General features: G+C 61.8%; 48 protein-coding genes and 1 other RNA gene (1 of these 49 running past the window's edge). 23 read left to right on the plus strand and 26 right to left on the minus strand.

Features of this window, described 5'->3' with window-relative positions:
• Positions 1-171 precede the first annotated feature (171 nt).
• The 14 genes from AAAX75_RS07295 to AAAX75_RS07360 all read left to right on the plus strand — a co-directional run bounded on the left by AAAX75_RS07295 (position 172) and on the right by AAAX75_RS07360 (position 19369).
• Complete coding sequence (locus AAAX75_RS07295; RefSeq protein ID WP_349091622.1) at positions 172-993, plus strand: HAD family hydrolase; 822 nt, start codon at positions 172-174, stop codon at positions 991-993.
• 505 nt (positions 994-1498) lie between these two features.
• Positions 1499-4960: an FctA domain-containing protein gene (locus tag AAAX75_RS07300; RefSeq protein ID WP_349091623.1), complete on the plus strand. Its 3462-nt coding sequence runs from the start codon at positions 1499-1501 to the stop codon at positions 4958-4960.
• Complete coding sequence (locus tag AAAX75_RS07305; protein ID WP_349091624.1) at positions 4953-6623, plus strand: SpaA isopeptide-forming pilin-related protein; 1671 nt, start codon at positions 4953-4955, stop codon at positions 6621-6623. Before AAAX75_RS07300 ends, AAAX75_RS07305 begins: the two co-directional genes overlap by 8 nt.
• A 114-nt stretch (positions 6624-6737) precedes the next feature.
• On the plus strand, positions 6738-8504 hold the full coding sequence (locus AAAX75_RS07310) for a SpaA isopeptide-forming pilin-related protein (protein ID WP_349091625.1): 1767 nt from the start codon (positions 6738-6740) through the stop codon (positions 8502-8504).
• 512 nt (positions 8505-9016) lie between these two features.
• Complete coding sequence (locus AAAX75_RS07315) at positions 9017-9985, plus strand: hypothetical protein (protein ID WP_349091626.1); 969 nt, start codon at positions 9017-9019, stop codon at positions 9983-9985.
• Positions 9967-10740, plus strand: a complete 774-nt coding sequence (locus AAAX75_RS07320) for a hypothetical protein (protein WP_349091627.1) — start codon at positions 9967-9969, stop codon at positions 10738-10740. Before AAAX75_RS07315 ends, AAAX75_RS07320 begins: the two co-directional genes overlap by 19 nt.
• Before the next feature lie 132 nt (positions 10741-10872).
• Complete coding sequence (locus AAAX75_RS07325; protein ID WP_349091628.1) at positions 10873-11790, plus strand: class C sortase; 918 nt, start codon at positions 10873-10875, stop codon at positions 11788-11790.
• A 324-nt stretch (positions 11791-12114) separates the two neighbouring features.
• Positions 12115-12426 (plus strand): Asp-tRNA(Asn)/Glu-tRNA(Gln) amidotransferase subunit GatC, encoded by a 312-nt coding sequence (gatC, locus tag AAAX75_RS07330; RefSeq protein WP_055287082.1) that lies wholly within the window; start codon positions 12115-12117, stop codon positions 12424-12426.
• Positions 12426-13940 (plus strand): Asp-tRNA(Asn)/Glu-tRNA(Gln) amidotransferase subunit GatA, encoded by a 1515-nt coding sequence (gene gatA, locus AAAX75_RS07335; protein WP_349091629.1) that lies wholly within the window; start codon positions 12426-12428, stop codon positions 13938-13940. The genes gatC and gatA overlap by 1 nt, the downstream gene beginning before the upstream one ends.
• Positions 13940-15616 carry an Asp-tRNA(Asn)/Glu-tRNA(Gln) amidotransferase subunit GatB gene (gatB, locus tag AAAX75_RS07340; protein ID WP_349091631.1) on the plus strand — a complete coding sequence of 559 codons (1677 nt, stop codon included), beginning with the start codon at positions 13940-13942 and terminating at the stop codon, positions 15614-15616. Before gatA ends, gatB begins: the two co-directional genes overlap by 1 nt.
• A gap of 404 nt (positions 15617-16020) precedes the next feature.
• A complete protein-coding gene (locus tag AAAX75_RS07345) occupies positions 16021-16266 on the plus strand; it encodes a DUF6110 family protein (protein WP_022094642.1) in 246 nt (81 codons plus the stop codon).
• Positions 16267-16344: 78 nt separating this feature from the next.
• Complete coding sequence (locus tag AAAX75_RS07350) at positions 16345-18360, plus strand: heavy metal translocating P-type ATPase (protein WP_349091632.1); 2016 nt, start codon at positions 16345-16347, stop codon at positions 18358-18360.
• A 143-nt stretch (positions 18361-18503) separates the two neighbouring features.
• Positions 18504-18857 (plus strand): hypothetical protein, encoded by a 354-nt coding sequence (locus AAAX75_RS07355; RefSeq protein WP_349091633.1) that lies wholly within the window; start codon positions 18504-18506, stop codon positions 18855-18857.
• Positions 18854-19369: a PIN domain-containing protein gene (locus AAAX75_RS07360; RefSeq protein WP_349091634.1), complete on the plus strand. Its 516-nt coding sequence runs from the start codon at positions 18854-18856 to the stop codon at positions 19367-19369. The genes AAAX75_RS07355 and AAAX75_RS07360 overlap by 4 nt, the downstream gene beginning before the upstream one ends.
• Before the next feature lie 58 nt (positions 19370-19427).
• On the opposite strand, the gene AAAX75_RS07365 is transcribed toward AAAX75_RS07360, so the two are convergent.
• Positions 19428-19862: a hypothetical protein gene (locus AAAX75_RS07365; protein ID WP_138339673.1), complete on the minus strand. Its 435-nt coding sequence runs from the start codon at positions 19860-19862 to the stop codon at positions 19428-19430.
• Positions 19863-20099: 237 nt separating this feature from the next.
• Between AAAX75_RS07365 and ssrA the strand changes: the two genes are divergently transcribed.
• From ssrA to AAAX75_RS07405, 8 genes are all read left to right on the plus strand, one after another.
• Positions 20100-20463: a transfer-messenger RNA gene (ssrA, locus tag AAAX75_RS07370) on the plus strand.
• A 688-nt stretch (positions 20464-21151) separates the two neighbouring features.
• Complete coding sequence (locus AAAX75_RS07375) at positions 21152-22030, plus strand: patatin family protein (protein ID WP_349091636.1); 879 nt, start codon at positions 21152-21154, stop codon at positions 22028-22030.
• A gap of 194 nt (positions 22031-22224) precedes the next feature.
• A complete protein-coding gene (gene rplM, locus AAAX75_RS07380; RefSeq protein ID WP_022094635.1) occupies positions 22225-22668 on the plus strand; it encodes a 50S ribosomal protein L13 in 444 nt (147 codons plus the stop codon).
• Between the two features lie 2 nt (positions 22669-22670).
• Positions 22671-23066: a 30S ribosomal protein S9 gene (rpsI, locus tag AAAX75_RS07385; RefSeq protein ID WP_022094634.1), complete on the plus strand. Its 396-nt coding sequence runs from the start codon at positions 22671-22673 to the stop codon at positions 23064-23066.
• Positions 23067-23186: 120 nt separating this feature from the next.
• Entirely contained in the window at positions 23187-24524 is a 1338-nt protein-coding gene (gene glmM, locus AAAX75_RS07390; RefSeq protein ID WP_006234694.1) for a phosphoglucosamine mutase, read from the plus strand.
• Positions 24525-24625: 101 nt separating this feature from the next.
• Positions 24626-25093 (plus strand): PTS glucose transporter subunit IIA, encoded by a 468-nt coding sequence (locus AAAX75_RS07395; protein WP_349091637.1) that lies wholly within the window; start codon positions 24626-24628, stop codon positions 25091-25093.
• Between the two features lie 271 nt (positions 25094-25364).
• Positions 25365-26093 carry a glucosamine-6-phosphate deaminase gene (gene nagB / locus AAAX75_RS07400; protein ID WP_195443890.1) on the plus strand — a complete coding sequence of 243 codons (729 nt, stop codon included), beginning with the start codon at positions 25365-25367 and terminating at the stop codon, positions 26091-26093.
• 447 nt (positions 26094-26540) lie between these two features.
• On the plus strand, positions 26541-29540 hold the full coding sequence (locus AAAX75_RS07405; RefSeq protein ID WP_349091638.1) for a BTAD domain-containing putative transcriptional regulator: 3000 nt from the start codon (positions 26541-26543) through the stop codon (positions 29538-29540).
• Positions 29541-29609: 69 nt separating this feature from the next.
• Here AAAX75_RS07405 and AAAX75_RS07410 read toward each other — a convergent pair whose 3' ends face one another.
• The 6 genes from AAAX75_RS07410 to AAAX75_RS07435 form a co-directional block, all read right to left on the minus strand.
• Entirely contained in the window at positions 29610-29909 is a 300-nt protein-coding gene (locus AAAX75_RS07410; RefSeq protein ID WP_006234690.1) for a YhbY family RNA-binding protein, read from the minus strand.
• 158 nt (positions 29910-30067) lie between these two features.
• Positions 30068-30955 carry a methyltransferase domain-containing protein gene (locus tag AAAX75_RS07415; protein WP_349091639.1) on the minus strand — a complete coding sequence of 296 codons (888 nt, stop codon included), beginning with the start codon at positions 30953-30955 and terminating at the stop codon, positions 30068-30070.
• A 316-nt stretch (positions 30956-31271) separates the two neighbouring features.
• Positions 31272-32636, minus strand: a complete 1365-nt coding sequence (locus tag AAAX75_RS07420) for a PFL family protein (protein WP_117843357.1) — start codon at positions 32634-32636, stop codon at positions 31272-31274.
• A 108-nt stretch (positions 32637-32744) separates the two neighbouring features.
• Positions 32745-35294: a homocysteine S-methyltransferase family protein gene (locus AAAX75_RS07425; protein ID WP_349091640.1), complete on the minus strand. Its 2550-nt coding sequence runs from the start codon at positions 35292-35294 to the stop codon at positions 32745-32747.
• A 9-nt stretch (positions 35295-35303) separates the two neighbouring features.
• A complete protein-coding gene (locus AAAX75_RS07430) occupies positions 35304-36092 on the minus strand; it encodes a hypothetical protein (protein ID WP_349091641.1) in 789 nt (262 codons plus the stop codon).
• Entirely contained in the window at positions 36092-36964 is an 873-nt protein-coding gene (locus AAAX75_RS07435) for a methylenetetrahydrofolate reductase (protein ID WP_118080934.1), read from the minus strand. Before AAAX75_RS07435 ends, AAAX75_RS07430 begins: the two co-directional genes overlap by 1 nt.
• Before the next feature lie 426 nt (positions 36965-37390).
• Here AAAX75_RS07435 and AAAX75_RS07440 point away from each other — a divergent pair, with 426 nt between their 5' ends.
• Positions 37391-39478 carry a glutamine synthetase III gene (locus tag AAAX75_RS07440; RefSeq protein WP_035136911.1) on the plus strand — a complete coding sequence of 696 codons (2088 nt, stop codon included), beginning with the start codon at positions 37391-37393 and terminating at the stop codon, positions 39476-39478.
• A 776-nt stretch (positions 39479-40254) separates the two neighbouring features.
• Here AAAX75_RS07440 and AAAX75_RS07445 read toward each other — a convergent pair.
• The 19 genes from AAAX75_RS07445 to AAAX75_RS07535 form a co-directional block, all read right to left on the minus strand.
• On the minus strand, positions 40255-41316 hold the full coding sequence (locus tag AAAX75_RS07445; protein WP_349091642.1) for a GH25 family lysozyme: 1062 nt from the start codon (positions 41314-41316) through the stop codon (positions 40255-40257).
• Positions 41317-41318: 2 nt separating this feature from the next.
• Positions 41319-41861, minus strand: a complete 543-nt coding sequence (locus AAAX75_RS07450; protein WP_349091643.1) for a C39 family peptidase — start codon at positions 41859-41861, stop codon at positions 41319-41321.
• A 56-nt stretch (positions 41862-41917) separates the two neighbouring features.
• On the minus strand, positions 41918-42151 hold the full coding sequence (locus tag AAAX75_RS07455) for a holin (RefSeq protein WP_117800487.1): 234 nt from the start codon (positions 42149-42151) through the stop codon (positions 41918-41920).
• 8 nt (positions 42152-42159) lie between these two features.
• Positions 42160-42495, minus strand: a complete 336-nt coding sequence (locus AAAX75_RS07460) for a hypothetical protein (RefSeq protein WP_227789971.1) — start codon at positions 42493-42495, stop codon at positions 42160-42162.
• Positions 42495-42602 (minus strand): CD1375 family protein, encoded by a 108-nt coding sequence (locus AAAX75_RS07465; protein ID WP_252200017.1) that lies wholly within the window; start codon positions 42600-42602, stop codon positions 42495-42497. The genes AAAX75_RS07460 and AAAX75_RS07465 overlap by 1 nt, the downstream gene beginning before the upstream one ends.
• A 258-nt stretch (positions 42603-42860) precedes the next feature.
• Positions 42861-44081, minus strand: a complete 1221-nt coding sequence (locus AAAX75_RS07470; RefSeq protein WP_349091644.1) for an RNA-directed DNA polymerase — start codon at positions 44079-44081, stop codon at positions 42861-42863.
• Between the two features lie 362 nt (positions 44082-44443).
• Entirely contained in the window at positions 44444-46039 is a 1596-nt protein-coding gene (locus AAAX75_RS07475) for a hypothetical protein (RefSeq protein WP_349091645.1), read from the minus strand.
• Between the two features lie 10 nt (positions 46040-46049).
• Complete coding sequence (locus tag AAAX75_RS07480) at positions 46050-46820, minus strand: BppU family phage baseplate upper protein (RefSeq protein WP_349091646.1); 771 nt, start codon at positions 46818-46820, stop codon at positions 46050-46052.
• Positions 46821-47048, minus strand: coding sequence for a hypothetical protein (locus AAAX75_RS07485; RefSeq protein ID WP_227789966.1), 228 nt, complete (start codon positions 47046-47048; stop codon positions 46821-46823).
• Positions 47042-48142, minus strand: a complete 1101-nt coding sequence (locus tag AAAX75_RS07490) for a hypothetical protein (protein ID WP_227789965.1) — start codon at positions 48140-48142, stop codon at positions 47042-47044. Before AAAX75_RS07490 ends, AAAX75_RS07485 begins: the two co-directional genes overlap by 7 nt.
• Positions 48139-50559 carry a fibronectin type III domain-containing protein gene (locus tag AAAX75_RS07495; RefSeq protein ID WP_349091647.1) on the minus strand — a complete coding sequence of 807 codons (2421 nt, stop codon included), beginning with the start codon at positions 50557-50559 and terminating at the stop codon, positions 48139-48141. The genes AAAX75_RS07490 and AAAX75_RS07495 overlap by 4 nt, the downstream gene beginning before the upstream one ends.
• Positions 50560-54585: a phage tail tape measure protein gene (locus AAAX75_RS07500; protein WP_349091648.1), complete on the minus strand. Its 4026-nt coding sequence runs from the start codon at positions 54583-54585 to the stop codon at positions 50560-50562.
• The gene (locus AAAX75_RS07505) at positions 54578-55003 is read right to left on the minus strand and encodes a hypothetical protein (RefSeq protein ID WP_117800497.1); all 426 of its coding nucleotides are present in this window, start codon (positions 55001-55003) and stop codon (positions 54578-54580) included. The genes AAAX75_RS07500 and AAAX75_RS07505 overlap by 8 nt, the downstream gene beginning before the upstream one ends.
• Positions 55000-55149 carry a hypothetical protein gene (locus AAAX75_RS07510; RefSeq protein WP_215693032.1) on the minus strand — a complete coding sequence of 50 codons (150 nt, stop codon included), beginning with the start codon at positions 55147-55149 and terminating at the stop codon, positions 55000-55002. The genes AAAX75_RS07505 and AAAX75_RS07510 overlap by 4 nt, the downstream gene beginning before the upstream one ends.
• A gap of 38 nt (positions 55150-55187) precedes the next feature.
• Positions 55188-55511, minus strand: coding sequence for a hypothetical protein (locus AAAX75_RS07515; protein WP_117800498.1), 324 nt, complete (start codon positions 55509-55511; stop codon positions 55188-55190).
• A 10-nt stretch (positions 55512-55521) separates the two neighbouring features.
• Complete coding sequence (locus AAAX75_RS07520; RefSeq protein ID WP_349091650.1) at positions 55522-56538, minus strand: phage tail tube protein; 1017 nt, start codon at positions 56536-56538, stop codon at positions 55522-55524.
• Positions 56531-56698 carry a hypothetical protein gene (locus tag AAAX75_RS07525; protein WP_349091651.1) on the minus strand — a complete coding sequence of 56 codons (168 nt, stop codon included), beginning with the start codon at positions 56696-56698 and terminating at the stop codon, positions 56531-56533. The genes AAAX75_RS07520 and AAAX75_RS07525 overlap by 8 nt, the downstream gene beginning before the upstream one ends.
• Entirely contained in the window at positions 56682-57182 is a 501-nt protein-coding gene (locus tag AAAX75_RS07530; protein WP_349091652.1) for a hypothetical protein, read from the minus strand. The genes AAAX75_RS07525 and AAAX75_RS07530 overlap by 17 nt, the downstream gene beginning before the upstream one ends.
• A protein-coding gene (locus AAAX75_RS07535) for a hypothetical protein (protein ID WP_349091654.1) crosses the window boundary here: on the minus strand, positions 57179-57671 show its 3' portion. Its footprint extends 245 nt past the window's final position; 493 of the gene's 738 nt are visible here — the last part of the coding sequence; the start codon falls outside the window, past its right edge; it ends in the stop codon at positions 57179-57181. Before AAAX75_RS07535 ends, AAAX75_RS07530 begins: the two co-directional genes overlap by 4 nt.

Here is a 57671-nt window from a genome sequence, read left to right on the forward strand (position 1 = left end):
TCGAATGTTGTGATGCTTTGCGTCTCGGGCCAGGCCACCCTTCGGGTTCGGCCACCACAGGGGGGGCGGGCACCTTTGTGGCGATCGGGTCCCAACGGCCTGTGCCTTGGTATACCATGTACGCCGTTCACGAATACACCCCACACCGCCGCACAACCCAGAAAGGCCCCCATGGACACCACCTTCAGCCACATCAAAGCCGTGTTCTGCGATATCGACGGCACGCTGCTCACGAGCCAGCACACGGTGTCCCCGCGCACCGTGGCGGCGATCCGCGCCCTGCGCGAGCACGGCGTGCTCTTTGGCCTGTGCACCGGGCGCGACGCCCATGCGACCGAGGCCATGTACGAGCTCTGGGGCATCGAAGGCCTGGTAGACGTGATGGTGGGCTGCGGTGGCGCCGAGGTCATCGACCGCGCGCACGACATCAACGAGCTGAGCTATCCGCTGCCGGGCGAGACCATCGCGCGCATCTGCGAGCACATGGCGGACCTTCCGGCAACGCCCGTCTGCCCCCGAGACGGCGTGTTCTACGTGCCCGAGAGCAACGCGTGCGTCGAGCACCTGTCGCGCGTCGATGGCGTGCCCTACCAGGTGGTCGATTTTGCCGAGTTTTTGCGCGAGCCGCAGCCCAAGGTGATGTTTACCATGGCGCCCGAGGTAATGCCGCGGGTGATTGAGCGGGCGTCGACGTTTGCCGACGACACTGTTAAGGCGGCGGCTCTGCAAACCACGCAGCGGCTCTACGAGTTCATGGATCCGCGCGTGTCCAAGACGCGCGGCCTTGTGCGCGTGGCGGAGCTCAACGACATGGAGCTCCAGGACATCTGCGTGTTTGGCGATGCCGATAACGACACCTGCATGGTGGCTGACGCCGGCGTGGGCGTGGCCATGGCAAACGGCAGCGACGCCACCCGTGCCGCCGCCGACTTTGTAACCGCGAGCAACGACAAAGACGGCATCGCGATCTTTATCGAGGAGCATCTGCTGTAGCGCCGGGGCAGAACCACCGCAAAGGGAGCAGGCTCCTTTGCGGTGGTCTCAGGCGATTTGGGCGAATTGATGCCTAAAATCTGCGCGAAAACCCAAATAACGTTGTCTGAACATTACGCTTCTAACCACCGATGAGTTGAAGATATTCCCATCAATTTGGTAGTCTATTCATCCCGGCTAATGACCTACCGTTCACGGTCGATTTTCGACCGTTCACAGGATGCTTGCTCTTGAGCAAAATGTTGTGCAAATAAATAAAATGCTATTAAAAAACTGATAACTAACTTAATTACCAGTAGAAACAGATTTTTTATAGCGAATAAAAGAAAGTAAATCTGAGTAAATGTCAAGAGAATTGAGAACTGGCTACAAAAATGTCGGTTTTGTTGCTCGGATGTTTAAACAATAGTTACAATAGTATTACTATGCGAGCGCAATTACAGATTGCGCAGATACGTTTGATAGTGAAAGAGCAAGATCGCGGTCTCTTGGGGAGGAGACATCGATGAAAGCGAATTCAGAAAAAACTAAGCAGAGTAAAAAAGCGACGCGCCGTGTACTGGCAGGCGTTTTGTGCGGAGCCTCCGTTTTGAGCCTGGTACTGTCGCTCGTCATGCCTCCGATCTCGCAGGCCATTGCAAACGATGCCCAGACAGGTTCTACCGAGGCGACCGTTGCAGACGCGAGCGCTTTGGGCGAGGACGCCGGTGCAGACGAGAACGTTTTGGGCGAGGAGACCAGTGCAGGCAATTCCACGGGCAAAGACGCTGAAGACCAGAATAGCAACGACGCCGAGGGCGACGAAACCTCTGGTGACGCTGCCACGGTAGGCCTTTCGTCCGATGATGCGGTCGCCAAAAGTGCCGAGCAGCCTGCGGATGATGGCGCCAATGATGAGAATGATGTCATGCCGACCGCAGCGGACGGCTTTACCGAGCTAAATCAAAACAACATCCATAATCAATTCGGAGAAGACGGAACGCCTGGTAGCTACCGTCTCACTGAGAATCTTGAGTACGCGGGCACTATCACGCTCAACCATGGCGAAACCGTAATTGACCTTAACGGCCACAAGATTATACATACAAGTGAAAATCAATCCCTGTTCAATATCACCGGCGGTGCAACGTTAACCGTCATGGACAGTCAGCAAGCTCCAGTGGACAATCCGATCGCCAGCGACTTTGCATGCTCCGACAGCACACTCAGCAAAAATGCCAACCTTGCCTCTGTGGTTTACGATGAGACTTCTAAAATTCCGGACAAGCTCATTTATTACGTAACTGGATCGTCTGTTAATGAAGACGGTACCAGCACTACTGAGGCTCTTTATAGACACGAAGTGACTATCGGTGGTGCCATCGTGGCGCGCAACAGCAGCAACAGAGTGAGTCTCATCAATCTCAATGGTGAGGGCTGTACGTTTAACCTTCAGAGTGGCGTGCTTACTCAAGAGGAAAATCGCAACGTTGGTCACCTTATCCATGCCGAGAATCGCTCTATCGTCAAGATGAGTGGCGGATACGTTTGTGGTGCTTCTGTGGGCAGAGATGGTGCTGGTGCTGGAATTGCTGTCATTGGCAACTCAACCCTGGAGATCTCTGACGGCGTAATCGCTGGTAACTATGCCCCCAGTGGCGGCGGCGTTTATGCCATGAATTCTACGGTAAACATGGTTGGCGGTATTATCTCCGGCAACGGTACAAATCAGGATCAACGCGGTTATGGCGCGGGAATTTGTGCTGAGAACTCTAGTGTGACCATTACGAATGGTTACATCACCAATAACAAATATCAGTTCTACCAGAACACTGATTCGACGGGGTGGAAGCATCTCGGTAACGGTTGCCACGGTGGTGGCGGCATTGCTGCCTTTAGCCAGTCTGAAGGACAGAAAATAGGCAGTTTGGTTATTAGCGGCGGCTACATCACGGGCAACTACTCTGCCGAGGCCGGCGGCGGTATTTATGCTGGCGCTTGGAATCGAGCTCTTTCCGGGTTTACGTTTTCTGGTGGAATCATCGCCAGCAATGTGGCGCAAAACTCAGAGGGTGGTGGCATCCGTATCGCTGCGCCTACAGTTGGCGAATTTAATGTGAGCGGCACGAAAGCCTACATCACTAACAATACGACCAATACCACCAACGACTGGGGTGGCGGCGGCGTGTTCGTTCAGGGTAGTAGTGACCAAGGCATTAAATCGGCGAGCCTCTATATATATAACGCGCTGATTACCAACAATCATGCCAATGGCTTTGGCGGCGGGTTTGCCGCTTGCCCGACTGGTAAGACTGCCATTACCGATACCAATGGCATCGCGATTTACGGTAATTCTGACGGTAGACCTGACGGTAGGGGTTATAACCGATCGGGTGGCACACACGAAAAGACCGATGACAAGGATTGGCGCCCTAACCACGAAGGCGGCGAAATAACTGAAGACTTTAAAAAAGCCGGTCACCAGGATCTTTTTCTTATTCGCGATAGTGCTAACGCTGAATCGCTGCCGTATATCGCTGCCGTAACGGGACAGATGCTTGGTGGCGGAGCTGCTAACTGGTCGGGCACGATCGACAATAATACACGAACGTCTATCGGCAAGTACGAGGGCGCCCAAGCTAAGTACATGATTGGCCTCAAGGCAAATCCTTTCCCCGATGATCAAGGGCTTGCCGTTAGTAAAGCCACGCTCTTCATCACGCACAACAGTTCCAACGTCCACGGTGGCGGAATCATGACCAACGGAGACGTTGTCGCCGGCTTCACCGCGCAGGTGAGTGTGTATCCCAAGATGAAGCTCAACGGCATTAAGAAACTGACGGGCCGCGCGCTCGAGAAAGACGAGTTTGAGTTCGAGCTGCTCAAGCAGAATCCGATTGTTGACGAGAATGGCAAGCCGATTGTTGACGAGAATGGCAAGCCTTTATACACAGTTCCGAGCTTTGACTCCAAAGATAAGCTTCAGCTCAATGGCTGCTCGGTTGTCGGTACGGTGAGAAACGACATAGATGGAAATTTCACCTTTGATCTGGGTGAAGTTTATGCCGATGACGCTCTTGTTTACTACTTGGTAGAGGTTCCGGACGCGAAAAAGGGCGTGACTTGCGACGAAAAAATCTACAAAATTGATCCTAAGGTTGTGCCGGATGAGGGCAATTCGCACTGGGTGCTTGACATTAAATACGAGTATTACAAAGTCGAGAGCGTTTCGGTAACGGTAATAAATGAAGATTCTGGCGCAAATCCGCCAGAACCAGCAGCCATCGCAGCAACTGAAGGCGAAAACGCTGTTATCGTTAAGCTTACCAGTGGTGCAACTTTCACCAACAAGTACGACTCGAAGGGCTCCTGGACGCCTGCAGCGACTAAGGTCGTTGAGGGCGGCGAGATGAAGGAGTTTACGCTTCAACTTGCGAAAGACAGCGAATTTAAAAACATCATCGGTACTGCCGTGACCTCTGGTAAAGATAAGACGCAGACGCTTTCGTTCAAGGGCACCACAAATAAAACGGTTGAGCTCGAGTACTCGCTCTCTGATATCAAGGATAATCCCGACGACTCGGGCGACTCCACGGGTGGCCCTTCCAAGACCTTCACGTACTACGTGCGTGAGATGGACGAAAGCACGACCTATCCGCATTACAAGTTCGATCAGTCGGTCTATCGATTTGATGTCACGATGGCGGACCAAAAAGACGGAACAATCAAGGCTACGAATGTAACCTACACCAAGATCAAGGACGTCCGCGGCAAGGATGTTGCCGACCCGAAGCCCATTAACTTTGACAGTACCAAGCCCGAGTCCACTCCCACCTTCACCAACACCTACTCCACCTCTTTGCCCCTTTCTGGTATGTCGGGCGTCACTCTGACGTACCTTGCCGGCGCGGCGGTGCTTTGCGCTGCTGCGGCCTGGATGCACATTCGTCGCAAGGCGAATGCGAAGGGAGGTAAGCGTCGTGAATAAGAAAGTTTGCTCCTTCCCGATCTTGTTTGCGCTGCTTGCCCTCCTGATCGGCACCTGCGCGGTTGTGTTCCCCGCTTCCGCGCAGGCCGCGCCGACCTCGACCGGTTCCATCACGGTGAGCGGCACCGTGGCGAGCAGCTACGACGCCTACCAGATCTTTAGCGCCAACGTCGTCGACGGCGACAGCGACGCCAAGATCGCCACCGACCTCGCCTGGGCAAGCGACGCCGCGCGTGACGCCGCGCTGCCCGTGCTGCGCAGCGCCGGCATGCCCAATTCCCAGACCACCGCGCAGGAAGCTGCCGAGTGGCTCAACACCGATTCCCACCTTACGAGCGCGCTGAGCGCACAGCTCGCTCGTTCCCTCCAGAGCTCTGGCGCCGTGTCCGTGGCCCTTAACGCGGGCACGACGGCCGGGCTGCCCTGCGGCTACTGGCTCATCGTCGCAGACGACGACGCCATTTCCCAGAACGAAGTCGGCACCGCGCCGATCATGGCCCTGGTGGGCGGCAGCGCCGTCAGCGTCAAGCCCAAGGCCGCGACCCCCAAGGTGTCCAAGCACGTGCTGGAGGACAGCGCCGCCGCCTGGCAGAAGGCCGCCGACGCCACGGTCGCCGACGACCTGTACTGGCGCCTCTCTGCCACGGTCCCGTCGGGGCTCACGGCCTACGACACCTACACGGTGCGGTTCGTCGACACCATGAGCGCGGGGCTCGACCCCTCCAAGGTGGCCGCGAGCATGCGCGTGTACGTGGCGGCGGGTGCGGACGGCGGCTTCGACGCCGTCTCGGCCGGCAGGGACGGGCGCGCCGGCACCGAGCCCGCGAAGGGCTGGACCGATATCACGGCCCAGTGCGCCACCAAGGTAGCGGCCGACGGCAAGACCTTCACCGTGCGCACCGGCGACCTCATCGCCGCGCTCGGCGGGACCGAAGCCTTCACCGCGGGCGCCCGCGTGGTCGCCGTGTACAACGCGCCGCTCACCAGCGCGTGCAACCACGGCATCGCGAAGGGCAACCCCAACGAGGTCTGCCTGCGCTACCCGCGCTCTCCCCTCGCCGACCAGTCCGGCGATGCCGGCTTTACCCGCACGCCGAGCGACGATGCATGCGCCTACACCTGGGATCTCGCACTCACCAAGCGCGGCAGCGACGGCGACAAGCCGCTTGCCGGGGCGGTCCTGAGCATCGCCGATGACCGTGGTCGCACACTGGCGGCCGACGGCACGTGGGATGCGGAGGGCAAGGCCACCGTCACCACGGGCGAGGACGGCCGCGTGACCGTCTCGGGCGTGGACTCGGGCAAGCTGGAGGTCCGTGAGCTCAAAGCGCCCAAGGGCTACACCGCCTTTGAGGGCACGCGCTCCGTGACGGTCAAGGCCGAGGGCCTGGACGTCGACCAGGTGGCCGCCGCCAAGCCTAAGCTCACCATCACGGCCGAGTCGCCCCTGCGCGCCGACAGCGCGGACGGGTCGACGGGCAGCCTGGAGGCTTCGCTCATCAACACGCCCACCGGCACACCCCCTAGCATTACCACCGGAGGCTTTATGCCCTCGACTGGCGATATGGCAATGTACGCCGCGGCCGCCGCAGCGGTCGCCGGAGCCGCGCTCATCGTGGTCGCGCTCCTGGTCAAGCGGGGAGGTGGCAGCCATAAAGAGTAGCTGGCAGCCCCACAGAGAGCGGGGCGAGACGTAGCGAAGTAGATGCTAAGACACAGACAGATGATGACCGATCGAATGAGTTACGAAGTAGAAAGCAGAGGAAAGAAGATGCACATGAACAAGAACATCGCACGCCTGGCAGTAACCGCCGGCCTCACAGCGGCGCTGAGCTTTGGCGGCGTGATGGCCCCGGTGACCATGGCGTTTGCTGATGATACGCCTGTGGCTACGACGAACGGTAATGTGACGATCAATGATGACGGCTACGCGGGTACGACCTATAAGGGCATCAAGATTTTCTCCGCTACGGTTACGCAGGATCAGACAAGCACCGATGTTTGGGACTCTACCCATGAGAAGACGCTGTCCGATATTAAGTGGGCATCGGATGAAGTGAGGGATGCCGTCAAGAACGTGTTTGCGGGTAACGCTTATGCCAACAAGCCGGAGAATGACGACGCTCAGGCATGGGCAGAGTTCATTAAGGAACAAGCAGGTTCCGATAACGTTAGCGAGGGTGCCAAAGTTAATGCGGACAACAAGCTGAACGTGATTGCGGAGAAACTCATAAACACCAAGGGTCTTGTGTGGACGGACCTTGTCAACCAGCAAACTAAGAAGTTGGATGCCGGCTATTGGCTTTTCGTGACCAACCAGCCGTGCTCGACTAAGGATAACAATAAGACCAATGGTAATGTTGACGCGTTCACCTCACCGATTTTCACCATCGTCGGCGGCGCCGATGTGAATGCGGAGCCCAAGAAGAGCGTCCCCAACGTGACCAAGGCCGTCAAGGACGACGCACTGCATAGCACATTCGGTGACTTTCTGAACCCCAATAAGGCCGCTGACTCAGCTATGGACGATTGGGTCGATTATAAACTCGCCGGTACGGTTGCGAGTAATATCAACACCTACAGCACCTACACGTACACCTTCACGGATACGCTTCCCAAATCCATGACGCCCAAGTTTAAGGATGACGGCACGACGCCCGATGTCACGGTCAAGATCGGTGGTACCGAGGTTAAGAATGGCTACAATGCCGGATACGATGACGGTACGCTGACTGTCAGCTTCTCCAATCTCAAGGGTTGCAAGGGTGAGGGCGACACTGCTATCCTGCTGAACAGCAACTCTGAGGTGACTGTCGAATACCAGGCTAAGCTCGACTCTAGCAAGATCTTTGATAAGGGCAAGATCAAAGAAGAGTTCAAGGATATGGTTGGTAAAGCCCAGATAAATAAGGTTACGCTGACCTATTCCAACAACCCACATGATGAGAGTGCTACGGGAACCACGGTTGAGCACCCTGCTTATGACTACACCTATGGCATCGATGTCACCAAGTTGGGCTCCGATAATAAAGATAAGGGGCTCGCGGGCGTTGAGTTCACGCTGCAGGAGCAGGGCGATGATGGTAGCTATATCAAGGCGGATGGCACCAAGGCGAAGGATAGCGAGCAGGCCAAACTGACGACCGACGCAGACGGCAAGATTAACGTTGTCGGTCTTGATGAGGGTACTTACGTCCTTACGGAGGTCAAGCCGGCGCCTGGATATAACAACTCCCACAGTGATGGCATCACGTTCACCATTACTCGCGGAACGCTTCCGGCAGACGATACGACTGTGGTCAACCCGGGCTGCACTCCTGCTCCTGGTACCGATACGAATCTCGTCAAGGTGGCTAAAACTAAAACCGAGGCAGCTGACGGCAAGGTGCACCTCACCGTCATCGATAAGAAGGGCTCCAACCTCCCGCTGACCGGCCTTAACGGCGTGACCTTCACTTGGATCGCTGGTGGCGCGGTGCTGTGCATCGGCGTGGCGCACCTCATCCGCAGCCGTAAGCAGGCTGAGGAGTCCGAGCAGGAGTAACGCTCGCTCACCCATCCCTTTGGCAGGTGGGATGTGATGGCCATGAGACTTGCGGACACTTTTCTCGTCCATCCACGTTCTTGCTTTGCCATTCTCTTTTCGGGGCAGACTCCACACTGGAGTCTGCCCCGTTTTTTTGGATAACGCAGCCAGCCTCCACCGTCCGATGCGGGTACGTTCGTCATCGCGTTTCTTGACTCGTATGAGGTTCGGATTAAGGTCCGTAGGCGCACGCGCGGTGCGGACGGTAGAAGGCATTTGCGCCGCAACAAGCGCAAATAAGAATGCCCGGGGTTAGAGGCCCGGGCATTTAACAAAAGCTGAAAACTAGGCCGCCCGCGCTCCCAAACATTTACGCGGGGTGCGTCGTTTTCTATTGACATTGTATCCCGAATCGCCCCGCCGATTCGGGACATTTTGAAAACGTAAATATGGGCTTAGGCACGAACGGAATCTCGTTAATTCCGAAAATTATGTATAATTCCAATATAAACTGGAATCAAACGAAAACGATGGAAATGAACGAAGCGCTAATCTACTTACAAGAAGCACTAGGGCTCTCCGCCAAGACCAAAACTTGGCCTGGATCCGCACGCTTGCCGCTGCATCTGCGGGCGATTGAGGTCCGCGCTGTTGACGCAAACGGTTTTTCGTTTTTGCTTGCAAGTTTGCCTACTGGCGTCGGGCTTCCCGAGGCTAAGAGAGTCTATAGTCAGCTAGCCTTGCGCGCGGAGACTCCTGTTGTCGTTTCGTTTCCTGATGCCGATGCACGTCAGCGCAAAGCATTGGTCGCACAAGGGATTCCCTTTGTCTGTCCCGGTAGACAGGCTTTTCTTCCATTTATGGGCACAGCTTGCACGGAGAGGGGCGGTGCCCGGTTTCGCAATCACGCGACCAAGATGTCGCCCAACGCGCAGGCTGCCGCAATCTGGGGAGCAACCCAGGAGCCATATCGTCCCTATGACCTTTGTCGTGCGCTTGGGATCTCGGCAAGCCGTGCGAGTGAGGCCATAACCGAGCTTGTCGACAGGGGGCTCGCGAGGCGCGAACGTTGCGAGCGACGTGTCGTCGTGCTCCCTGTCGCCGTTGATCTTTTGCTCAGCGAGCACATGGCAGAGCTCTCCTCGCCTGTCTCGAAGGTCTTTTTTGCAAGGAAGACGCCGAAGATCGACTATCTTGTTGACGCCGGGGAGACGGCGCTCGCCGCGCGTTCGATGCTCGCTGCACCGGGCATGGAACAAAAGGCCGTCTTAAGAAGTACATGGCGTCAACTGAGCGACCTCGAAGTCGCAGACGGCGAGTTGCCGGATAACGAGACGGCGATGATCCAAGTGTGGCGCTATGCGCCCGTGTTTGCCGGCTCCTCCCGTGTCGACGACATTTCGCTTGCGCTATCTTTGGCGGCAATCGACGATGAGCGAATTCAGCTCGAAGTCGATCGCATGTTTGGAAAGGAATATCCATGGCAAGAAGCGCTGTAGAAGGTCTCCAAGAATTTCAGCAGCATATGCAAGAAGCTGCAGGATCGTATGCCCTTATCGGCGGCACGGCATGCGACATTTTGCTCGCGGAGGCGGGGCTTTCATTCAGGGCGACTCACGATTTTGATGTGGTAATTGTCGCCGATGACCGGTTGCCTCAGACGGCGGAAGCCATATGGACTTTGGTGCGTGATGGCGGCTACCGCTGCGGCTGGGGCGAAGGTAAAGGCTCATGTTTTTATCGGTTTACAGAGCCTAAGAGGCCGGGTTACCCCCATATGATCGAACTCTTCGCGAAGTGCCCCGACTTTCTAAAGGGTCGTGAGGGGATTGATGTGGCGCCAATTCACGTTGATGAAAACATAAGCAGTCTTTCGGCAATTTTGTTGGACGATGCTTACTACAGCTTGTTCCTTCAGGGAATTCGGACCGTAGGCGGCGTTTCGGTCCTGGGTACGGAATACATTGTTCCGTTCAAAGCGAAGGCGTATCTCGACCTAAAAGCTAGAAGGGAAGCGGGGGAGAACGTTGATTCGAGGAAGGTAAAAAAGCATAAACGCGATGCGCTGAGGCTTGCTCAGCTGCTTGGCGAGTCGGAAGGCGTCGACCTACGCGGAGAACTGAAGGACGATATGCTTGCGTTTGTTAAAGATTGTGAGGTGGGCGACGTCAATCTGAAACAGATTGGGGTTGCGGGCGTAACGATGGCGCAGTTGCTCGAGACGATGAAAGCAACATATGGCTTGATTGGTTGAGTGGAGTTACGTGGCCCGGACGGTGCAGTCTAGCTGCGTTGTCCGGCGCATGAGCTCGCTAATCGGCTATTATTTGTTTAGACAACCTGAGCTGTAGAGGAGTGACCGGCGATGGTGCAGGGCGCCAAACATATGAAGAGCAATAACGCCGCGGACAACGGCGGCTCAAGCCCTCAGCCCAAACCTCAACCAAAGCCCAAGCGTCGCCGCAAGCGACTTCCGCGCTGGGCCGACCGGCTCATCACCATCGTTATCATCCTTATTGGCGTGGGCCTTATGACCTGGCCGTGGATCTTGGACCGGCTCGAAGCCTCGGGCGTGTTCAACCAGATCAGCACGGTGTCCAGCACCGTGGACGCGCTGTCTGCCGAGGAGCGCGAGCGCATCCTGCTCCAGGCGCGCTCCTTTAACGAGCAACTGGCGGGCGAGGCCACCGAGCTCCCCGCCGACCAGATCGAGCCCTATGCCCAGCAGCTCATCTTTGACCGCGACCCCATGATGAGCTGGGTCGAGATCCCTTCCATCGACGTGAGCATGCCCATCTACCACGGCACGAGCGAGGAGGTCCTTATGGCGGGCGTCGGCCACCTGGAGGGCACGAGCCTGCCGGTAGGCGGCGCCTCGACGCATTGCGTGCTCACCGCGCACTCGGGCATGCGCAACCTGAGCATGTTCGACGACATCCATTCGCTGGAGCCCGGCGACCTGGTGCTGCTGCACACCATGAACAAGACGCTCGCCTACAAGATGGTGGACTCCGAGGTGGTGCTGCCCGAGGAGATGGAGTCGCTGACCATCGAGCCCGGTGCCGACAAAGTGACGCTCGTCACCTGCACGCCCTACGGCGTAAACGACCATCGCCTGTTGGTGCACTGCGTGCGCACCAAGTACAGCAAGAAGGATGTCGACAAGCAAAAGTCGCTGGCCGGCCGCCACTGGGGCAAGCGCGAGTTTGCCGTGCTCATCGTGGTCGTAGCCATTGTGTTGTTGCTGCTGGACATCGTGATCCACGCGGTCCGCAAGCGCCGCAAGGCCAAGGCCTCGGCATAAGACATTCTCCAGAACCACCACAAAGGGGACAGGCACCTTTGTGGTGGTCGGGACTTCCAAACCATCACAACATTCGATGAAAATCGCGATTTTGGCGAAAAACATCGAATGTTGTGATGGTTTTCGTTGCGGGCGAGACGGCTTTCGTTACGGGCGGGATGCTTTTCGCTGTGGACGGTGCGGTTTCGTTGCAGAACCGCCGGCCCGCCGCCTGCCAACCGCCGCCCTCGATACGTTTTCGCTGCATTTGGGTAAAGCACCTGCTCCAAGCGGCGTTGCCTTGTATACTAGAGCGGTTTATCTGTTATGCGGAAGGGAGCGCCTATGGCACTCAGCGAGAAAGACGTGCGCGGCATCGCCGAGTACGCAAAGATCGCACTGACCGATGACGAGCTCACCCAGATGACGTCCTACCTGAACGACGCCGTCCAGATGCTCGAGCCCGTCTTGCAATATGACTTGCCCGACGTGGAGCCCACGTTCCATCCTATCGGAAGCCTGTCCAACGTGATGGGCGATGACCTGCGCGAGCCCGAGCGCGACCTGCCGCTCGACGTTGCGCTCGAAAACGCCGGCAGCGCGCGCGACCGCTACTTCCGCGTGCCGTCCATTTTGGGAGAGGGGGAGAGCGAGTAATGGCGCTAAGCTTCGATTCCCTTACCGCTGCCCAGATCGCCGCGGGCGTTGCCGCCGGCGACTTTACCGCTACCGAGGTGGCCCAGGCCTCCCTTGCCGCCATCGAGGCGCGCGAGGGCGGGGTCCAGGCATTCCTGCAGGTGTCGCCCGAACTTGCGCTCGAGGCCGCTGCGCGCGTGGATGCCGACCGTGCCGCAGGCAAGCCGCTGCCCCCGCTCGCGGGCGTGCCGCTGGCCATCAAGGATAACATGAACCTCGTGGGCACGCGCACCACCTGCGCTTCCCGCATGCTCGGGGACTACCAGAGCGTCTACACCGCTACCTGCGTCCAGCGCATGCTCGATGCCGGCTGCCTGCCCATGGGCAAGGCCAACATGGACGAGTTCGCCTTTGGCAGCTCCACCGAGAGCTCGGCGTTCCATCGCACCAACAACCCCTGGGATACCGAGCGCGTGCCCGGCGGCTCCTCGGGTGGCTCCGCTGCCGCCGTCGCCGCGGGCGAGGTCGCGCTCTCGCTGGGCTCGGACACCGGCGGCTCCATTCGCCAGCCGGCGTCGCTGTGCGGCGTGGTGGGCTTTAAGCCCACGTATGGCGCCGTGAGCCGTTACGGCGTGGTTGCCTTTGGCTCGTCGCTCGACCAGGTGGGTCCTTTTGGCCGCACGGTCGAGGATGTCGCGCTGGCCATGAACGCGCTTACCGGCGCGGGCCATGATCCGTACGACTGCACCAGCCAGGATTGCGCCGTCGACTTTACCGAGCATCTCAACGACAGCATCGAGGGCAGGCGCGTGGGCATTATCCCTGCGTTTATGGAGGCCGAGGGCCTGACGCCCGAGGTCAAGGCCGCTGTTCAGCGCGCCGCCCAGGAGCTGCAGAACCAGGGCGCCGAGCTGGTCGAGGTCGACCTGCCGCACCTGGACGCCGCCATCGCCGCCTACTACGTCATCGGCCCGGCCGAGGCGTTCTCCAACCTGGCCCGTTTCGACGGCATTCGCTACGGCTACCAGGAGGAGGGCTGCGCCAACCTGTCCGACCAGAGCTCGCTTTCGCGCGCCCACGGCTTTGGCGCCGAGGCCAAGCGCCGTCAGATGCTCGGCGCCTACCTGCTGAGCTCGGGCGTGTACGACAAGTACTACTACGCTGCGCAAAAGGCCCGCACGCTCATCACGCAGGACTACGATGCCGCGTATGCCAAGGTGGACACCATCCTCATGCCCGCCTCGCCGCGCACGGCCTTTAAGTTTGGCGAGATTAGCGATCCCACGCAGATGTACCTTTCGGACCTGTATACCATTTCGCTCAACATTTGCGGCAACGGTGGTATCTCGGTGCCGCTGGGCCTGGGCGAGGATACTCAGCTGCCCGTTTCTGCCCAGCTAGTGGGTCCGGCCTTTAAGGACCGTCAGCTGCTCACGTTTGCCCGCGCCCTGGAGCGCGGCTTTGCCGATGCCGCCACGGGTGCGCCCGCGCTTTCCGTCGCGCCCGATTTTGCCGGGAAGGGAGGCGAGCTGTAATGAAGGAGCTTTCCGAGGTCCTGCAGGATTGGGAGGCCGTGATCGGCCTGGAGATCCATACCGAGCTCACCGCACTCGATACCAAGATGTTCTGCAACTGCAAGCTCAGCCACGATGACGAGCCCAACGCCAACGTGTGCCCGGTGTGCCTGGGCCTGCCCGGCGCCCTGCCGGTGCCCAACAAGCGCGCCATCGAGAGCATCGTCAAGGCCGGTCTCGCCACCAACTGCGAGATCCAGCGCCACTCGATGTTCTACCGCAAGCACTACTTCTATCCCGATATGGCCAAGAACTTCCAGACCACGCAGGGTCCGGTCGCCTTTGCCATGTACGGTCACCTGGACCTGGACGTGACCGGTCGCGGTGCCGCCGAGCGCCCCGACTGCGCGTTTGGCGAGGCCGAGGCCCAGAGCCTGGCGAGCGCCTCGGCCAATGCCGAGGGCCTGTCCACGTCCATGACGTCGACCATGCGCGAGGGCAACCAGCGCGTCGGCCACCTGGCCAGCTACGACGCGTCCAACCTGCAGATGCCCGAGCGCCGCGAGGACGGTTCCTACACGGTGCCTATCCGCATCCTGCGCATCCACATGGAGGAGGACGCCGCCAAGATGGTCCACGTGGGCGGCGCCGAGGGCCGCATTACCGCCGCCGCCGAGTCGCTCGTCGACTACAACCGCTGCGGCACGCCTTTGATTGAGCTCGTGACTGAGCCCGATCTGCGCACGCCCGAGGAGGCTCGCCTGTTTATGGAGAAGCTCCGTCGCATTTTTGTGACGCTGGGCATTTCCGACTGCTCCATGGAGAAGGGCTCCATGCGTTGCGACGGCAACGTGTCACTGCGCCGCCGCGGCGAGACCAAGCTGGGCACCAAGACCGAGCTCAAGAACCTCAACTCGTTTAAGAGCCTGCATGACGGTCTTGCCTACGAGATCTGCCGCCAAGCCGAGGTGCTCGAGGAGGGCGGCATCATCTATCAGGAGACCCGCCACTGGGAGCCCAGCCGTAAGCGCACCGTGGTTATGCGTGTGAAGGAGACGGCCGACGACTATCGCCTGTTCCCCGATCCCGACCTAGCGCCGTTCGATCTGGACGACGAGTTCATCGACCGCTGCCGAGGCGAGATTCCCGAGCTGCCCGATGCCAAGCGTGCCCGTTTTGAGGCCGACTTTGGCATTAAGGCCGCCGATGCCGAGCAGATCGCTGGCGACCCGGAGTTCGCCGAGTTCTTTGAGGCGGCCGCTGCCGGTATGGCTGGCAAAGAGGCTCAGACGGTCGCAAACCTGCTGGTGAACGAGATGATCGCCTACCTTAAGGGCGCAGGCGTGTCGCTCGCCGAGTCCGGCATCGCGCCGGCTCAGGTGGCAGCGCTGGCTAAGCTGCTGGCGACCGATGCCATCAGCTCCAACCAGGCGCACGAGGTCTTTGAGGCCATGGCCCAGACCGGCGACGACCCCAACAAGATCGTCGACGAGCGCGGTATGCGTCAGGTGAGCGATGCCGGCGCGCTGCAGCCGATTGTGGACGAGGTGCTGGCAAACTGTGCCGATCAGGCGCAGCAGTATCGTGACGGCAACCAGAAGGTCATCGGCTTTTTGGTGGGCCAGTGCATGAAAGCGAGCCGCGGCAAGGGCAACCCGAAGCTCTTCAACGAGTTGCTGAGAACGTCGCTCTCGTAAGCGGGAACCGAGGGGCCGGGCGCAGGGCCTTGCCCCTCAATTTCGGACAGTCCTGACTCACGACGGGGGCGCCACTGGCGCCTCCTGTTCGTGCGGAACTCATTGAGAGGCAAGGCCCTGCGCCCGGCCCCTCGGTTCCGTGACGACTCGGCCGTTCGGGTCAGGTGGGGCGGAATGGAATAGAGTGAATGGGCGTGCCGTCGGCACGCCCATTGTTTTGTGGACGTGGTGCAGGGACGGTCCCCTTGGTCACATCGCGCCCCAAGATTTCCAAAAAGTTAACCTTTGTTGACCTTAATAGTTAGATAAACTAAACTATTTTCCAAAAGTGTGCTCGAGCAAACTTGTTTACTCGGGTGCTGAGGCACCGTGCCGCGTCCAATGCGGCAAAAGGGAGAAGCAACATGAAGAAGTCGACGTTTAACACCCTGCTTGTCGGTGGCGGTTTTCTGCTTGGCACGGCCGGCATCAAGCTGCTCACCAGCGCTCCGGTAAAGAATGCCTGCGTGCAGGGCATCGCGTGCGGTATGCGCGTCAAGAACTGCTACCAGGACATGGTCGAGCAGGCCAAGGCTAATGTCGATGACATGGTTGCCGAGGCTGCCTACATCACCCAGAGCGAGGCCGCTGCTGACGAGGCAGCCGAGTAACGCTCCCAGGCACAAACTATGAGATTCTCGATTATTAGCGAGATCCCCGGCAGGACCCGTCTTCAATTGGCGGGTCCTGTGCCAGAGAGCGATCTCGATGCACTTCTTAAGCTCAGCGGCGATATCGACGGCGTGCGCAAGGTGCGCGTGTATGGCCGCATTGGCCAGATGGCGCTGGAGTACGACGAGCCGCGCCGCGCAAGCGTGCTCGACGCCCTAGGCGCACTCGATGCTCAAGCTATCGCCGATGCCAAGTCGGGCTACGTGATGCAACTCGAGCCGCGCAAGCATAAACTCGTTATGGACCTGGCCACACTTATCGGCGCCCACTACGCACGTCGCTGGTTCTTGCCGACGCCTCTGCGTGCGGTGTTTGTCGTGGCCGGTTACATGGCATTTTTGCGCGCTGCCCTTCATGAGCTGGCGCAGCCGCGCCTGACCGTTCCTGTGCTCGACGCTTCGGCCATCGGCATTTCGTTTGTCAAGCGTGATGTCGACACCGCGGGCCAGACGATGTTCCTGCTCAACGTGGGCGAGCTGCTCGAGGACTACACCCGCGCCATGAGCGAAAACGAGCTCATCAACTCGCTGCTCGATGTGCCCGACAAGGCGCAGAAGGTCGTCGGCGACACCGAGGTAAGCGTTGCCGCCACCGAGCTTGAGCCCGGCGACCTGGTCGCCGTGCGCACTGGCATGTCCATCTGCATCGACGGCGTGGTTGAGCAGGGGAGCGCCATGGTCAACCAGGCGACCCTGACCGGCGAGCCGCTGGCCGTCGAGCGCAGCGCAGGCGACGACGTGTTCGCCGGCACCGTCGTGGAAGACGGCAGCATCTTGGTGCGCGTGCGCGCCAATACGGCGCAAACCAAACTGCGCTCAATCGTCTCGCTCGTGCAGACGGCCGACTCGCTCAAGTCCGAGGGCCAGTCGCATATGGAGGACCTTGCCAACAAGATCGTCCCGTGGAACTTCCTGCTCGCGGGCCTGGTTGCGCTTACTACCCGCAGCCTCATCAAGACCTCGGCGGCGCTGATGGTCGACTACTCGTGCGCACTCAAGCTCACGGGCTCCGTCGCCGTCATGACTGCTATGAGCGATGCCGCCAAGATGGGCGTCATGGTCAAGGGCGCCAAGTACTTCGAGTCGTTTGCCAAGGCCGACACCATTGTGTTTGATAAGACCGGCACGCTCACCGAGGCGCAGCCGCGTCTTGCCTGCGTGCTCACCACCGATGGCTGGAGCGAGGACGAGATTCTGCGCCTTTCTGCTTGCTTGGAGGAGCATTTCCCGCATCCGGTGGCGCGCGCCGTGGTAAATGCGGCACGTGAGCGCGGACTCGAGCACCGCGAGCGCCATGCCGCCGTCGAGTACATCGTGGCGCACGGCATCGCTTCGTCCATCGAAGGGCGTCGTGCCATCATCGGTTCCGCGCACTTTGTATTTGAGGACGAGGGCGCGCAGCTCGAGTCCGACATCAAGGAGCGCATCGAGTCCCAGATGCAGGGCCTGTCGCCGCTGTATCTGGCGGTCGACGGCACCGTTGTGGGCGTGCTCGGTATCGAGGACCCGCTTAAGCCCGGGGTCCGCGAGGCCATCGCCGACTTGCACGCGTTGGGCGTTAAGCACGTGGTCATGCTCACGGGCGACTCGGAGCGTACGGCCGAGCGCATTGCTCGCGAGGCAGGTGTCGACGAGTTTAAGGCCGAGCTACTGCCCGAGGACAAGTACGCGTATGTTGAGCGCATTAAGGGCGAGGGGCGCCACGTTGCCATGGTGGGCGACGGCGTCAACGATTCGCCGGCGCTCGGTTTGGCCGACGTGGGGCTGGCAATGGGTGGCGGAAGCGACATTGCCAAGGAGGTCGCCGATATCATCCTGACCGATACGGATCTGGCCGCGATCGTGCGCCTGCGCCGTATGAGCCAGGGTCTCATCGACCGTCTGACGAGCTCCTACTCTAAGGTGATGCTCACCAACTCGGCGCTGTTGGCATTGGGTATTACCGGCGCGATTACCCCGCAGGCGTCGTCGCTACTGCACAACGGCTCGACGATCGCCTATAGCCTGGGCAACGCAAAGGCTTACCTGCGCTAGCAGACGTGTTCGCCCACGTTATCTGGCCTGCACCCTGACGGCATCGGTGCTGTCTGGGTGCAGGCCTTTTGCATTTGACCATTCGCTAGCTTCTTTATATAGTGGTGCTAGCATGGCTAGCAATTGAAGGGAGCGGGATCGACGTGGGTACTGTTAGCGGCATGGCACAGGTGAACGTTCGCGTGGATCGCCAGGTCAAGAACCGTGCCGAGGAGGCGCTGCGGCTTTCGGGCGGGTCGCTGCCCGAGCTCATCAAAAAGGTGGTGGCCAAGGTCGCGCAGGGTGGCGGGCAGTGCGAGGAAGTGCTGTCTGCCGTTGATGGCCGGCAACAGACCGTCGCGCACGATACTCCGTTCGCCGCATCGTGGGCAGCGGCAGATCGGCTTTATGCAGATTTGGGCATCGCTACGTCGCCCGTATCCGACGATCGCGGTTGGGACACAATCTATTCCGAAGCCATGGACGAGCGCTATCGCCAAAAGGGGATGATCCAGTGAGTGGGGCTCCCCTCAAAATAATGGTGGACGCCAACGTATGGGTTGATTCGTTTTGCGTCGACCATGCCGAGTCGCTTGCCGCGCGTGCGTTTATTAGGCAGGCAGCAGAGACGGGGGCATTGCTGTTCTTCCCGGTGCATATTGCCAAGGACGTGCTGTACGTTGTCCAACACGAGCTGAGGCGTAGCGTTCTTGCCAGCGGGGGAGCGCTCGACGAGGCATCTGCCCGCGCGATTGGCGATGCGGCGCTGGCGTTTGTTCGGAACATGACCGAAAACGCCACAGCCGTGGGCGCAGATGCGTCGGACCTTTGGTTGGCCGACAAATACTTAGCGCTCCATCGCGATTACGAGGACAACTTGGTGCTCGCCGCGTGTAAGCGCGCACAGGTCGATTACTTGGTGACCAACGATCGCAAGCTGCTCGAACATGCCGATCTTGCAGCAAAGACCCCGCGCCAAATGATGCCGATTCTGGCTTTGGCCGAACGTGGCGGCGCGGCTATCGGTTGACGCGAACTGTTTGCGGGCCTCTTGGACGACGATGCGTCAAGGGACCCGCGTCTGCTATTTACAAAAGCTCGGCCTTAATGGCGGGACTTTCTGCGAGCTTTTCGGCTGCCTTTTCGTCGGAGCTGTCGAGTGCTGCCAGACTGCGGTAGACCCACTCGTTGACCTGGGTGTTCTTGACGCCTGCGGTCTGCATAAGGGCGCCTACCTCGCGGATTGCTGCGAGCAGATCGGCTTTGGGACCCGCGAGCTCGACCTCGATGCCGTGGTAGGCGGCCACGCCGCGGTTCTCACTCACGTGGTCGATAAAGCCCTCGACGGTCTCAAGCTGCTGGGCGAGAGCCGCATCATCGTCAGCGTCCAGCGCGACGAGTGCGTTCGATACCGTGAGGGCGGGATGTCCGCAGGGGACAAAGCCCTCGATGACATCCATAGCTTCGGTAATGGTTGAGCCCAGGCCTGCGAGGGCATTGACGAGTTGCTGCTTGGTATCCATAACGGTCCTTTCGACGGGTCAATTTTGCTTGGCGAAAATATACGTGACGCGATCGGTAGCAAAAGTGCGAAGTGCGGCGCACATTGGGGTCTTCACAGCTCGTGCATAGAACAGCTGTCCGCTTTCAGAACGTGGTAAGATAACACTCCACAAGCGGGGCTCGCCCTGCATGTTCCTTGAAAAGTCGACGGGTGTTGGGTATTCGTGCCCGATACCATCCAGACTTTCCCGACATTCGGGGGCGACTGGTTTCGACACGATAGCTCTGAGAGAGGAAGCAAGCCGAGGTCTCCTCGCCTCGTTAAACAGGGGTACCGTCAAATTGAATTGACAACAACTCTTCTTTTGAGCCTATGGCTCTCGCTGCTTAGTTTATAGCGGCGCGTCAACCCGGTGATTTCCCCGCCACCGGCGCGACGTCATTTTAGGGGAATGCTCCTGCGCACGTAATCGGTATGGCGCAGGCTAAGACCGAACCGGTTAGGACGCCGCGAGCGTGTCGCTGCGCGCAAAGCGTCCGAGACTAAACCAGCGACTGAGCTTGGAGATGCCAATCAGGGGGCTTTCGTGGACCGGAGTTCGATTCTCCGCGCCTCCACCATAAGTAACAGGCAGGTAGAGTAGTGTCTCTACCTGCCTTTTTATTTCTAGTCCGCACCGCGGAGAATCGAACTCTGTGCAGGGCGCGGGCGTTAAGAAAACGCGTAAGCGTTTTTAGCCCGCGGGCGAGGACGCCGGCAGGCGGCCGAAGCCGGTGCGGATTTGCGAAGCAAATACGCGGATTCTCCGCGCAAACTATCAGCTCAATATGGATGCGATGTTTATCGAATCTCAGCTGGCCATGCGCCGCATCAACGGAACCCCAAACCCGCGGAGAATCGAACTCTGTGCAGGGCGCGGGCGTAAAGAAAACGCCGCGTCAACGCAGGCCGGGACACGCTTTCCCGATGGCGGCCCAGGCGGAAAGCGTGTCCCGGAATCCGCGCTCAGACTGGGACGTAGTTTCCGGATGGCGCCTCAAGCGGAAACTGCGACCCGGAATCGAGCCGTAGAGTGGGACATGCTTTCCCAATGGCAGCCCAAGCGGAAAGCACATCCCGGAATCCAAGCTCGGAATGGGATTCATTTTCCTGATGGCGGGCTCAGCGGAAAATGCGACCCGGAATTTGCTCTGAGAACGGGACACGCTTTCCCGCCGACCGCCCCGCCCTCCTCAACTCCAAAACCCATGCGCTCTCCATCCCAAAACTGGGTAGAAGAAGGCCAAAACGCAATCGCAGGAGGTCAATATGACTGCAGAAGATAAAGCAAAGAACGCCGGCAAGGTCGCGCTCGTTTTGGAGGGCGGCAGCTTCCGCGGGCATTTTACCGCGGGCGTGCTCGACGTTCTCATGGAGGCCGGCGTTGAGATTCCGGCTGTCTACGGTGTATCGGCCGGCGCCCTCAACGGCGTGAACTACAAGTCGCACCAGATAGGCCGTGCCAACCGCATCAACCTGGCTTTCTGCAACGACAGCCGCTTCATGGGCGCCGCATCGTTTGCGTCCACGGGCTCTATCGTCGGCTACGACTTTATCTTCAACGATGTCCAGGACCGCCTGGATCCCTTTGACAACGAGACATTCGACGCGAGCCCCATCGAGATGTACGCCGTCGCGACGGACATGCTCTTTGGAACCGCCACGTACCTCCCGGTCAAAAGCGCCGTGCTCGACCTCGACGCTGTTCGCGCCTCGACGTCGCTGCCGCTGGTGACGCCGCCGGTCGAGATTGACGGGCACAAATACGTCGACGGTGGCGTAGCCGATTCGATCCCCATCGAGCACGTGCTGGAGGAGGCGGGCTTCGATCGCGCGGTCGTCATTGTCACGCAGGACCGCTCGTACGAGAAAAAGCCTTACGAGTTTATGCCTGCCGCGCGCGCCCGCTATGCCGACTACCCCTATCTGCTCGAGGGAATCGAGACGCGCCACGACCGCTACAACATCCAGCGCATGCACCTGTGGAAGTATGAGCGCGAGGGCCGTGCGTTGGTCGTCGCTCCGCAAAAGCCGGTCGAGGTCGGCCATGTCGAGCACGATTCGGCAAAGCTTTTGGACCTGTATATCCAGGGCCGTCAGGAGGCAAAGCGCCTGCTCGCGGAAATCCAAGAGTTCGTTGAACGCTAGCGACGGCGAACCCTCAAAAAATGGCAACAGCTAAAGAGCTGGAAAAATCACGGCTCGTGGATGACATGTGCAGAAACTCTGGTCGGAGCCAAAATACCTGTTGACTCGTACGGCGAGCGGGGTAATATGGACGGGTTACTTGCAGAGCCCCGTGAATCTCTGTAACAACACGTACTGTACATGGAGGAGTCTAAGTGATTTCGAAATCGACTCACTACGCCAAGCAGGGCGAGGTCCAGCGCAACTGGGTTCTCGTCGACGCCGATGGTGCTGTCCTGGGCCGTCTTGCCACCCAGATCGCAATGATCCTGCGCGGTAAGAACAAGCCCCAGTTCACGCCCAACAGCGACTGCGGCGACTTCGTTGTCGTCATCAACGCCGATAAGGTCCAGCTTACCGGTAACAAGGCCGACACGAAGACCTATTATCGCCACAGCGGCTACAACGGCGGCCTCAAGGCTGAGAGCTTCCGCCAGGCTATGGAGAAGCACCCGGAGAAGGTCATCGAGCGCGCCGTTCGCGGTATGCTGCCCAAGACCACCCTCGGCCGTGCCCAGATGACCAAGCTTAAGGTCTACGCTGGTGCCGAGCATCCGCATGCTGCCCAGAACCCCACGAAGATTGAGCTGGAGGCTTAAAGATGGCTGAGAACACCGTTGTCTACCAGGGTACCGGCCGTCGTAAGAACGCCGTCGCCCGCGTCCGTCTCGTCCCCGGCACCGGCAAGGTGACCATCAACAAGCGTGACGCCGAGCAGTATTTCGGCCGTCATCAGCTCGTTGAGAACGCCCTTGCTCCCTTCAAGGTGACCGACACCGCCGGTCAGTTCGACGTTATCGCTCTGTGCGATGGCGGCGGCATCTCCGGTCAGTCCGGCGCTCTGCGCTTGGGCATCGCTCGCGCTCTTCTGAACGCTGGCGACTACCGTGCTGACCTCAAGAAGGCCGGTTTCCTTACGCGCGATGCTCGCGTGGTCGAGCGCAAGAAGTACGGCCTCAAGAAGGCCCGCCGCGCTCCCCAGTTCTCCAAGCGCTAAGGTTTTATCTCCTTTCGAGATACAATGTACAAGCGGGGCCTGCCGATTCCTCGGCGGGTCCCGTTTTTTTTCGACTAGGGTGGGCGGTTGCATATCGCCTGCTAGGGAAGGAGCGATCCTATGCCCCAGAACATCTTCGGTACCGATGGCGTCCGTGGCGTCGCCAATGCCGACCTCTCGTGCGATCTTGCGTTTCGCCTGGGTCGCGCGGCGACCAAGTTCCTTGGTCCGGACATCTGCATCGGCCGCGACACGCGTCTTTCGGGCACCATGCTCGAGAGCGCTCTGACCGCCGGCATTATGGCCGAGGGCGGCCGACCGCACTGCTGCGGCGTCATCCCCACGCCTGCCGTGGCACTGCTCACCGTTCAGAACGAGCTCGACGGCGGCATCGTCATCTCTGCTTCGCATAATCCGCCGGAGTTCAACGGCATTAAGTTCTTTAGCCGCAAGGGCATGAAACTTCCCGATGCTGTCGAGGAAGAGATTAGCGCCTGGGTCATGTCCGAGGAAGCCATGGCTGCCGACACGCTGCCGACCGGTGCCGGCGTGGGCCACATCATCAAGATGAAGGACGCCCGCAAGGCATATGTCGATCATGCCATCGATACGCTTGATGGCCTGAGGCTCGATGGCCTGGTCGTTGCCGTCGACTGCGGTCACGGTGCTTCCTGCCAGACTACGCCCGCCGCGCTGCAGCGCCTGGGTGCCACGGTCCATGCCATCAACACCGATTACTGCGGCACCGACATTAACGTTGAGTGCGGCTCTACGCACCTTGAGCCCCTGCGCGAGCTCGTGCTGCGCACCCACGCTGACATCGGTCTGGCCCACGACGGCGACGCCGACCGCGTGCTCTTTGTGGACAGCGAGGGCAATGAGATCGACGGTGACTACATCCTGGCTATCTGCGGTTCTGACCTCGCCGCTCGCGGCAAGCTCGCCAACTCCGAGATCGTCTCGACCGTCATGTGCAACCTGGGCTTCTCCATCGCTATGAAGGAGCAGGGCTTCGAGATGGTCCAGACCGCCGTGGGCGACCGCTACGTTCTGGAGCGCATGCTCGCGGACGGCGCCGTCATCGGCGGCGAACAGTCCGGCCACATCATCTTCCTGGAGCACAATACCACCGGCGACGGCCTGGTGACGGCTCTGCAGCTGCTGGCCGTGCTCAAGCGTACCGGTCGCACCCTCACCGATCTTGCCGGTATCATGAAGAAGTACCCGCAGGTACTCGTCAACGTGCATTCCGACAACAAGGCTGGTCTGGACGATTGCCAGCCCATCTGGGATGCCGTCGCTGCTGCCGAGAAGGAGCTTGACGGCCGCGGCCGCATTCTGGTGCGCCCGAGCGGCACCGAGCCGCTGGTCCGCGTGATGGCCGAGGCCGAGACGCACGAGCTGACCCAGCGCGTTGTCGACGACATCGTTGAGGTTGTCAAGCGCGAACTTCCCTAATGGTCAAAAACGGGTGCCAAGTGGTAAACTGTTAAGGTTATTTTGGTTGATCGGTATGTCCGAGGGGGAGCATGTTCACTAAAGTCCTAAGGTCTTTTGGTATGCGTGGTCGAGTCCTTACGCTGGATGCTCCCATCTCGGGCGACGTCATTTCGCTTTCCGAGGTAAACGACCAGACGTTTGCCACCGGCCTTTTGGGCCAAGGCGTGGCGATTCAGCCCACCGGAACGCGTGTGATTGCGCCGGCTGATGCCAAGGTCGAGGCCATTTTTCCCACGGGACACGCCGTAGCGCTTAACACGGTCGATGGTCTGGACGTGCTCATCCACGTTGGTTTGGATACCGTTCAGCTCGAGGGTAAGCACTTTACCGTACATGCGCAAGTGGGTGACATCGTCCATAAGGGCGATGTACTCATTGAGTTCGATCGCGAGGCAATTGCTGCCGAGGGCTACGATGTGACGGTTCCCATCTTGGTGTGCAACTCCGTTGAGTTCTCGAGCATCAAGGGCTCCGTTGGCGTGCATGTCGAAGAGATGGACCAGCTCATCGTTGCTCGCGAGCGCTAGCAAGTGCGCGTGGCCATTAGCCTACAATTCAAACACGTTTACGGAGGGCGCCCTTGAAAGAGGACGCCCTCCGTGGCAAGATGGGATTTGTCCGAAGCTAAAAGGCTTTGGGTCACCGTGGACGGGCAGGGGCCTCGACGCGGTTAGACACGAGACACATACATTACGCGACCTCGCCCTGGTGGCCGCACACGTTGGTTGCGGCCGACGCGGGCCGCGGGCAAGTGCTTGTAAGGGAGCCTTGCCTCTCTTGTACGAGAAAGGACGCGTAATGAAGATCATTAAAGCTAAAGACTACGAGGATATGAGCCGCAAGGCCGCCAATATCATCTCGGCCCAGGTTATCCTCAAGCCCGACTGTGTACTGGGCCTTGCCACCGGCTCCACCCCGATCGGTGCCTACAAGCAGCTCGCTGCTTGGTACAAGAAGGGCGACGTCGACTTTGCCGAGGTCAGCACCTATAACCTGGACGAGTATCGCGGCCTTTCGCACGACGATCCCCAGAGCTATCACTACTTCATGCGTGAGAACTTCTTCGATCACATCAACATCGACCTGAACAACACGCATGTGCCCGACGGTTCCAACCCCGACGCCGCCGCTGCGTGCTCTGAGTACGACAAGATCGTCGCTGACGCCGGTTACCCGGATCTGCAGCTGCTCGGCATTGGCAACAACGGCCACATCGGCTTCAACGAGCCCGATGACCACTTCTCCAAGGGTACGCACTGCGTCGACCTCACCGAGAGCACCATTCAGGCCAACAGCCGCCTGTTCGACAGCATCGACGATGTTCCCCGTCAGGCCTACACCATGGGTACCCAGACCATCATGTATGCCCGCATGATCCTGGTCGTCGCCAACGGCGAGGCCAAGGCTCAGGCTGTGCATGACATGTGCTATGGTCCGGTTACACCCGAGTGCCCGGCTTCGATCCTGCAGCTGCACACCAACTGCGTTGTCGTTGCCGACGAGGCCGCTCTTTCGCTCTGCGAGTAGCGCGAATCCTGCGGCTCGACATAACCTTGCCTAAGGCCTCCGCTTTACGGGGGCCTTTTTGCTATCCCTTTCCGCCCACTTGACCAAAATCTTGCGCGAGCTTGACGAATGCCGGATGCCCAACAGCTTGATTCATTCCATACCAGATTCTATGCAAAAATGCCACTAGAAGGTCGTAGACGGTAGCGGGTGCTAGGCGAGTTGAATGACATGGCTGAACCTTGTTCATCTGCGTTACACTGCCGCTTAGATGGGACAAGCTGACAAGCTCATTTACCTGCTTAAAGACCGATTGGTCGGGGGATTAATAACAATCGGCCCTCGCTGTACAAAAACTTGCCGCTTGCGTACCAAAAGACAACCTAAAACACAAGGTCGCTCTATTCATAGCGCGGCTTGTATGGTCTTGCGGCTACAGTGTCCATACGGTCGAGTTGAGGAGCGGGCATGGTAAACGATTTGAGCGGTATAGACGAGCTCGAGCTGATGCCGCTGGGCGGAGGCTATATGGTGCGACGCGAACGCTTGATGAATGAGCTTATCGCCAAGGGCCGAAAGGCCGGCATCGTGGTTCTTTATGCGCCCGACGGGTTTGGGAAGACCTCGGTGCTGCTGCAGTACACCCATGAGGTTAAATGCGACCCGACGCGAGGCCCCGTGCGGATTATCGAGGCGGATCGCGCCATTGGGCGCGAGGTGTTTATGCAGCTCGAGGTGGTTACAGAAGAACTCAAAGACAAACCGCACTCCCTTATCGCGATTGATAATGTGCCAAACCTCGATCAGCACGATACCGAAGACCTCATCGACAGGATTCGCGGCCTGCGCGCTATGGGGGTAGGGGTCTTTATCTCCTGCCGTCCTTCAAATCGTCAGCTGATTCATGGGCTGGGCGATTCGGTTAAGATCAATGCGCAGATGCTCAAGGTGCATGCCTATGAGTATTCGGCGTGGGCATCGGCGTTTTCGATCAGCACGTCGCTTGACTTTTATCAGCTCACGCAGGGCGTGCCCGAGCTCGTTTCGGCATTGCAGACGGGTCTGTATGGCCAAGGCGACGTAGCCGGTCTGCTCGAAAACGAGATTGTCAACGTATATGGCGCGGCACTTGTCGATCTGGCTTCGCTCGACAATAATGCGCTGTTTTGCGTGGCATGTCTCATGGTTTTGATGGGCGAGGGCAATATAGCAGAACTCGAGGCTTGCGGGGTAAGGCTGTCGATGGTCGACCAGTCCTACTTTGTACGCGACTACCCGATCTTTGGCTTGGACCCCGCCGAGCGGAGTTTTACGTGTCTGGGCACGGAGGATAACGGACGCTTGCGTTTGCGTAAGTTGGTGGCCGAGGTTCGCCCCGAACTTGTTCCGAGGGCGGCCCGGATTTTGCTTAAGGCGGGCCGATGCGATGCGGCGATGGGCCTGGCGGACGCCTTTTTGGACCGTGAAGCGGTCCTTGAACTTGCTGGTCAGTATGGGGTCGATCTTGCTCTGACGGGGCACGGGGCCGATATCTGCCGAGCAGCGCTGGGCACGATCGATGCCGACGATCCGGCTCCAGAGCCAACGCCTGCCGAGGCGCTCGGCGTATATCTGGCAGCGGTCAGCGTGTCCAATACAAAGCTTGCTCGCTATATGGCATCGGTCATCGAGCGCGGGGGCGAACGGGCGGCCTGCGAAATAGATTCTGTTTCATGGAGGGTAGCCCAGACACTGACGGCTGTTTGCTATGGGGACAACGGGCTTGGGCTTCCTACGAACCTGGCCGTGCCAGAAATCGAGACATCCCACACCGCACTCGACATGCTGTCCGCGCATATCGAGGTCAAGCGCTGCCTGGCCGAGCAGGGAGATGACGGCGGCGTTCTACAGCAGCTCAAAACGAGCAAGGCCTATGACTGCGAGCTCGACATCGCGGGGATTGTTATACGGGCCGATAGTATGCTGGTGGAGCTCTTTGACGGGTCGTTTTCGGGAACCGATGAACGCGACGACGAGATGGCGCTGGTGCGGGAGGCACTCGACGTACGTGGGATTAAGGCGATGGCTATCTGGGTGCGCATGGTGTTGGCGGCACGGCGGCTCCTTTCCGGCTTGCCGGTAACCGACGATGCGGCGTTCAACGAGCTCGATCGTTTTGCCGTGCGCATGCGCGACAACCAGATTCAGCTGTTTGGCCTGTTGCTAGAAGGCTGGCAGTCGCTGGCAGAGGGACGGCCGGTTAATGCAAAGTTCCGTGCGGTCCAAGTGCTCAAACTTGCCGAGGAGTCGATTGCGTACATGCACGATAACGCATTGCTGCTGGAGCGCGCGGCATATCTGCGTAACACCTCGATGGTTTCGGTGCGCGAGGAAGCGGAGTTGCTCGATATAAGCCAGACGCAGGTTGGTGGAGCGGAGGCCTGGATGGTGGCGCTGCATTTGGCCTGTGCGGGGCGAGATAGCGATCTTGCGGCCTGGATGTCCATGAATCGTGCGGGGATTCTAGAGCCATCGTATCGGCTCTTTGCGCGCCTTGCCATGCATTGTCTGGGCGAGCCGGCGGGCAGGATACGCAAGAAGCTTCCCGTGCGCGAGCTGTCGCGGTACTCGCTGCGCGACGATTTGGAAGGGGAGGGCGAGCGCCTGTTCCAGGCCGGCGAGGTTGAAGCCGTTGATACCATCGACCATATCGAGATTCGCATGTTTGGTGCGTTTCGCGCCGAGCGCGACGGGTTTCCCATCACGGACAAAATGTGGCGCTGCAAGAAGGCGGCGACACTTGCCGAGCGGCTTGCGCTGGGCATGGATGCGCTCGTCGATCGTGAGACGCTGGCCATGGAGCTGTGGCCCCATGCCGAGTTTAATAGCGCCCGCAACAACCTGTACTCGACGATATCGCGCTTGCGGTCGGCTTTGGGGCCGACGCCGGATGGCAAGTCGTGTGTGCTCATCCAAAATGAATGCATCGGACTCAACGGCGACTACGTCAAGACCGATGTACGGCTGTTTGACCAGATAAGCCGTGAGATTTTGGGAAATCGCACGGGTGCGCGCGGGCCCCATTTAGTTGAGCTGTGCCTTAAGATTGAGCAGCTTTATGCCGGACCGCTGTATGTTCCCAATGGCTGTAATCCCACCTACTTTTTGCGCATGCGGCGCATTATGCAGTCAAAGTACATCGATTGCATGATTAAGGGGGCCAATGCCGCTCTAGAAGAAAACGATCTGCAGTCGGCGATTTGGCTGGCGGAGTCGGGGCTTCGACAGGAAACGGCGCGTGAGGATATGGTGCGCTGCGCCATGCGCGTCTACAGTGCGGCGGGGCGGCGGCGCGATATCGTCGAGCTGTACAGCGGGCATATGCACCACCTGAGGGAGCAGGTCAATGGCGTGCCCGAGCCCGAGACGCGGCGTCTATACGAGCGCTTGGTGGAGGGGCGGCTCAATCGCGTGCTGGTCGAGCGATAAAAAACGGGCGCCCGAAGTACTTGGGCACCCGTAAGCTTGCTATGTGTTGGATCGCCGGATCATTGGCTCTTAGACGAGCTTGATCTTCTCGATGTCCTTGCGCGAGGACTCGCGATACAGCGAGAACTTGCGGCCGATGACCTGGACGACCTCGGCGTGGCAACGCTCGGCGAGCTCCTCGGCGGCTTCGCGGGCGGAAAGGCTGGAGCCATCGAGCACGGAGCACTTAACGAGCTCGTGCTTCTCCAGGTAAGCGACCGTCTGCTCGACGGTGCCCTCGTTGACGTCGGACTTGCCGATGATGATGGCGGGGTTGAGGTGATGGGCCATGCTGCGAAGCTGCTTGACCTGGGCTCCTGTCAGTGCCATGGGTTCTCGCTTTCTATGTATGGGGCGCCCCGCGACGGGGCCTTAATCTACGTGAGCTGTCCCACGATAGCGCAGGAACGGCGCGGTGTGGAGCGCGTTTGCCCAGTTCGCAAAGAATGCGGATGCCGGGCGGGTGGACGGTGCGGGCTGCGAACAGGCTATGAGCTGAGCGCAGAGACCGGCTCCCATGCAATAAACGCCCAACGAACCTTGCGGACATGATCGAGCATATAGCGCCCCTGCGGCACGCCCTTGGAACCCGGCTCACCGGCATGGGGGTTCTCAATCATGTGTTGAGCGATGTAGTCACGCAGGCGGTCGATCTTATCCTCGTTGCCATGCTCGAGCATACGGGAAAAATCCGCCACGCCCGCTTCAAGGCTGTCGAAGGTATCGCGACGAGGCGATTCAAAGTACGTGACCTGCGGCAGGGCACCCATCTGAATGAGGATGTTGAAGGCGTACACAAAGCCATTACTGCAGGTAACCGAGGCACCGATAGCGTTCATCAAGTGCAGATCATAGCGCGGGCTGGAGTTGGCGACCATCGTGACAGCACAATGCCGACGAGCCGTACGATCAAGCTTGGCAAGCGCACCTTTTAGATTGGTCGTCGTAACCGACCGACTGGCAAAGGCAACATCCACCGCTTTCGCGACCGGTCCAACCAAATCCCAATCATCATCCCAAGCAAGCTTAAGCGGCGTTATGCGCCCCTCGAGCCCGTAGTACTCAATGCCGGCATCAAGCGTGCCCAGCATGGCGGGGGAGAAATCAGCCGCAATCACAGGATGCCCAGCCTGAGCAAGCGGAATAGCAATCGACCCAGCTCCACACCCCATATCAAGCACCGACTCACCAGGCTCAAGAGCCAGCAATTTCATAAAATCCCGGGCATACGGAGCAGTCTCAAGAGGTCGAAAATGTCGAGCCCGCTTATCCCACTCAAAAGAATCATCAGCTCGCCGCCGAGCGGCCTGCATCTGCATCCACTCCTGGTTCCAATCTGTGGAAAGCAGCTCAGAACGATTCTCCCCATCAACCACGGGCCAACCTCCTAGCAACAAAAAAGCGACTCCCCCCAAAGAAGAGCCGCAACCAGCATATATCAGAAAAGAACCGTTCCAACGCCAAACCGCCGCACCAGCCAAGTGGTGCAGGAGCGAAGCAACTGCAACCGGGATAGACCCCAACTGAGGTCCCGTTGTGCGGGAGCCCCGGGGAGGGCAAATATATAAGGTCGATCGCGAGTTCTGCACGAGCCGGAGAGCACTTAATGTGCTCTCCGTGCGAGTCAGGACTGTCCGAGCAGGCGACCTTATATATTTGCCCTCCCCGGGGCTCCTCGCCAGTCCCCCTCAGCTAGTTCTTCAGCGAATTCAGCGGTGCCGGGAAGCGTCCACCACGGTGGGCAAGCACGGTGCCGGCATTGGGGTTCACCGGCATGATGGGCGCACGGCCAAACAGGCCACCGTACTCGACGCAGTCGCCCACGCCCTTGCCAATGGCGGGAATCACGCGGACGGCCGTGGTCTTGTTGTTGATGACGCCGATGGCCATCTCGTCGGCGATAATGCCGGCGATGGTCTCGACCGGGGTGTCGCCGGGGATGGCGATCATGTCCAGGCCAACGGAGCACACGCAGGTCATGGCCTCGAGCTTCTCGAGCGAAAGCGCACCGGCCTCGACGGCGGCGATCATGCCGGCGTCCTCGGACACGGGGATGAAAGCGCCGGAGAGACCGCCCACGCTGGAGCTGGCCATGACGCCGCCCTTCTTGACGGCATCGTTGAGCATGGCGAGCGCGCAGGTCGTGCCCGGGCCACCGCAGGTGCCCACGCCGATGATCTCGAGGATGCGGGCAACGGAGTCGCCGATGGCAGGCGTGGGAGCCAGCGACAGGTCGACAATGCCCTTCTCGACACCCAGACGGCGGGCTGCCTCGCGGCTCATGAGCTCGCCGGCGCGGGTGATCTTAAAGGCGGTCTGCTTAATCTTCTCGGCGACCTCCATCATCGATGCGGAATCGGGCAGTGTCTCCAGGGCTGCGGCCATAACGCCGGGGCCCGAGACACCAACGTTGATGACGGCGTCGGCCTCGCCACCGCCGTGGACGGCGCCCGCCATAAACGGGGAGTCCTCGACCATGTTGGCAAAGCAGACAAACTTGGAAGCGCCGACGGAATCCTGGTCGGCCGTGAGTTTAGCGGCATCGATGATGGTCTGGGCGGCCATGAGCACGGCGTCCATGTTGATACCGGCGCGCAGGCTGGCGACGTTGACGCTGGAGCAGACGCGGCTGGTGGTAGCGAGCGCCTGGGGGATGGACTGGATGACGCGGCGGTCGGCGTCGCCGATGCCCTTCTGGACGAGTGCGGAGAAGCCGCCCAGGTAATCGATGCCGAGCGTCTCGGCCGCGCGGTCGAGGGCATGCGCGATGGGGGTGAGGTCCTCATCCTTGCAGCACGCGGCGATCTGCGCCACCGGGGTGACGGAAACGCGCTTGTTGACGATGGGGATACCGTACTCGCGCTCGAGGTTCTCGGCGGTCTCGACCAGATGCTCAGCCGTGTGCGTCACGTGGTCGTAGATCTTCGTGCACATGCGGTCGAGGTTCTCGTCACCGCAACCCATGAGCGAAACACCCATGGTGATGGTCCTGATGTCGAGGTTCTGCTCCTCAACCATGCCGCGGGTTTCCGCGATTTCTGCGGGCGTGATCGCCATCCTTGCGCTCCTATCTGCCAAAACGAGCATAGTCTTATCTATTTTAACGTGCCGCACGTGCCAAGTGGCGCATGCGGCACGTTTTGGTGTTCGGTTGTTTCCGTTGTGTTACTGCCCAAAGACCTCTTCGGCGATACGAGCGCTCTCGGCGGCGTCCTTGGCGTAGTAGTCCGCGCCGATTTGCTTGGCGTATTCGGGGGTGAGTACGGCGCCGCCCACGATGATCTTGACGCCCGGAACCTCGGCATGGAGCAACTTGATGGTCTCCTCCATGGCGACGACCGTGGTAGTCATAAGCGCCGAGAGGCCGACGAGTTTGATATCGCGCTCCTGCACGGTCTTGAGCACCTCTTGCGGGTCGACGTCGCGGCCTAGGTCAAAGACGGTGTAGCCGTAGTTATCGAGCAGCATTTTGACGATGTTCTTGCCAATATCGTGGATGTCGCCCTTGACGGTGGCCACGCAGATCTTGCCCTTGTCGGCAATCTCGCCGGCGGGCATCAGGCGCTTGATGGTGTCGAAGCCCACGCGTGCGGCCTCGGCCGAGGCCATAAGCTGCGGCAAGAAGAACTTGCCCTGGTCAAAGAGGACGCCAACTTCGTCGAGGGCGGGGATAAAGTGATTGTTGATGAGGTCCATGGCGTCGTGGTCTGCCAGCAGACGCTCGGTCTCGGCAGCGATCTCGCCTTTGCGGCCCGAGACGACCATGCGACGAATCGGGCCGTCGTTGCCGGCGGTGCCGGCGGCGGGCACGGTGTCGGTCGATGCGGCCTGAGCCGCTGCCGGGTTGGCGGCAATCTTGTACGGATCGGTCCAACCGGCATAGCGCTCGATGTATCCGGTCGAGCCCTCGTCCTCAACGCTCAGGACGCGATAGCTGTAGACGGTATCCATAAAGCGCTTGGAGCCCGGGTTCATGATGGGGGCGTCCAGGCCCGCGCCGAAGGCGGCGGCCAAAAAGACCGAACCCAGCAGCGGGCGGGCAGGCAGGCCAAAGCTGATGTTCGACACGCCGAGCGCGCATTTGACGCCCAGACGCTCCTTGCACAGGGACATGGCGCGCAGGATCTGCTCGGCCTGGCGTTGATTGGTCGAGGCGGTCATGACCAGGCAGTCGATGAGGATGCGGTCCGGTCCGATGCCGTAGCGGGCAGCCTCGGCAACGATGCGCTCGGCGATGGCGAAGCGAGCCTCGGCGGTATCGGGGATGCCGCATTCGTCGAGCGTAAGGCCGACGACGTTGGTGCCGTAGTGGGCGACCAGCGGAAAGATCTCATCCATGATCTGCTGCTTGCCATTGACCGAGTTGATGATGGGCTTGCCGGCGTAGCGGCGCACGGCGGCCTCGACGGCTGCGGGGTCGGTGGAGTCGATCTGCAGCGGCAGCAGCGTGGAGCCCTGGAGCTGTTCGGTCGCCTGTTGGATGATCTTGACCTCGTCGATCTCGGGCAGGCCCACGTTGACGTCCAGAATGTCGGCGCCCTGTTCCTGCTGGCTGATGCCCTGGCTCACAACGTAGTCCAGGTCGCCGTCGCGCAGGGCCTGCTGCAGGCGCTTTTTGCCGGTGGGGTTGATGCGCTCGCCGATGACGGCGATCTTGTGGCCGTCGCAGGGAAGATCCACGACCGTTTGGGCGCTCGTGACCGACATACTGGGCTTGCGGTGGCGCGGGCTGGGCGTGTGGTTATCGATAAACGTGCACAAGGCCGCCATGTGCGCCGGCGTGGTGCCGCAGCAACCGCCCACGACGCTCACGCCGTCCTCGATCATGCCGGCGACGGCCTCGGCGTATTCGGGGGCTTGGATATCAAAGACGGTATTGCCGTCATCGTCCACGTGGGGGAGTCCCGCGTTGGCCTGCACCATAATGGGCTTGTCGGTAACGGTGAGCATACGCGCGGCGAGTCCTCGAAGCTCGGCTGGTCCTTGGCTGCAGTTGATGCCCAAAACGTCGGCACCGATGGCGTCGAGCGTGATGGCGGCGACCTCGGGACTCGTGCCCAGGAAGGTACGGCCGTCTTCCTCAAAGGTCATGGTGGCAAAGACGGGCAGGTCGGAGTTCTCGCGGCAGGCGAGGACCGCCGCCTTGATCTCGGCCAGGTCGGTCATGGTCTCGATAATAAAGAGGTCCACACCCGCGGCGACGCCTGCGCGCACTTCCTCGGCAAAGAGGTCATAGGCCTCGTCAAAGCTGAGGGTACCCAAGGGGCGAAGCAGCGCGCCGATGGGACCGATATCGCCGGCGACGTAGTGGGCGCCGGCCTCGCGGGCACAGGCGACAGCGGCGGCAAAGACATCTGCCACGGTGGCGGCGCCGTCGAGCTTGTGGGCGTTGGCGCCAAAGGTGTTGGCGGTAATCACGTCGCAGCCGGCCTCGACATATTGACGTTGGATATCGGTGATAACCTGGGGCTCCTCAAAGTTGAGCAACTCGGGCAGGGCGCCGGCCTTCATGCCGGCCGCTTGCAACATGGTGCCCATGCCGCCGTCGAACAGCAGGTGCCCCGTGCCCTCGATGGCGGCGCGCAGGCGATCGTCCTTAATGCGAAGGTCGTCGATTGTGCGCGTCTTGTATGCAGCGCCATTACGGCGTGCAGCATCAACGGGTGCCGCCAATGCAGTGCCGTCAGAATCATGAGTGATAAGCGGAGTAAACATCGGGGGCTCCTAATGGCTGGAATAGCAGGTGGTGTGGGCGGCGCGGAAGCGGCAGTGCTCGCGCATGCGGCAGATATTGCAGGTGGGGCGGCTCTGGGCGTCGTGGACTTCGCCGTCAAACAGACCAATCACCGCGGTCACGCTCTTGGTGGGCATGAGCAGGCTGGTTGGCGTGACGGTAAGCCCGATGAGCCGCGTGGCGTTGAGCGCATTGACGATCGAGCGCTGGGCCGAGAGCGGGCAGTCGCCGTAGCCGGGACTAAAGCGCCAGTTGCCGGCGAGTCCATGAACGGCGGCGTCCGTCTTGACCTGCTGGTCCATTTGCTCAACGGCGGCTTCCACGTAAGCGGAGCACGCGGCGTCGAGCACGGCGCCCTCTAGGGGATGTTGGGCTCCCGTGGTGCGCAGGCGACGCTCAGCATCCATGCCGAGGGTGCATGCCATGAGCGCAGCCATACGGGCGTCCTTAAGATGTCGATAGATATCGCGACCGCGCAGCTCAACATTGGTGCCGACCAGACGGATGCAAGGCTTGCCCTGCTCGTCCACGCTTGTGGCATCGACGGCAAATACGCGGCGCACGCCACGGGGCTCAATGTCAAGCTCAAGGCGCTCGACCACAAGCTCAATACGTCGTGACAGTTCGGGCTCAATCTGCTGGCCGCCGTAACCCAGATACCGCAGCATCTCGGCACGGTCGACACGGGGATGGTGCGCGGCATCGATACGGTAGAGCGCCGGCGACGCAAGGTCGGCCGGCACTTCGACAGCGGTTGTATCGATGTGCGGTTTTTCCATTACCCCAGGCGCTCCATAATGGTCGCGGCGATCGCAGGACGGTTCATAGTGTACAGGTGCAGGCCGTCGGCGCCGTGCTCCTTGAGGTCGCAAAGCTGGCGGGCGGCATAATCTACACCGGCTGCCTGCAGGCTCTCGGGGTCGTTCTCGTACTTGGCGAGAATCTTGATGACGGGGGAGGGCAGCGACGCGCCGCACATAAAGACCATGCGGCTGATCTGCGACTTGCCCATAAACGGCATGATGCCCGCGGTAATGGGCACGGTGATACCGGCCTTGTCGGCAAGCTCGCGAAAACGGTAGAAGCACTCGTTATCAAAGAAGAGCTGCGTCACAAAGAAGCTTGCGCCGGCGTCCTGTTTTTGCTTGAGGTGTTCGACCGAGAGGTTGAGATCCTCACAGGCAATGTGGCCCTCGGGGTAGGCTGCGGCGCCCACGCAAAAGCCGGCGTCGACGAGCTCGGGGATGAGGTCGCGGGCGTAGGCGTAGTCGGAGGCGGGCTTGTCGTCCTCGGTCGCGCCGGCAGGGAGATCGCCACGCAGGGCCAGAATGTTTTCAACGCCGGCGGTGCGATACTCGTCGATCTTGGCGGCGATGTCGGCGTGGGTGCGGCCCACGCAGGTGAGGTGTGCCACCGAGGGCGTGTCGAATTCGCTCGAAATCATATGCGCGATGGGGGCGGTGGTGGCACCGTTGCCCGAGCCGCCGGCCGAGCAGGTGACCGAGACAAAGCTCGGCGAAAGCTTGCACAGATTGCCTGCCACTTCGCGAGCCGTGTCGAGGGTGAGCTCGCCCTTGGGCGGGAACATCTCAAACGAAACGGGCGCGGTGCCCTGGGATGCTGCCTGCTTAAAAACCTCGTCGACGCGCATATCGTGCTCCTCTAGATACGTAATAGTGTGATGTGTTGTAAGGATTCTACAGCACCACTGTGTCACGGTGGAGTTTCACTCGTTATTCGGGGATACCAATCAAAGATGCCTTGCTATCGGCTTTCTCTATAACAGAGCGGCTAATCTAGGCACGGACTATAAAGACTGGTATCTGATGCAAAATACCAGTTAATAGAGCTCCATCCCAAATTGACTACCCTTAAACCATGGGGAGAGGTCTGCAATTTATGCAGTTGATTGGCTGTTGAGGGTGGCAACGCCGCCTCGATAGGGTAACCTCATTGATTGGTTTCGCGACAGCAACATAACGGTAATGTCGCGGAAACACGGCGAGTCTAAGCTATGACTCGTTCGTTAGTAATCAACACCGCTTCTCACGCGGTGCCGATACGAAGGGAGTTCCGTATGGCCGATCTTACTGACCGCTTCGGGACCATGGTGTTCTCTGAGGAAGTCATGAAGGACTACCTCCCCAAGGACATTTGGAAGCGCCTCGCTGCAACCCTCGAGGGCGGTGAGCCGCTCGACCTGGATGTGGCCAACGCCGTTGCCCATGCCATGAAGGTCTGGGCCATCTCCAAGGGCGCGACGCACTACGCGCACTGGTTCCAGCCTCTTTCGGGCATTACTTCCGAGAAGCACGACAGCTTCCTGGAGCCCAACCACGACGGCACCGCCATTACCAAGTTTACGGGCAAGAACCTCATCCAGGGCGAGCCCGATGCTTCCAGCTTCCCCAACGGCGGCCTGCGCGCCACCTTCGAGGCCCGTGGCTACACCGCTTGGGACCCCACTAGCCCCGCCTTTATCAAGGACGATGTCCTGTGCATCCCCACGGCTTTCTGCTCCTACACGGGCGAGGCCCTGGACAAGAAGACCCCGCTGCTGCGTTCCATGACCGCGCTCTCGCGTGAGTCTAAGCGCGTTTTGGCGCTGTTCGGTAAGACTCCCAAGAAGGTCGTTCCTTCCGTGGGCGACGAGCAGGAGTACTTCCTGATCAAGAAGGACGCTTACCGCAAGCGCAAGGACCTGGTCATCACCGGCCGCACCCTCTTTGGTGCTGCTCCCTGCAAGGGCCAGGAGCTCGAGGAGCACTACTTTGGCGCTATCCGCCCCACCGTCTCGGCCTATATGAAGGACCTGGACGATGAACTGTGGGCGCTTGGCATTCCCGCCAAGACCAAGCACAACGAGGTTGCTCCCTGCCAGCATGAGCTTGCCCCCGTCTATGGCGAGGTCAACGAGGCCATCGACCAGAATCTGGTCATGATGGAGAAGATGAAGCTCATCGCCTCCCGCCACGACTTGGTCTGCCTGCTGCACGAGAAGCCCTTTGAGGGCATCAATGGTTCGGGCAAGCACAACAACTGGTCGCTTGGCACCGAGTCCGAGAACCTGCTCGATCCGGGCGACACCCCGCTCGACAACCTACAGTTCATCGTCTTCCTCACCGCGGTGATCGAGGCCGTCGATAACTATCAGGAGCTCCTGCGTGCCTCCGTTGCCTCGGCCGGCAACGACCATCGTCTGGGCGCCAACGAGGCTCCTCCGGCGATTATGTCCATCTTCCTGGGCGACCAGCTTACCGAGGTCGTCGAGAAGATCATCGATGGCAAGGCTTCCGTCCATGCCACGCGCGGCGTGCTCGACCTGGGCGCCGATACCCTGCCCAAGCTGATGCAGGACAACACCGACCGCAACCGCACCTCCCCGTTTGCCTTCACCGGCAACAAGTTCGAGTTCCGTGCCTGCGGCTCCGAGCAGAACGTCTCCGACTCCAACCTGGTGCTCGATGCCGCCGTGGCCAAGTCGCTCAAGTCCTTCGCCGACGCGCTTGAGGGTACGCCCGAGGATGAGTTCCAGGATGCCGCGCTCGAGTACTGCAAGAAGGTGTTGACCGATCACCAGCGCATCCTGTTCTCCGGCGACGGTTACTCCGACGAGTGGCCCATCGAGGCCGAGAAGCGCGGCCTTGCCAACAACAAGACCACGGCCGATGCCCTGCCCGCCTTTGTTTCCGATAAGGCTATCGCGCTCTTCGAGGAGACGGGTGTCCTGACCAAGGCCGAGGCTCAGTGCCGCTACGACTGCAAGCTCGAGAAGTACAACAAGCTCATGAACATCGAGGCTACCACGATGGTTCGCGAGGCGCGTCGTACCTATCGCCCGGTCATTACCGCCTATGCCACCAAGGTCGCTAAGGGCCTTGAGACTATTCGCGCTGCCGGCGCCGAGGCCGCCATGCAGTGCGAGCAGAATACGCTCAACAAGCTCTGCAACGGTATCACTGCCATCAACGACTCCATTAAGGCGCTCGACGCCGTGCATCAGAAGGCCGAGGCCCTCGATGGCCAGGAACAGGCCAATGTGTATGCACACGAGGTCGTTCCCGCTATGGATACGCTGCGCGCCGCCGTGGATGCCATGGAAGAGATCGTGGCAGCCGACTACTGGCCGGTCCCGACCTACGACGACATCCTGTTCTACGTGTAGAGCGTAACTGACATATCGTCACGGTATTGAGCCGGGGTCCGCATCGCGCGGGCCCCGGCTTTTTGATTGCGAAGGACGCTTAGGAGTCCGTTTTGCAACTGATTCGCCCACGTAATAAGGGGTCGTGGGCAAAAAACGTCAAATATGAGTACTGTCACAAGTCCTGTAGCATTATCTATTTACAAAATATGGGTTGTTACGCAACATATGTCCAAGTACATAGCTGATAAACGCCTGCAATTCTTCCGCCGTAGGACCCCTGGCGTCTAAATCGCCTTCTGATGGCATGAAATCGCTGTTACTAAATTGGTAACAGTACTCATATTTGCTATTTTTTGCCCACAGGCCCTTGGACGACAGTGTGATTTAATGCCCTCGGGGTTCGAATCCCGGCGCATGGGTAGCAAAAAGCCCGCTACCGCGAGGGTAACGGGCTCTTCAATTCAAATGGTGCCCCCAGCGGGATGTCCGCGTGCGGCTGGCGCCGCCCGCTTTCGCTGCGTCGCTTCGCTCCTTGCGTGCTACGCTGGAAAACGCTTGCGCGTTTCCTCAGCTCCGCACCCTGTCGGGTTCGAATCCCGGCGCATGGGTAGCAAAAAGCCCGCTACCGAATTGGTAACGGGCTTCTCAGATTCTGTGGTGCCCGTTTCAAAAGATAGTCGAACCCAGGTACTGGCGCTCGGGCGCTCCGTGTTCATCAGATTTTCTCGGGCCGCCTAAAATAGCAACTACTGAAAAAGGGGAGGTCCCGCGAGGAGCCTCCCCTTTACTTTTGGCTATCCCACCACCAGCACTTGGCCGGGGTAGATCACGTTCGGGTTCGCCAGACCGTTCACCTTGGCCAGCGTCCGGTAGTCCGTGCCGTACTTGGCGGCGATGCCCGAGAGCGTGTCGCCGCTCTTGACCGTGTAGGTCTTCTTGGACGACGCCCCGAGGCGGTCGTTGACCACGCCCTGCACCTCCGCGTAGCGCCCGCCGAGCACGCGCTTGCGAAGCTCTCCGCTGCCGAGCTGCCCACGGATTACCGCGTCAGCCAGCTCCGTGGCTCCCGTCTTCAGGACGTAGTTCACCAACTCCTGCACCTCGTCGTAGCGGTCCCCGAGCGCTTTCTTGCGCGCGTCGCCGTTGCCGTAGGTGCCGTCCATGACGCGGGCGGCCAGCTCGAGCGCCGTCTCCTGCGGCTGCGGGGCCGTCTCGCTCGGCTTGGCATCGGGCACGGGCAGGCCCTTGGGGTTCGCCACCCTGTCCCAGCCGTCCGCATCGAGGTGCGCGATGTCCAGGTCGAGCGGCCCGTCGTATCCGTCGAGGCGGCCGTTGGAGCTGTACTGGTGGAGCGCGCACTCGTCCCACGCGCCGAAGCCGCCGGAGGGCAGCCACGGGGTCGCTTGGTATGCCGTGCGCTCCGTGTTTGCATATTGTGCGACCCACAGCGGATGGTCCTTGGCCACGGCGCTCCAGTCGTCCTCGGTGCATACGCTGCGGCTCATGTAGACCGCGCAGCGGATGCCCGTCAGCTCGTGGACGCGGTCGAGGAACTTCTTGGCTCCTGCGGCACCGTGGACCATGCCGTACATCTCGTAATCGAGTGCGGGCACGCCGTTGCCGAAGTAGTTCTTGGTCTGCGATACGAAGAACTCGGCCTGCTTCACCGGGTCTTCGCCGTTCAGGAAGTGGTAGAAGCCCCACTTCTTCCCGAGCGCCTTGGCCTTCTGGACGAAGCCGTCGCAGGTGTCGTGGACGATTCCGGTGCCCTCGGTCGCCTTGCAGATCATGAAGCCGAACGGGACCTTGTCGAGGTCGATGCCCCTCTGGTAGTTGCTGATGTCGATGCCCTGCACCGTCAATCACTCCCTATAGCGATGAAGTACGCCCACGAGACGCGGGCGAACTCGTCTGTGTTCAGATTCACTTGTCCCTCGTCTGGGTCGCGGATGTCGGCCGTGCTGCCGTCCCACCCGCATATGAGCACGATGTGGCCTCCGTAGGCCCTCCCGCCCTCGTGGAGCTGGCCGGTCATGGAGCCGAACACCATCCAGCCGCACTCCGCATACCCGAGCGCCTCCTGCTGGTCGTAGAGCAGGCCCGTGCTCGACAGGCTCCCGTCGTTCGCGCACATCCACGTGCAGAACTTCTGCATGTCGTTCAGGCCGTCCGTGGTGCAGGTGTCGCCGACGGTCAGCGCGAGCCGCAGGGGCGTCCACTCCTCGCCGGTGAGGCGGGTGTACGCCATGGCCGCGCTTGTGAGGCCGCAGCCGCTCGTTGCGATGTCGTCCCCAGCATAGGGGAGAGCGCCCCAGCGCTCGTCCGTCTGGAGGTAGGTCGGGACCTGCGCTGGGGCGTCCTTGTCGTAGACGGTCGGTATCGCCTTTCCGGCCGTCCGCACCTGCGGCATCCCTAGCTCGAGAGAGAGGAAGACGAGCACGGATGCCGCGAGTAGCGCTAGTGCCGCATCGCAAACGGCGAGGTACCCTCCTCGACCTCCGGGACTCCGGCGATCGAGGTGAGTACCGATACCACTGCGGTGCATGCGGCCACGGCCGCGATCTGGCCCCAGTCGAGCGACGTGATGGCCACGGCGGTCGAGCCGATGAGCGTCACGGCCGTCTGGGCCGCCGTCTTCACGGCGCGGACTCCTGCGGCGATGAGCCAGCGCTTGAGTGCGTCCTTGTTCATAGTTGCTCCTAACCATTGTGGTTCTCTGGGTGCGTGTGCTCGGGGATGCTGCCGTGTATGTCCATGGTGTTGGCGTGCGCCCTGATCGTCTCGATGTACGTGTCTCCATGCAGGAGCGCGTAGTTGTCGGCGCGCTTGTTGAGCGTGTCCAGCTCCATGGCCGTGATGTAGCCCCGGGCCTCTGCCTCCTCGTAGCTGCGCACGATGGAGGCCTTTAGTTGCGAGCGCTGCGCGGATATGACGGCCGAGTACTCCTTGCGGATGTCATGCAGCTGCCTGCCGAGATACCCGGCAAGGCCCGTCACCACCGCGAGCGTCAGTCCGCTGATAACGGTGGAGAGCATCAGGCCTCCTCGTCCAGCATCTTCTGAACCTTCTCGCGCCAAAGCTCCGGCACCTCGTCGATGGTGCGCTTTCCGGCCTTGACTTGGCGGTAGTAGATCTTCGCCATTGCTGCTCACCTCCCTTGATTGCCGCCACGAGGTCTCCGAGTTCGGCCAGTGCGGCCTCCTGGTCCTCGATTGCCGACTGCTGCTCCGCGACCATGTCGCCGAGCTCCGCGAGGGCGTCGCCGCTGTCGCTGGCGCTCTGCTCGGTCTCGTCGATTCGCTCGTCGAGGGTCATGCCGTCGCGCACGGCCTGTTCCCAGAGCTGGTCGAACGCCTCGGCGGCCTCGTCCTTCGAGATGGCGGCGAGGACGTACTGCTCGTCAGCCTGCCACTCCACGGTGGCTTCTCCGGCAGGGTCGATCTGCTCGCGCGTCACCTTCTGGATGTTGCGGCGCAGCCTGATGTCCGCGAAGCCGTCCGGGCGCTCGTGGTAGTCCACGGCCTGAAGCTCCGCCGTCGAATAAACTCTCATCGAGTCTCCTCTCGGTCTCGGCAAGGCTCACGACGTCCTTGCACCGTGCGAATGTATCCTCGGCGTGATATTTCTCGATAACTCCCTTGCTGCAGCTGTGTTTCAGGTAGCCGTAGTAGCTGATGCAGCGCCGGGCCAGCGGCAGTGGTATGACCTCCGACCGCCCGGCGAGCATGAATGCCCGTCTGGCGCGCAGGAAGATGCCCGGCCGGATGGTGGTCTTGTACGTGTAGAAGACGAAGCCGACCATATCCAGCGGCTCCTTGTCGACGGCGTACACCTTCCACGGCTTCAGCTCGACGTGCAGCTCGTCGCTCACGAACTTGGACAGGCGGCGCGCGGCCATCTTGAGATCGCGCTTGTCGTGGCCCATGAGCAGGATGTCGTCCATGTAGAACAGCACGTGGTCCACGAGGCGCTTGTCCGTCACCACGCCCGTGCGCCTGTTCACGCGCGTCTTGCGCAGGCGCTCCTGCGCGTAGTGGTAAGCGCGCGAGGCGTAGTAGTTGGCCAGGTATTGGCTTAGGAACGAGCCGATGTTCAGGCCGTGCGGGAACTGGTCGAGGAGGACGCCGACGAGGTAGAGCAGGGCCTCGTTCTTCACGTCGCGCGCGAGCATGGCGCGGAGCACGTCTTGGTCGATGCTCGGGTAGAACTTGCGGATGTCCAGCTTTATGAAGTACTTGGTCCTCGGCTCGCGTATCCACTTCTCGATGGCGTGCTTGGCGAATATCTGGCCGCGCCCCGGTATGGAGGCCGTCTGGTAGTCGCCTATCTTGGCCATGAGCATCTCGGCTAGACCGTTCACCGCGATGTAGTCGAAGCACTGGTGCTTCGGCGTCTCGCGCCCGATTATCCGGTGCTTGCCGTTGATCGGCTCGATTCGGTTGAAGTACTGGATGGGTGCGACCGTGACGCGCCGCTCGCGTATCTCGGCGGCGAGGGAGCGCGCCAGCTCCTCCTCGCCTCCGTATTCGTCCAGAAGCGCCTGCACCTCCCTGCGCCCGCTCTTGCCTCGCAGGAAGTCGCGGACAGCGGCGAGGCAGAAGCCCTCGTCCTCGATGTCCACGCGCTTGCAGTAACGCCTCATTGTGTCCTATCTGGTTTTGGCGTTCTTCGCCGCCTGGCTACCAAACGCCGTGGGGTTGATATTTTCGTCAGTTGACGGGGCATGCCCGCTCGAAGCGGGTGGACTCGACGAGCGTGTTCCGCGTTTGACCAGATTTCCGACCGCCATAGTTCCACCTGAAGTCGCCGAGCCTGTTGTTCGAATTGCCGTAGAAGGCACCGTACATAGACCCATTCCTGAGATTGCCGAAGCACTGCAGAAGGCCGAGAACCAAGCGGCTACCGCCGAGAACCCCCAAGGGGCCTGGGAGGGGTGATGAGGGGGCGCTGCCCCCTCGCTTGCGCTTCACCCCCGCACCATGGCTAGGCCATGGTGACCCCCAGGCCAGATAGCCGACCGCCAAAGTGCCACCAGAAGTCGCCGAGCCTGTTGCCCGAATTGCCGCAGAAGGCACCGCACATAGACCCATGCCTGAGAGTGCCGAAGCACAGCAGCTCTCGCAGGCCGGGGGATGAGATCGGGTCGGAATATATCGCGTCGCAGGTGCCCGTCGTGGAGGTTCCCTTGGAACCGGTAGGCACGAGGAGGCCGGGGCACTTCGCGGACTCCTGCCAGTCCTCGTTGTACATCCACTGGCCGTTGGTCTTGCTGTCGCGCGCGGGCAGCTCGAGGTCGAGCTTGACGTGGTTGGCGTCGAGGGCCGAGGAGTACTTGCGCGAATCGAAGCACTTGTACAGCTCGCAATGGCCCTCGTCGGCCGACGTCTTGACCTGATTAACGATCACGTCGCACAGCGGCTCGTACGCTCCGCAGAGCACCTCGATGCCCTGGATGCGGTACGGCTGGCGCTGCTTGGGCTTGCCCGCGATGGGGTAGCCGTCAGTGCCGAGCAGGTTGTCGCACGTGCCCGTCTTCCACGGCATCGCGGATACGTAATCGTCGACGGCCGTGGTGAACGGTGCGCCGTCGACATAGACCGCGCATCGGTCGCCCATCGTCTCGATCTTGGTGACGGTGCGGTATGCGAACGTGGACTGGCCTGCGGTCGCTCCTTGGTCGCTGTTCGGGCCGCAGTTCAGCGTGGAGCCGACGAGGAAGTAGTCGGCCGCCGCCTTCGGCAGCAGCACGCGGTTCACACCCGTCTCGGCCTCGAGGACCTTGTACTGGTTCGCGTAGTCGGTGCAGCCGCCGAGGCTCTGGAGGTCCTGCGTGGCGTACTTGAGCATGAGCATGAGCTGGATATAGAAGTTGTCCGCTACGGTGCGGCCCGTGTAGCCAGCGCCCTTCTTCTTGCTGTAGCTGATGCCCGTGTCGTGCGAGCCGAACTGGAACGTGTGGACCTTGCCGGAGTAGCTGTGGGGGACGTTGTTGGAATCGCACCACGCGAGATAGGGGGAGAAGACGAGGAGCGGGCGCTCGGTGCCGTCGGCGTACTTCTGGCCCGGCAGCGGCCTCATGCCCTCGTACTTGGTGTCGGAGTAGAGCAGGCGCTTGTATCCGTTGCTTCGGGTGATGCTGTAGTAGCCGGGGCAGGCCATGACCCAGACGTCGCCGTTGGAGCCGTCGGCCCTGAAGCGGCCGTCGCCCTTCATGGCCGTGCAGTGGAACTTGCCGCTGTCGTCGACCGTGCCGTTCACGGTGAAGTACTCGAAGGCGTTGAGCTTGGAGTAGTCGTCGCGGCCCGCCGTGGTGTTGGTGGCGGGCTGGCACACGAGGCCGACGTTGTCGCGCGTCTTGATGCCCTTGGGGTCGTTCGAGTAGGTGTACTCGGGGATGTCGACGCCGTACACCTTGCCGTCACGGCGCAGGCTGAACCACTCGCCGAGGTTGTCGTACTCGCCCTTGGTGCCGTCGTAGTGCGGAGCCACGGCCACGGGGTTCGCCGAGGCCTTGTGCACCTTGGTGATGAGGTCGACGGTGTCGCCGAACGTCATGACCTTGTTTACCTGTACTGCCATTATTTCTCCTTTACTGGCCGAATACCTTGCCGAAGGCGTAGTCGTAGTCCTCCTGGGTGAGGCCTTCGAGGACCGTGTCGGTGCCGATTGCCGGGGCGATGATGGACTCGAACGCCTCGTCGATTTCCGCGTGCGTGGCGAAGACCACTCCGGCGCTCGCCATGGCGGCGATCTTCTCCTTTGTGTCGTCCGTCAGGTCGTCGTAGTCGACCTTGAGCGACGCGAGCGCGGCCTCGCAGCGGTCGGCGGCGCTGTTCGCCCGGCCGCGCGCGTTGGAGACTTCGTCCATGATCGCCTGCCACTCGGACGCGCGCACATCCTCGGCGTTGCCGTAGGTGACGCGCTGCGCCTCGAGCGCGTTGATGAGGTGGTCGATCTCTGGGATGTAGTCGCCGCCAGTGGCCTCGATGGCCACCGAGGCCACGACCCTGATGGCGATGTTGCCCGTGGATGCGGACCAGTCGCCCGAGCTGATGCGGATGTACGAGGTCGGTATGTCGCCTGCCGCCTGCGTGAGCTTGGCGGGGACGGTGTACTGCACGATTCCGTCGGGCGCGGAGAGCACCGCGACGTTCTCGCCGTCGATGACCTTCCCGCCGTCCGGCCGCAGCGCGTAGAAGCGCACGGTCATGCCCGTGAGGTCGAGCACCGCGCCCCCCTGGCGCAGGTTGACGTTGAACACGTACGCCTCGGCGTCCTGCTGCCGAAGCGTGATGGGGTTGTCGAGCGTCGAGAAGCGGTTGGTGCCCTTCTCGATGTCGAGCGTGAGGTCTATGAGCATCTAGACCGCCTTCCCGAGCACTACTGCTCCTTGCTTGAACACGAGCACCAGCACGCGGTCCCCGGCCTTCACCTCGGCCAGGCACGTGCAGGTGGTCGATATGGATGGGTTGAGCCGCACGTCGGCGGTCCCGTCTTTGTTGACTGCGGCGACGGTGCCCCACGTGTGGGACTCCTTTGCGCCCGTCCCGCCGAACAGCAGCTCGTACAGCTCGTGGCCGCTTACCATGACCCTCCCTCCGTCTCGGTGACGAAGCCGGAGCGGATGAAGCGGCGGGCCTTGCCCGTCACCGCGCAGTGGCCTCCGACCTCTATCTCCTGCTCCGTTATCGCACCGCGCCAATTTAGCCCGGCGGTGAGATAGTCGATGCCGACCGCGTCGTTGGGCAGCAGCGGTACCCACGGGTGGCCCCACTCGACGTACTCGATGGACGAGGAGTTGTCCACGAGTTTCGTCTTCGCCTTGGCCTTGAGGGCATCTAGGCGCTCGTCCTTGGTGGCTCCCGTGAGCTCCGTCACCTGGTCGACGAGCGGGACCTCGTAGCCCCTGTACGGGATGGACGCGCGTGAGTTGGGGTCGGTGTTCCGGCACACGGCCCAGAGGCTCTCCTCCTCCGTCTCGTAGGTCAGGTACACGGCGTTGGGTATGTCGTCCGCGTTGTCCGATCTGGATACCTCGGGGAGCATGATGGAGTCTTCGCCGTCGTTGAACGTGCGCACCGGCTTGCGCGCCTGCGGCTCGACGTACGGGACCATCTGGATAACTCCGTATGCGTCGGGGTAGGCCGATGCGAACCCGGCCATGGCGAGGAGGTCGTTGGCTATCTTCAGCCAGCTGTCGTCCGGCTCGTACACCACGTCCCTCGGCAGGACGTAGTCGCAGCGCGGCTCGTTCGTCCGGAGGCCGAGGCGCTTGAAGATGCCGTCGGCGTGCGCGACCGCGTTAGTCCCCGCCTTCACCGTGTAGTAGCGGCCGTACTTCCCCTTGACCGCGAGGCGCAGCGTCGATTCGAGGTCGACGCTGCCGGATACCAGAGGCCCGTTGTATTTCGGCGTGCCGATGCTGCAGAAGTACGTGCCGAGGGCGAACGTCCCCGCCTCGCCGCGCTCGTCCTCCATCTGGTAGTACACGCGCACGAGGTCGTGCTCGTCTGGTATGGCGCTGCCGGAGAAGTCGAGCGTGCCCTGGGAGCGGAGCTGCGATAGCGCGGAGTGCGTGAGCCGCCCGCCCGTGAACATGCCGTAGTCCTCGGCCTCGACGAGGCCGGGCCACGTCACGCGGCGGTAGATGTACGACTCCTGCCGGAAACCTGTCCAGATCACAGGGCCTCACCGTCCACCCTCGTCAGCGAGAGGCTGATGTCGGCATGCGTCGTCGGCATGCACGGGTCGCGGTTCACGCTCACGTCGGCGGCGACGTGGAACACGTCACCTGCCACGCTCTTGAAGATGGCGCGCGGGTAGAGGATGAGGTCCTCGAAGGCGCGAACCTCCTCCTCGCCTATGACGTGCGCGGTCAGCGGACGGGTGTCGCTGATGCCGCCCGCGTCGTATAGGACGGGATGGGACCTGCCCGCGTAGCGCACGAGCGTGCGGTTGGCGCGCTCGAGGTTGCGCTGCTCGGTCGGGTCGAACTGCGCTCGGGCCATGAGGCCGTCGCCGTAGTAGACGAAGCAGTAGGGCGTCTTGATGCTGCCCGGGTGCTCCGTCGCCCTCGATGCACCCGAGGCGGCATACGCCGCCACGCGGTAGCTATACTCGGTGTTCAGCGGCGCGTAGCGGTCGACCACCGACGAGCCGTCGGACAGGTCGGAGGCGATCAGCCTCTCGCCGTCGCGCGTGACGCGCCAGATGCTAAGGCTCTCGACGTCCTGCCCCTCGTCGTTGTTGTCTACGATGCACTGCAGCTCGGCGTATCCGCGCTCGATGTCGGCCTCGATGCGGAGGGAGGCGCGGCGCGGCAGCTCGAACTCAACGCGGAAGGGCATGGAGGCCGTAGACTGCAGGCCGCTCGTGCTTCGCGCCGTGGCCACGATTCGGTACTCGCCGCCGTCCTCCGGCATCCACTCGTCCTTGGTGACGCTCGTGGCCGTGGAGGTCCCGAGCGCCTCCTCGTAGAGCACGTTGCCGCCCATATCGGTAATGGCCACGGCCATGGCCGCGAGCGCGCCGGATGCGTCGACGTACTGCACGCTCACGCCGACCGGCACGTTGCGCACGGTCTGGCCGGGCGCGTCGAAGGCGAGCTGCGGGGGCTGACGAACGTGGAACGAGCTGTTGCCGGACCACGGTCCGAAGTCGGCGTGCACGCCCTTGGTGCGCACGCGCCAGTAGACGGTGGAGTTGAGCGGGAAGTTCGGCACGCTCGCGCTCTGGGCCGTCGCGGCCGTCACCGTCTTCCATGCGGTGCCGTCCGTGGAGTACTGGACCTCGGCGGCGCTCTGCGCGGAGCCGTCGATGGGGTTGTGGTGCCACGTGAACGTGACCCTGCCTTGCGAGACGAGCAGTACCTCGCCGCTCGTCGGCGTGAGGAGCGTCGGTGCCGCCGGGGCGCAGATCGTGACGATGGCCTCGGAAGGCTCGGACCACGCGGAGACGAGGCTGCCCCGCAAGTTGCGCGCGCGGTAGTAGAACGTGCCGCCGCCGGGGTTGTCGCCGAACGACAGGGCCTTGCCGGTCACCGTGGCGATGGTGGTCCAGTCCTTGCGGTCGCGCGAGCGCTGAATCTCGGTGGAGCTCGCGGTGCGCGACAGGTTAGGGATGGTCAGCTCGACGGAGATGTCTCCCGTGCGCTGGCCGCTCGGCTTGAACGGCGCGGACGGCGTGTTGAATGTGCGGTCGGTCATGACGCGCTCGGAGTAGCCGCTCTCGTTGTACGCGCGGACCAGATAGCGGTAGTAGTGGTCGGCCGAGCACGTCGGGTCTGTGTAGGACGAGGCGGAGCCGCTCACGTGTGCGATCTGGACGGAGCCGCCCCCGTCCGTGCTGCGCTCGATGCGCACCTCGGAGTAGGGGGCCTCGTCCGTGGCGTGGTTGGCCCACGTTATGAGGTTCTTCTCGTCGTTCAGGCGTTCGACCTTGGCACCGCTCGGCGCTGCGGGCTTCTCCGGCGGGTTGCGCAGCGTCTCGGTGTAGGAGTGGCCACCGGCGTTTCCGGCCGTGTTGTACGCGCCGATTCGGTAGCGGTACGTGTGGTTCGGGCGCACGGTGTCGTCGCTGTACTCCGTCTTGTCGCCGCCCGGCTTGGCGATGTTCACCCACTCGCCGCCGTCGGTCTGGCGGTCGACGTAGATGCCGTCGTACGGTCGGGCGGCCGTGGTGTTGCGCGTCCACGTGATGACGTTCAGGGTCTGGGACTTGCGCACGGCCTTGGCGTTGCTCGGCGTCTGGGGAGTCCAGACCGGGGCCGAGGGCCTGAAGGTGTCCCTGCACGTCGACTTGCGGAAGGTCCCTGAATAGCCCGTGTACCACGCCGAGCATTCGCGCGTGACGGGGTCTCCGTAGTTGACCCAGCCGACGTCGAGCCAGCCGCTATCGCCGTACCAGCCGGGGCCGTACATGCGGTACTGGCCGCCCCACGAGCGGTTGACGATGGTGCCGCGCATGTCGCCGCACTTGACGTAGGAGCTGTACTTGACCTGCACGTAGCAGGAGTTCTCGCCGTACTCCTTGATCTTCCACTCGATATATGTGTTCCAGGCGGTCTGGCCCGTAGGCCAGACCTCGTTGCCCCATGCCATTTACATCCCTGCCTTCGCCTTGCGGACGGTCTGGAAGAAGTCGTTGAGTGTCATGAACTCGCTTATCGAGGAGGCGTCGATCTTGACGTCGCCCAGCGAGTAGTAGTTGTTGACCACGGTGGTCTTGGTGCCGCCGTTGCCCGTGTAGGCCGCGTTGCCGTCGAGCTGCGCCGTGGCCATGAGGCGCTTGGCGCTGTCCCTCACGTCCGCGCGGGCCTCGAGCATGCCGTGGGCGAAGTTCTCGCCGAGGTGGCGTCCAGAGGTCTCGCCGCCCTTCTCGGCACCGGACCAGGGGCCGTCCTCGGGCACGGAGAATCCCATGACGCTCTTGGCCGCGTTGACCAGCGACGTTGCGAAGCTGCGGACGGAGTTCCACGCCGAGCCGATGCCGCTGGCGAACTGCTGGCCGAGATGCGAGCCGCTCGTGTACGCGCTCCACCCGCTCGCGCCGGAGGAGGCGCTGCTGGCGAGCGACGAGCCGCTCGACCTCGATGCCCACGCCGCCGAGCCGACGCCCCGTGCGTAGTTCGAACCGGCGGAGCTGCCCGTGCCGCCGAGGTCGCCGGGGGAGGAGGAGACGCCGGACTTGGCGTTGCTGGCCAGCGAGCGCGCGTTGGCGTTCGCGCTTCTGGACGCGGAGCCGATGCCGCTGGCGAACAGCGCGCCCGCCGATGTGCCCGTGCTGGATGCGTCGCCGGGTGCCGGGGCGATGCCGCCGGACACGGCCGCTCGCAGTCCTGCGGCGTTGCTGGATGTCTGTTGCGTGTTGTCGGCGATGCCCTGCGCGAAGCCAGCTCCGGCGGAGTTGCCCGTCGCGGATGCGTCGCCGGGGGCGGCGGAGATGCCGCCCGCCAGCGCTGCGGCCAGCGCTGCCGCGTTGCCCTCGGTCGGCGCGCCTCCGGTCGTGATTCCCTCGGCGAACAGCGCTCCGGCGAGGGTTCCCGCGTCGGAGCTGCCCTGCTTGGCCTCGTCGAGGCCGCCAACGGCCTCACTTGCCTTTGCCGCAGCCACGTCGTAGGTGTCGCCCTGGGCGAGCGCGTTGGCGAAGGCCGTCACCGCTGCGTCTCCGGCGATGCCGTAGTCGTCGCAGCTGCGCTTGAACTCCTCGAGCGTGGAACCGGTGACCTGCTGGGCCGAGGCGATGGCGCTCTGCGCGCCCACGCTTAGGCCGCTGGCCCAGTTGTCGGCCGCCGCCTGCCCCTGCGTCTTGCACTTGATGCCCATGTCGCCGAGCGCCCTGATGATGCTCCCGGTGGTGCCGTCCCACGAGGTGGACAGCTTAATCAACTGCTCGTCGTTAAGGCTCTGGAAGTCCTCGACGCTGATTCCGGCGCTCTGGAGGTCGTCGCAGAACTGCCCGATGTCGCCGCCGAGGCCGAGGAACGCGGAGGAGACGGCCGGGGACGCCGCAGCGAGGTCTTTCACGCTCGCGGTGGCCCCGTCTGCCACGGCCACGGATGCGCCGAGGCTCTCCGTGACGGTGTCGATGGAGTTGTTCACCGCGCCGAGCGCGGCCTTGGCCTCGTCAAGCGCCTTGCCCTGCTTCGAGTAGCTCATGGTCAGCTCGGCCTGCTCGCGCGTCATCTGCGGGTTGTTCTTCATGCAGCGGTTGACTTCGTCGTTGTAGTCCTTCTGGGCCACGGCGAGCGTCTGGATGTCCTGCGCCTGCTGCTCGTACAGGGCCGTGAGGTTCGACTGCTGCGCGTCCACCCTGATCTGCTCGAGCTTCTTCTCGACGTACTCGCCGAGCGCTCCGGTGACGTCGCTGATTGCGCCGTGCTCGTCGGCGAGCTTGCCGTTCGCCTGGTCGACGACGCTTATCTGCGTGCCGCACATCGAGTTGACCGTATCGACCGCAGCGCGCAGGCGGCCCTGTGCCTCGGTGCTTAGGTCGCTCTTGTTCGCGTACTCCCTGATGGTGTCGTACGCGGCCGTGAGCTGTGCGGATTGCGCGGCGGCCGATGTGTTGGTCTCCTTGAGCGTGCTGGCGAGCTGCGCCTGACTCTCGAGCATCTTGTCGATGTCGGCCTTGGCGCTGCCCGTGGAGCCCGTGAGGACGTCGAAGGCCCCGGCCTCATCCTTGACCTCGTTCTTTGCGCCCGCTGCGGCGGCCTCCAGCTCGGTGGTCGATGCCTTCAGGTTGTCCGCGTGCTTCTTGGCGTCCTCCACGCTCTGGATGAACATGCCCACCGCGCCGATCACGAGCGCCGGGCCGACGGCGGCGAGGGCGAGCTTGGCCACGTCTGCGGCCTTCGCCCACATCATGAGTCCGGCGGCATGGCTCTTCGTGGCGGCCTCGGACGTCTTGGCCGCTGCGGCCTCCTGCCTGTATCCGTTCACCAGCCCGTTCGACTGGTTCATGGCGTTGCGCTTCTCGACGACCTCCTTCTTGAGGTTCTCGACGAGTTCGGCGTTGGCCTTGCTGCCCTTCTTCTGCTCGTTCGACAGCTTGCGGACGGCCGCGTGGTACTTGGACGTGTCGCTGTTGGCGTTGCGCACGGCCTCGACGTACTTCTCGACGCCTCCGGCCGCCTTGGCCGCCGGGTTCTTCTCGAGGGCCTCGCTCAACTTCTTGTTGCTGCTGTAGGTCTTCAGCGCCGAGGCGTTCGTGGTGGTCAGCGCGTCGGCGTAGACGCCCCACTCCTGCTTGGCCTTGCCCACGGCCGTGACGGCGTTGCCAACGGTCTTGACGATTCGGCCCGTGGTGGTGAGGAACGGCGAGGCGGCTGCGGCCACGGTGGCGAGCGCGATGATATTGCGCTGCGCGCCCTCGTCCATGTCGGCGAAGCCCTGCGTCACGTCCTCGACGGCCTCGAACAGCGGCTCGGCCGCGTCGACGGCGTCGGTGGCGGCGTTTACCAGCGGCGTGCCGATGTCCTCGGCCACCGCCGTGACTTTGTTCTGCAGGATCTCCAGCTTGGCGGCCATGGAGTCGTTTCGGTTGTTGACCTCGTCCTGCAGCGCGGTGTTCTCGCGCCAGCCGTCGTTGGAAACCTGCAGCGCCTGGCTCACGAGGTCCGTGTTGCCCGCGAGGCGCTTGAGCACGTCGGTCTGCCTGATTCCGGTCACGCCCATGGACTCCAGCGCCACGGTCATGTTCTCGGCGCTGTTGGTGCCCTTGAGGAGGGCCAGCATGGTGTCGGTGGCGCTCGTCCTCCAGCTCTGGGCGAACTGGTCGGCGCTCATTCCGGCGATGGACGCGAACGAGTCGAGCGCGTCGCCGCCCGTGGCCACGGCCTTGTCGATGGATGCGACGGTGTTGGAGAACGCCGTGCCACCGGCCTCGGCCTCGATGCCGAGGGAGGACATGGCGCCGGACCATCCGAGGATGTCCGGCGTGCTCATGCCGACCTGGTTGGATGCGGCGGCGATGCGCTGCCCCATGGACGAGACGCTCGATTCGGTTGTTGCGAGGTTGTTGCCGAGGTTGACGATGGCCGAGCCGTAGCGGCTGACGTCGCTGTGCGACATCTTCACGATGTTGGCGAACTGCGCCAGCTCGGTTGCCGCCTGCTCGGCGTTCATGTCGGTTGCGATGTCCAGACCGGATACAACGCGCGAGAACTCGTCCAGCTCGTCGATGGAGAAGCCGAGCTGCGCGCCCAGCGCCTGGATGTCGAGAATCTGGTCGGCGCTCACCGCGTTGGTCTTGGAGAACTCGATGGCCGATTCCTTGAGCTGACGGTACTGCTCCTCGGTGCCGTCCACGGTCTTGCGCACGCCAGTGAGGGACGTGTCGATCTTGACGGCTGCGGCACCGGTGGCCACGCCGACGGCGGCGATGGCTGCGGAGATGGGCATCATCTTCTGCCCGGCCTGCTCCACGCGCTCGCCGTAGTTGTATATCTCGCCTCCGGCCTTGGCCAGCTTGGAGCCGCTGCTCACGAGCCTGCCGCCGACAGTCTCTAGGTTGCCCCCGGCGGCCACGGCCTTCTTGGATAGGCTGTCGAGTCGCCTCTCCGCATTCTCCAGCGCGGAGCCGTTGTAGGAGCCTGTGACGGCGATGGAGATTGATGCCTTACCCATTTAGGTACCTCTGGATTACTTTCTCGATGCGCGACTCCACGCGGTCGCGCACCTCGTCCTCGTATTCGTCGACGGCGCGCATGAGCGCGCGCGGTTTCCCGGCATGGGGCACGCCCATGCGCCTGCCCGCCCTGGGGCCGTTCAGGTAGAACGCGCCGGGGTTTGCGAACTCGATGGGGCCTGCTCCGGGGTCGCTGTTGGCGATCTTCACGCCCGCCGATATGGTCCGCATCGAGGCGTTGGCGGCGTACTGCCCGGAGCCGCCGAGGCCGCGCGCGTAGGATTGATAGGCTGCAAAAAGGGGCCGCACGTCCTCGCGCAGCCCCCTCTTTACTTCCTTCGGCAGCTCGCGGTCGATTTCGCGGAGGCCCTTCAGCGTCTCCGCGAGGCCCTCGACCCTGATGCTCAAGCTGCTCATTTCTTCCTCCCCATGCGGTCGAACAGGCGCTGCACGCGCTCGCCCCTCGTCCTCTCGCGCTTGGCCGCGAAGCCCTCGCCGCGTCGGTCGAACAGGGCCAGCCACTCCTCGAAGACGAACGGGTACTCGTCCAGAAGGCGCGCCATGTCGTATGGGGAGGCCCCGGTGATTCTCGCGGCGCTTGCTACTTGGCGGGCGCAGATGCTAAAGGGGCGTCCTTCTCCTTGGCGAGGAGCTTGGTGTTGTCGTCGATTACGACGGCGTCGTAGGTGTCGGCGATGTACTCGGCGGCCTCGGCCAGCTCCATGCCCTCGATGCCGACCTCCTTGGCCTTGCCCGCCTGCTCGGCGGCGATCACGCACCAGACGAAGTCGTTGTAGGCGGCCTTGTGCGGGGAGTCGGGGATGGATGCCATGGCGTCGATGGACTTCCAGTTTGAGGTGCGGCCCGCGTCGAACTCGATGGGGTCGTTGTCGCCGTCGGTGAGTGTGAAGTGGAACTTGAGCATTTAGTGCCTCCTAGGCTGCTGCGTAGGTCTGAACCTTGTTGACGATGGTGATGGTCACGGGGGAGCCGTCCTTGGCCGCCACGCCGATGTCGTCGGCGCTGAACTCGACCTCGGCGGCGCTGCCCTCGGGGTCGATCTCGGGCGTCTCGCAGTTCCACGGGACGTTGGAGAAGACGACGCTCATGGTGCAGTTGGGGTCTTGCGAGTGGGTGAAGTCCCACGCTGCGGAGCCGTAGACGACCTTGTTGGTCACGGTCGTGCCGTTCTCGCTGCCCGTTAGCACCTTGCGAATCTCGGTGTAGTCCTCGGGGATGATGGTCTGCTTCACCGTGGTCTTGAGCTTGGACTCGGCGACCTCGGATGCGATGACGCGGCCCGCGCCTCGGTAGGAGGTGAGGCTGTTGGACAGCTCGAACTCGCCCTTGGTCACCAGCACCTCGATGGGGGTCTGGTCGTTGGGGGAGAACTTGAACACTCCGTTGGTCGGGATGAAGTAGCCGTCGAAGCACGAGGGCTCCGTCTCGCCGGACCAGCCGCCGAACAGGGCGGCGTCGATACCTGCGGCCGTGATGCCGATGTCGAGCGGCGCGTTGCCCTCGAAGGACAAGGAGAGCGTGTCGATCTTGCAGCCCGTGGCCTTGTGCACCGTGGCGGCCGACGTGTTGCCCACCTGGCCCCAGAAGGTCAGGAAGGGAATCTCGGAGCCGAGGGTGATCACGTGCTTGTAGTAGCCGGGCTTCTCGGCCGACGTGGTGACGAGGTTGCCCATGGCGGCGAGGATGTAGAGCGCCAGCGAGTCGGCGTAGGCCAGCGTCTCGAAGTCGACGGCCATGTTGACCTCGGAGACGTAGGCCCCGTTCGTGGTGTTGGCTCGCAGGCCGCAGGCCACGTTCTTCTGCTCGACGGTGCGCTCGGGCTTGATGAGGCCGCCGCCGGTGAGGCCGTGTCGGAACGTCGGCGTCGGCGCGGCCTTGGTCTTGGACTCCTGGCGGGCGACGCCGAGGAGGCCGATGGATGTGTTAATCATCTGCCGTCTCCTTCTTGGACGTGCGGGACTCCTTCACGATTCCGTCCCGCTTCAGGATGGTCAGGAGGGACGTTGGCAGGCCCTCGACCTGCTCGCCCTTCTTCGTTCGATACGTGAGGCCGTTGTAGGTGGCCTCGAAACCCTTAGCCGCGCGAAGCATTGCGCACCAGCTCCTTGAACTCTCTGGGGCAGGCCGAGAAGACCTTGCATGTCACATCGACCTGCGCCGCCACCACGTACTTCTTGTCGGGGGTCGAGTCGTAGCCCGCGTCGCTCATGCGCGGAATCGCGCAGTCGACCGCGCCGCCGAGAGTCGCGTCGGCGGCGATGCCGTAGCAAAGCGAGTTGACCCAGCGCTGCACGCTCTCGCGCGCGACGTCGAACTTGGCATGCGTGGCGAACAGGTAGACGTGCAGCGTGAACTGCTTGGCGTACTCGGCGCTCGTGGCCCCGCCCGTCGTGCTGTCCATGTCGGCCAGCGGGTCGCACCACGCGAGGAACGGCGGGCGCTTCGGCGGGATGTGGTCGTGGACCTCGGGCACCTTGCCGCCGTCGCCGTACATGGCCAGCGCGCTCTCTGACAGCACCAGCGACGCGCGCTCGAACAGGGCCGTGGCGGCCTCGGCGTAGGGCATGGCGATCACATGACCACCGCCCTGCAACGCCCGAACTGCTCGATGGCCGCGTCGACCTCCGGCAGGCCCGTCGCGCCGTCGCGCCCGGCGAGCGTGTAGCGGATGAAGCCCGCGTCGGTGGCCTCGCCCGTGGCCCTCTCGGGCGTGGCCGACGGCCGCAGGTAGTAGGCCGCGAGCCGCAGGACGGCTTCGCTCACGCGCTCCGGCACCTCGGTGAGGCCGTAGCGGTAGCGGATGGTCGCGCGGCCCTCGGGGCCGACCGCCTGGCAGTCGCTCACGAGCGACCAGCCGGGGGTGAGGACCTCGGCCACGTCGTTGTGGTCGAGCCAGACGAAGCCGCCGCCGAAGGTCTCCGTGACGCCCATCTGCTGCACGAAGCTGCGCCTCGCGTTGCGCTCGAACGTCTCGGTGGCCGCCTGCCGCGCGGCCCAGAACTCCTCCTCGGTCACGTCGGAGAAGTCGTCGGTGTCGTCCATGCCCTTTAGCTGCTCGAGCCTG

Origin of the sequence: Collinsella sp. CLA-ER-H7 (assembly GCF_040092345.1) — a bacterium.
GTDB lineage: Bacteria > Actinomycetota > Coriobacteriia > Coriobacteriales > Coriobacteriaceae > Collinsella.

What these genes read in the sequence shown, in the direction of transcription:
- AAAX75_RS07435 (WP_118080934.1), bottom strand. Translation starts at nt 36,964, where the DNA reads ATGCGCGTCGACGAGGTTTTTAAGCAGGCAGCATCCCAGGGCACCGCG.
- AAAX75_RS07365 (WP_138339673.1), bottom strand. Translation starts at nt 19,862, where the DNA reads ATGGATACCAAGCAGCAACTCGTCAATGCCCTCGCAGGCCTGGGCTCA.
- AAAX75_RS07520 (WP_349091650.1), bottom strand. Translation starts at nt 56,538, where the DNA reads ATGATTAACACATCCATCGGCCTCCTCGGCGTCGCCCGCCAGGAGTCC.
- AAAX75_RS07525 (WP_349091651.1), bottom strand. Translation starts at nt 56,698, where the DNA reads ATGCTTCGCGCGGCTAAGGGTTTCGAGGCCACCTACAACGGCCTCACG.
- AAAX75_RS07420 (WP_117843357.1), bottom strand. Translation starts at nt 32,636, where the DNA reads ATGGCGATCACGCCCGCAGAAATCGCGGAAACCCGCGGCATGGTTGAG.
- AAAX75_RS07430 (WP_349091641.1), bottom strand. Translation starts at nt 36,092, where the DNA reads ATGGAAAAACCGCACATCGATACAACCGCTGTCGAAGTGCCGGCCGAC.
- AAAX75_RS07315 (WP_349091626.1), top strand. Translation starts at nt 9,017, where the DNA reads ATGGAAATGAACGAAGCGCTAATCTACTTACAAGAAGCACTAGGGCTC.
- gatA (WP_349091629.1), top strand. Translation starts at nt 12,426, where the DNA reads ATGGCGCTAAGCTTCGATTCCCTTACCGCTGCCCAGATCGCCGCGGGC.
- gatC (WP_055287082.1), top strand. Translation starts at nt 12,115, where the DNA reads ATGGCACTCAGCGAGAAAGACGTGCGCGGCATCGCCGAGTACGCAAAG.
- AAAX75_RS07485 (WP_227789966.1), bottom strand. Translation starts at nt 47,048, where the DNA reads ATGGTAAGCGGCCACGAGCTGTACGAGCTGCTGTTCGGCGGGACGGGC.
- AAAX75_RS07410 (WP_006234690.1), bottom strand. Translation starts at nt 29,909, where the DNA reads ATGGCACTGACAGGAGCCCAGGTCAAGCAGCTTCGCAGCATGGCCCAT.
- AAAX75_RS07325 (WP_349091628.1), top strand. Translation starts at nt 10,873, where the DNA reads ATGAAGAGCAATAACGCCGCGGACAACGGCGGCTCAAGCCCTCAGCCC.
- AAAX75_RS07405 (WP_349091638.1), top strand. Translation starts at nt 26,541, where the DNA reads ATGGTAAACGATTTGAGCGGTATAGACGAGCTCGAGCTGATGCCGCTG.
- glmM (WP_006234694.1), top strand. Translation starts at nt 23,187, where the DNA reads ATGCCCCAGAACATCTTCGGTACCGATGGCGTCCGTGGCGTCGCCAAT.
- AAAX75_RS07310 (WP_349091625.1), top strand. Translation starts at nt 6,738, where the DNA reads ATGAACAAGAACATCGCACGCCTGGCAGTAACCGCCGGCCTCACAGCG.
- AAAX75_RS07495 (WP_349091647.1), bottom strand. Translation starts at nt 50,559, where the DNA reads ATGGCATGGGGCAACGAGGTCTGGCCTACGGGCCAGACCGCCTGGAAC.
- AAAX75_RS07320 (WP_349091627.1), top strand. Translation starts at nt 9,967, where the DNA reads ATGGCAAGAAGCGCTGTAGAAGGTCTCCAAGAATTTCAGCAGCATATG.
- rpsI (WP_022094634.1), top strand. Translation starts at nt 22,671, where the DNA reads ATGGCTGAGAACACCGTTGTCTACCAGGGTACCGGCCGTCGTAAGAAC.
- AAAX75_RS07475 (WP_349091645.1), bottom strand. Translation starts at nt 46,039, where the DNA reads ATGGCAGTACAGGTAAACAAGGTCATGACGTTCGGCGACACCGTCGAC.
- AAAX75_RS07395 (WP_349091637.1), top strand. Translation starts at nt 24,626, where the DNA reads ATGCGTGGTCGAGTCCTTACGCTGGATGCTCCCATCTCGGGCGACGTC.
- AAAX75_RS07345 (WP_022094642.1), top strand. Translation starts at nt 16,021, where the DNA reads ATGAAGAAGTCGACGTTTAACACCCTGCTTGTCGGTGGCGGTTTTCTG.
- AAAX75_RS07515 (WP_117800498.1), bottom strand. Translation starts at nt 55,511, where the DNA reads ATGCTCAAGTTCCACTTCACACTCACCGACGGCGACAACGACCCCATC.
- AAAX75_RS07465 (WP_252200017.1), bottom strand. Translation starts at nt 42,602, where the DNA reads ATGGCGAAGATCTACTACCGCCAAGTCAAGGCCGGAAAGCGCACCATC.
- AAAX75_RS07500 (WP_349091648.1), bottom strand. Translation starts at nt 54,585, where the DNA reads ATGGGTAAGGCATCAATCTCCATCGCCGTCACAGGCTCCTACAACGGC.
- AAAX75_RS07295 (WP_349091622.1), top strand. Translation starts at nt 172, where the DNA reads ATGGACACCACCTTCAGCCACATCAAAGCCGTGTTCTGCGATATCGAC.
- AAAX75_RS07480 (WP_349091646.1), bottom strand. Translation starts at nt 46,820, where the DNA reads ATGCTCATAGACCTCACGCTCGACATCGAGAAGGGCACCAACCGCTTC.
- AAAX75_RS07505 (WP_117800497.1), bottom strand. Translation starts at nt 55,003, where the DNA reads ATGAGCAGCTTGAGCATCAGGGTCGAGGGCCTCGCGGAGACGCTGAAG.
- AAAX75_RS07460 (WP_227789971.1), bottom strand. Translation starts at nt 42,495, where the DNA reads ATGCTCTCCACCGTTATCAGCGGACTGACGCTCGCGGTGGTGACGGGC.
- AAAX75_RS07455 (WP_117800487.1), bottom strand. Translation starts at nt 42,151, where the DNA reads ATGAACAAGGACGCACTCAAGCGCTGGCTCATCGCCGCAGGAGTCCGC.
- AAAX75_RS07510 (WP_215693032.1), bottom strand. Translation starts at nt 55,149, where the DNA reads ATGGCGCGCCTTCTGGACGAGTACCCGTTCGTCTTCGAGGAGTGGCTG.
- AAAX75_RS07375 (WP_349091636.1), top strand. Translation starts at nt 21,152, where the DNA reads ATGACTGCAGAAGATAAAGCAAAGAACGCCGGCAAGGTCGCGCTCGTT.
- nagB (WP_195443890.1), top strand. Translation starts at nt 25,365, where the DNA reads ATGAAGATCATTAAAGCTAAAGACTACGAGGATATGAGCCGCAAGGCC.
- AAAX75_RS07300 (WP_349091623.1), top strand. Translation starts at nt 1,499, where the DNA reads ATGAAAGCGAATTCAGAAAAAACTAAGCAGAGTAAAAAAGCGACGCGC.
- AAAX75_RS07425 (WP_349091640.1), bottom strand. Translation starts at nt 35,294, where the DNA reads ATGTTTACTCCGCTTATCACTCATGATTCTGACGGCACTGCATTGGCG.
- AAAX75_RS07440 (WP_035136911.1), top strand. Translation starts at nt 37,391, where the DNA reads ATGGCCGATCTTACTGACCGCTTCGGGACCATGGTGTTCTCTGAGGAA.
- gatB (WP_349091631.1), top strand. Translation starts at nt 13,940, where the DNA reads ATGAAGGAGCTTTCCGAGGTCCTGCAGGATTGGGAGGCCGTGATCGGC.